Here is a 57,671-nt window from a genome sequence, read left to right as displayed (position 1 = left end):
CGCGGCTGAGGTTGAAAGTGCCTTGTTTTCCAATCGCTCCTATTTTGCAGAGTTGATTTTGGGACAAGTTTTAGAAAGTTGTGAAGCTGATGACAATGGTCAGATGAATGTGCAAATTGCCAATGGTGAAACGGTTGACGTTATACCTGCCTGCACAACCCTTTCCGCCTGGAACGGAATGCAGAACACAGACAGTATTGGCGGCGCCCTTTTGCGAGAATTTGCCTATAGCATGTGCAGCAATAGCACCTGTGTGAACGCGCTGAGCAATGATTTTGATAGCGAAAATGCCACCACAACGCCTACGGCGCCTGGTAGCTCTGATGAGGCGCTGATTGCCCTAGCCGCCGCCTGGTATAATCTGGAGCAAGCCGGATTCAATCCAGCAGCGCCATTAGGAGCAATGCAATTTACCGAAAAGAGCCTGCCGGATGGTTCTGCTTCAGGAGGTGTCATTCCCTGGCCTGGCGCCAATAATCAAGAAGGCGGCTTTAATGTATTTGCCTACAATTACAGTCGCAGTCGGGATGGCACGCTGTTACCACATCACAGTTATGAGCGAGTAAACTCGGCCGTTGACGGACAGCCATTGCCTTCCGGTTTAAGTAGCGCCGGATACCATGTGCGTTACGGCTCCAGTTGGATGATGGTAGTAGAGTTCACCGATAACGGCCCACAGGGCAGAGGCATTTTAACCTTTTCTCAGTCAAACAATGCCTTTTCACCTCATTGGAATGATCAATCTGCTTACTACGCACAATACAATGGCTTGCGCCCTATCCTGTTTACTGAGGATGACATTGCTGCCAATACAATAAGTAGCATGACGCTGACAAACGATTAACTCTGTTAAAGAGTAACTCTGAAAACCAAAAACGCCCGTATGTCAGCATACAGGCGTTTTTCATTTACACTGCAAAGTCCGGAATTATGGGGCCAGATTCTCTGCCAACAAGTGTTGATGCAGTTCCTTAATGACTTCGGTACTGGCATCTTCGTCCACTAAAAATGAGATGTTATGAGGATTGGCCCCATAGCTGATCATTCTGATTCGCACATTTTCCAGCACTTCAAAAATCTTTCCGGCCCCGCCCTGTTTAGCATGTAGTTTATTCCCGACAATGGTGATCAGGTCGAGGTTTGGACTGACATCTACAATGCAGATTTTCTCCAGCTCTGCTAATGCCCGACTTGAAGCCTGTGCCAGATTTGTTGCATGCCAGGCATTAAATGTCAGTGAAATAAAGGTTTCGGACGTAGTAATTAAATCAATGCTCAAGCCAAACTGGTCCAGAATATTGAAAACCTTACCAATGAATTGCGTGGTGCGTTCCATTTTTGGCGTGTGCAGAGTAACCAGTTGTTGTTCTTTACGCCGGGTTATGGCGCGAAAAGTCGGCTCGAATTGGCAGTCTTTAACTATTGTGGTACCGCCCAATTCAGGGGTACGTGTACTGCCTACGAACACCGGAATATTGTGTCGCAGCGTGGGCGACAGAGTAGCCGGATGCAGAACCTTTGCACCAAAATTGGCCATTTCAGCGGCTTCGTCATAGCTTAGCTCGGCAATAGGATAAGCACGTTCAACAATACGCGGATCGGTACTAAACACCCCGGCAACATCAGTCCAAATCTCACAGCGCTTAGCTGATAACGCCTCTGATAACAAAGCAGCGGTATAATCAGAACCACCACGTCCAAGCGTTGTGGTATCTCCCCAAGCCGTTTTACCGATGAAGCCTTGGGTCACCAGAATCTGACCTTCCAGCAAAGGCGCCATATCTTTTTTAGCTTTAATTGCCAGTTGTTCAATATCTGGCGCAGCTGAGCCAAAATTATCGTCGGTCAACATCACTTGCCTTACATCAAACTCTTGCGCCTTAACGCCGCTATCATTAAAGCAAGCTGTCAAAAGCAGAGACGCCAGGCGTTCGCCAAAGGACAACAACTCATCCTGTAACATTGGGCTCTCATTGATACCGTCGGCGTACACTACTTTTTGGATACCGGCGAACAAACTATCCATTTTGGGCTTAACACTGTCTTTATCGCGAAGCTGTTCAAAAATATCAAAAATCTGCTGCTCAATGCGTTCCAGAATAACTTCTTTATCCTCTCCGGACATGGAGGTCTTACCCAGCTCTACCAGGTGATTCGTAATACCAGCCGGAGCACTGGTTACCACCAGTTTACAATCGGGATTTTGCGAAACAATGCGCACACAGTTTTGCATAGCCTGATAATTGGCGACACTGGTGCCACCAAATTTTGCTATGACCAGGGAAGATTGATCCATTATGTTGAAAGCCTCAATTCTGTAACCGCTACAGTTTAATCATAGTTGAAGTGTTTAGGGTAACAATTTATCTACTCAGAACCCAGTGGCGATCTAATACTTTAGGCTAAAATGCTTAATAGTGGGGTTCCAAAGCCGATATAACTTATGAGACGATGCGTCTCGAAACATGCCAACAAGACAGTGCAGCCTCTTGTAAACTAGTGTGAGAAGTGGCCTGAATATTCGCCTTGATGGTATTGATTCCCTTCCGACGTTTTGGGCGGATGTGGTTAACTTAGCTAAATTGGCTAAGAAGCATCCGCCTGTTTTCCAAAGCTCTGCTGATACTCTTGTTTTGCAATGCCAAAGTTACCTAATTTCAGGTTACCTGACTCGACACTGAGAAAGCGATTTTGTTGCAACTGCTCACTGGTGCGTAGCAAGTAAGCCTCGAGATCCTTGTCTGGTGTGTCTTCATTTTTTAATGCTTGCGCATAGTCTCTGGCGGTCACCTGCTCACTCAGTTCCGAAAGCATCATAACTTTTTCCATGCGTTCGCTAAGCCTTGAATCCCGATTCAGGTAATCCACCAGTTTGTTTAATGATTTATTGTCGCTTTGCTCGGTAGCCAATTGCCATTTGCCATCGCTAAGTTGCAAAGGTGGTATGTTGGGCAGGTTTTGCTCTTCAGTTACGGCTTTGAGTTCGCTTTTAACCTGCTTGAAATAAAAATCCAGCATGTCATTGACCTTGTCGCCAGTAACGCTGCTTTCACCGCTGATGATTTGGTCCACCATATTGTCAATAGACTGTACATTCACCAGACTATTTTGAATTGCATCCACCTCTTGAGTGCCGTTCTTGGCCCCCAGGTTTTGCATATCACTGACAAATTGCGCGTTAGAGCGTTGATCGTCGATATATTGAAACAAAGAAGTAGCATGTGAAGCAGTTGTAGAAAGCATATAAAGTCAAAAATACGTTAATCCTCTCCAATTACAGCAATTACCGGACCAACATAAATGGTCACAACAAAATTTACAAAATTGGACTACGCTGAAGCCTTCATTAAATCACCAAATCCACACCAAACTTGTCCAACTGGTCATAAACCATTGAAAGGTTTCATATTTTTGTAGCCATTTTGTCACACTCCCTATTTTTAATAGGTGACCTGATTTTCAGCCCAATAGTGCAAACTTAAACAGGATTAAACATGAAACGTACACTTCTATCTTTGGCTGTGGTGGCTATTCTGGCCGGTTGTTCCGGTGATGATGGTGAAGATGGCACAACAGGACCTCAGGGTCCACAAGGTGACACAGGAGCCACAGGTTCTGCAGGACAAGACGCTACATTAGGCGTGAGCATGAACGTCGTGGGTCGTGCCCTGCTCAATCCAGAAGATCCTGAAGGGGCAGCGGAAATAGTGCAATATCATGCTGCGACTCAAACGGTTTACGCCATTAACAGTGCAGCCGAATCCCCAACGGTAGAAATAATAGACATTTCCGGCCTCAGCGCAGAACCATTAAGCAACCCAATGACCAGTACGAACCTAACCTCAACGGCATTGGCATTAGAAACCAGCGCAAATGGTATTGATTTAGATGCGCCCAACAGTATTGCGGTTCACGGAGACTGGATGGCTGTAGCAGTAGCCGCCGATGCCCACGCAGATAATGGTGTAGTACTTTTTTACAATGGGCTTAATAACAATGCTCCTGCTTTTGTTAAGGCCGTTACTGTCGGTAATCTGCCGGACATGGTGACTTTTACGCCTGATGGCAGCAAAGTGATTGTGGCCAATGAAGGCGAGCCTTCAGGCGATTATTCAGTAGATCCAGAAGGTTCAATAGCAGTGATAACAATTTCTGACAATATGCCTGCTGACACCGCAACAATTATCGACTTTAGCGCCTACAATGGCATGCAAGCGGAGCTGGAAGCTCAGGGAATGCATTTCCCCAATCCAAACGGTCGCACCATCAATGGCAATACAATCGAAATAAGCGTTGCTCAGGATTTGGAGCCGGAATACATTGCCGCCACCAATGAAGTTGCCTATGTGGCTTTACAGGAAAACAATGGCATGGCCATCGTTGATTTAACCGACAATAGCGTTGAAGTTGTTGGTTTAGGCTTCAAAGACTGGAGCAACTTAATGATTGATGGCATGGAAGATGGCACCGTTAGTTTTGGCACTTATGACAACCTGTATGGCATTTATCAACCCGATACGATCGCCACCTACACCTGGAACAACGCGAATTTTATCGTAACTGCCAATGAAGGCGATGCACGAGAGTACTTCTTCGATACTCTGGATGCCGAAGGTAATCAAAATGAGGATTTATGTGAAGCAGCTGGCGGTCAGGATTTCGATGAAGACGACGGCTGTCTGTCATACACCGACGAAACCCAGGGGCGTCGTCTGGAATTTGCTCCGGGTTCATCACTGGCAATGAACGCGGGTGACGATCCGGAAGATTATGACTTCAGCGCTTTCCCCATTGGTCGTTTGACGGTAACCGCTGAATTGGGCGATACCGACGAAGATGGCGTGTATGAAAATCTGTATGCCTATGGCGCCCGCTCTTTTACGGTTTGGGATAGCAATGGCCTGGTGGTGTTTGACTCCGGTGATGACTTTGAGCGCATTACGGCGTCTGTCCATGGCGACCAATTCAACAACAATGATGATGAAAATGAAGGTGACTCTCGCTCAGCGAATAAAGGTCCCGAGCCAGAAGCCTTAACCATTGGCACTGTGGGTGATCGAACTTATGCCTTTATTGGATTAGAGCGTATGGGTGGTATTTTTGTTTACGACATCACCAACCCTTACAACACCCAATTTGTAGAGTACGTAATTAATCGAGATATCACTGAAGGAGCAGACTTAATGGGTGATTCCGCACCAGAAGGAATGACTTTTATTTCCGCAGACAATAGCCCTTCAGGCAATGCCCTGGTTGTCATCGGTAATGAAATCAGTGGTACTGTTACTATCTGGCAGGTCACGCCAAACTAACATTACCTTTGAATACTTTAACAAGGCGCTGCGGCGCCTTTTTCATTGCTTCCAATACAGAATAACTTTGCAGTTGTACATTGTTTAATCTGACAATAAATGAATCGTTTGACAAACCAACTGAAGCTGAGAATATAGCAGTATTATTAACTCTAGAGCGTGCAGTCATCGTCCTTTTATATGGCAACAATTAAACAAGTTTCTGAGCTGGCAGGGGTTTCGTTAGCAACGGTTTCCCGGGTTATAAACGATACCGATCAGGTTAAGCCGGCCACCCGGGCAAAAGTCGAAGATGCGATGAAAAAGCTTGGCTATCGTCCCAATTTTATTGCTCAATCTCTCGCCTCTAATAAAAGTAATACTGTGGGCTACGTTGTACCTGAACTACACGGTTCCTTTTTCGGTGACATGTTGTCCGGTTCGGAATTGTTGTTAAAGAAAGCCAAAAAGCACTTATTTATCGCCGCTGGCCACAGTAATGAAGAAGATGAAATCAGTGCCATTGAATCACTGCTTGGACGAAGATGCGACGCGTTGATTTTACATCTCGAAGCCGTCTCCAATGACTATTTAATTAACCTGGCCAACGACAATGTAGATTTTGTGATCGTCAACCGCTACATTCCGGAGATCGCAGACCGCTGCATTAGCCTGGACAATGTCAAAGGAGGTTACATCGCCACACAGACGTTGATCCGCTACGGCCATCGGGACATCGCTTATATTTCCGGTTCGCTATGGAAGTCAGATGCCGCTGACCGTCTGTCAGGCCACAAACAGGCATTGCAGGATGCCGGAATTCCCTATAATCGCACGCGAGTTTTTGAAGGGAACTTTCAAGCCAGCTCTGGCTATGAAGGTATGTTGTCGTTTTTGAACTCAGGTAAGGCACCAACAGCAGTAGCTTGTGCTAACGATGAGATGGCCTATGGTGCCGCCGATGCAATCCGGGAACGGGGATTATCCATTCCAGAGGATATCTCACTGGTGGGCTTTGATAACATCGAGTTTTCGCGCTTCTCACATCCCAAACTGAGCACTGTGAATTATCCGACCCGAGCTATCGGAGAAACGGCGGCTAACTGGATATTGAGCCGTATCTATGGTCAGGGACCGTTTGATGCCACCCATATATTTGTGCCAGAAATGATCAGCCGTGACAGTATCGCTATGATCAAAAGTGACTCCTAGCCGGCTCAGAGCCAAAGGATTAAACCGCCCGGGTTAGATCCGGCAAATCGCGATGGATATCATCCAGCTTTTGCTCGGTCAGGCGGTAAAACTTCATCACCACTGCAACCGCGATAAAACTAATGGCAGGATATAAGGTGAAGGAAAGCAATATGCCCTGCCGGGCGGTTTCGGTTTGCTCGGTATCAGCCACATAGCCATAGGCCGCCAACAGCCACCCGGCGATTGCCCCACCAATGGCCAACCCCAACTTGATAAAAAACACCACTGACGAATACACCAGTCCATTTATTCTGATGCCGCTTTTCCAGTGCCCATAATCAACCACATCCGCCATTTTCGCCCACAGTAGCGGCGTGCCAATCTGTAAACTAAAGCACCATAAAAAATACAGAGCAAAGGCTAAAGCAACCTGTTCCTGTCCGACAAAAAATGCTGCTACCGAAAAACCGGCTGCGGTTAATTGCATGGCGATATATAGCTTAATTTTGCAAATGCGTTTCGCCAGAAAAGATGAACTTGCGCAGCCCAAAATATTGCCAATCATGCCCAGTGTCACAAACCAGGTGATCAAGTCTTCTCTAAGTAAATAGTACTTAACATAGTAAATAGCTAACGTAGAGCGCATAACAATTCCGGTTAACACAAATATCGCGGCCAGGCACAATATTCGCCACTGATCATTGCGCCACAAAATGGCCAGCTCTTTTTTGAAATCAGATTTCTGTGTTGCGGGTGGATGTACTCGTTCTTTAGTTCCGGCAAAACACAACAGGAAAAGCACAACCCCCAGAATACTCATGGCAGTAATGGTTAACTGATACCCTTTGGCTTTATCTCCCTGCCCTAACAAATCCACCAAGGGTATGGTTAAAGCGGTTACCAATAATCCGCCCAGCATGCCAAAAACAAATCGATAGGATTGAATCGAAACCCGCTCTCTGGGATCGGCAGTCAGCACACCGCCCAATGCTGAATAAGGAATATTAATAGCGGTATAAGCCATCATTAGCAGCGTATAGGTGACGAAGGCATAAATCATTTTGCCGTTTTCTGACAGTTCCGGGGTGGTAAATGCCAGTATGCTGATCACCGCAAATGGTATCGCCAGCCAAAGTAAATAGGGGCGAAACTTTCCGTATTTGGTATTAGTGCGATCGGTCAATGCCCCCATTAGCGGATCAGTTATGGCATCTACAATTCTGACAGCTAGAAACAATACCCCGACAACCGCTGGAGATATGCCGAAAATGTCAGTATAAAAGAATGACAGAAACAACATGACCGTCTGAAAAATTATATTGCTGGCGGTATCCCCTAATCCATACGCCACTTTTTCTCTAACTGATACCATTTAGCTGTACATCCCCAAAAGTTCTGTGCCGGTTTGTTATCGTCCCAACAAAAATTCCCGATACGCCAAACCACTTTGTTTAATAATTCTTTTTTGGCTTTGGTAATCCACATAGACGATACCAAAACGCTTCAGGTAACCTTCTGCCCATTCAAAGTTGTCCATCAAACTCCAGGCAAAATAAGCACGAATATCCACCCCCACTGCCATCGCATCTTCGACAGCATGAAGATGAGAGCGATAATAAACCAAGCGATCTTTGTCTTTTACTGCCCCATCCACCAGTTTATCCGGCATTGCTGCACCATTTTCAGTAATATAAATGGGCGGCAGCTGATATTGTTCGTGCAGTTGCACTAAAATATCGGTTAAGCCTTGTGGGTATATTTCCCATCCCATATCCGTTAGCGCTAATGGTTTCTTGTCTGAGGACTTAAAATCATGTTCCGGATCGGCCACATACCTCTCTCGTGTATAGTAATTAACCCCGAGATAGTCCAGCTTTGCCGCGATAATTTCCAAATCCCCAGGAAAGATCTCCGGCTTTTCTTGTTCAGGTAATTGTTCAATGATGTTTGGGTATGCACCCGTTAATAACGGACTGATATACCACTGATTAAAGTGTTCATCAGCTAAGCGGGCCGCAATTTGATCTTCTCGGCTGTCAGTTTCACCGTATCTTGGGCTGACATTTACTACTATGCCGCTTTCACTATTGGGGCAGTTCTTGCGTAGCTTATCCATTGCTAAGCCATGAGCTAACAGCAAATGATGAGCGGCTTTTTTGCCATATTCACGGCCGATTTTGCCCGGTGCATGAATTCCAACTTCATATCCGAGATAAGCGCTGCAAAAGGGTTCATTCAAGGTGGCCCAGGAAAAAACGTAATCACCTAGCTCTTTACTGATAACATCAGCATAATGCGCAAACTTATAAGCTGTTTCACGATTAAGCCAGCCGCCTTCATCTTCCAGGTATTGTGGCAAATCCCAGTGATAAAGTGTTACGTAAGCTTTGATATTGAGGGATTTCAATCGCTTCAGGATATTGAGGTAAAACTGCACACCTTGTGGTTTTATATTCCCCTCGGCATCCACTACCCGCCCCCATGAGATGGAAAAACGATAGGCGTCCACACCGAGATGCGCGATTAACTCCAGATCTTCTTGCCATAACTCATAGTGATTGCAGGCAATATCGCCGTTGGAGTTATCCCTGATAGCCCCATTTTTTGCACAAAAGGTATCCCAAATATTTCGGTCTCTGGTCTGACTGCCACCTTCAATCTGAAAAGCAGCAGTAGCAACGCCAAAACAAAAGTTTTTCTTTCGCAACGGAGAGTGTGGAGCAATATCTAATTTCATAACAAAGTCTATCCGGAAGAATTCAACAGCCAGAGCGGTTGCTGTCGCCAGAGAACAACCAAACTGGCATAAATGTAATATTATCAGCAAACACATTGTAAGCGCTTACATTTCAATTCAAAAAAATTTTGCGGAAAATTAAATGTAAGCGCTTTCATTCATGTTAATGTGTTGTTACAATGCCGTCAAATATTTATTTCATGTATTGTGAAAAACCTGTAGCACTTACAAAAGGCGGACAAGTCTATGGCTGGAATTTCGGCGGGAAGTACAAACAATGTCTCACAGCAGAATGTACAAATAAACAATCGTTTTGCACTGATTTCGTTAACCTCATTGTTTTTCATCTGGGGATTGATCACATCGCTAAACGATATTCTGATCCCACATCTCAAAGGCGTTTTTGACCTGACCTACACCCAGGCAATGCTGGTTCAATTTTGTTTTTTTAGTGCCTATTTCCTGATTTCAGTGCCTGCCGGTCGCCTAATCCAGAAATCAGGCTATCAAATTGGCATCTTTATTGGCTTAGTTACCGCCGCCGTTGGCTGCCTTATTTTTATTCCCTCTGCCAAAATTCCCGCTTATTGGATGTTCCTGGGAGCCCTTTTCATTTTAGCCTCCGGAATTACTATTTTGCAGGTAGCCGCAAACCCCCTGGTTACCCTGATGGGCAAACCTGAAACTGCTTCAGCCAGATTAAATATGACTCAGGCTTTTAATTCTCTGGGCGCCACCATGGGCCCTATCGTTGGTGGAATCTTAATCTTTGGTGGTGCACATGGTGAAAGCGTGGCCTCGGTGGATAAGGTCATAGTTCCTTATGTTGGATTGGCAATTATACTGGTCAGTCTGGGGATTTATTTTAAGATGATTCACATTCCAGACACCCATACCACCGAAGCCAGCGACGCAGAGGTACCTTCTGACGATAGCATCTGGCAGCACAAACACCTCATTTTAGGCGCTATCGGTATCTTTACGTATGTAGGTGCCGAAGTATCGATAGGCAGTTTTTTGGTTAGCTATCTGGGCGAATCCAATATTGGCAATATGTCGGAAGCTCAGGCCGCGAACTATGTTGCTTATTTCTGGGGCGGCGCATTAATTGGTCGCTTTGTTGGCGCAGCATTGATGAACTATATTGCCGCAAACAAGATTTTAGCTTTTAACAGTGCTATGTCCATTTTACTGTTAGGCCTGACCATCACCTTTGATGGAGCGCTCGCCATGTGGTCTGTCATAGCTGTTGGCTTGTGTAATTCCATCATGTTTCCCACTATTTTCAGTCTGGCCATAAAAAAACTCGGGCCATTGACCAGCCAGGGTTCAGGTTTGCTGTGCCTGGCAATCGTTGGCGGCGCAGTTGTTCCTCTTTGTCAGGGAGTGCTGGCTGACAGCATTGGGATCCAAATGTCTTTTATCCTGCCACTTATTTGTTATGTCTATATCGCGTTTTTTGGCCTTCAGGGGTTCAAACCACGTGGTAATGAGTATTGATTGGCAACCAGAATATAAAGGTAAGTAATGATGAATAAAACACGCTCCATACTAGCAACCAGTGTTGCGACAATATTTCTGGTGGGATGCCAGCCAAACCAGGCGGTGCAAACTCCGACAGCAGACGAGCCAGCCAAAAGCGAAAGCGAGGTCAACGCAATTTGGCCCAAACTGGATATCGCCATTAAACCTGACGCAGCCGTTGAAGAGAAAGTTAAAAACCTTTTAGCCGATATGACGCTGGAACAAAAGGTGGCGCAGGTGATTCAACCAGAGATCAGAGATATCAGCGTTGAAGATATGCGCCGCTACGGTTTTGGCTCATATCTGAACGGCGGAGGTGCCTACCCGGACAATAATAAGCACGCTACAGTGGCAGATTGGGTCGCGCACGCGGAAGCCATGTATCAGGCGTCTATTGATGACAGCCTGGACGGTTCAACGATCCCCACAATGTGGGGCACTGATGCAGTACACGGCCATAATAATGTCATTGGAGCCACCATATTTCCTCACAATATTGGATTAGGTGCAGCCAATGATCCTGACCTCATCAAGCGCATTGCAGCAGCCACTTCAATCGAAGTTCAGGCCACAGGCATAGACTGGATTTTCGCCCCTACCGTAGCCGCAGCTCGCGATGATCGTTGGGGCAGAACCTATGAAAGCTATTCCGAAGATCCAGAGGTTATCCGATCCTACTCACAAGCCATCGTTGAAGGTTTGCAGGGTGACAATAAAACTGGCTTTTTCGGTGATGATAAAGTCATTTCAACAGTAAAACACTTCATTGGAGATGGCGGCACTGAAAAAGGTGACGACCAGGGCAATAACATTGCTGACGAGGAAACCCTGTTTAAAATTCATGCTCAGGGTTACGTTGGTGGTTTAAGCGCAGGCTCTCAATCTGTGATGGCTTCGTTTAACAGCTGGCACGGTGAAAAAATTCATGGCAAAAAATATCTGTTAACCGATGTATTAAAAGAACGCATGGGATTCGATGGATTTGTCGTTGGCGACTGGAATGGCCACGGGCAAATCAAGGGCTGCAGCAATGAAAGTTGCCCTCAAGCCATGAACGCGGGCCTGGATGTCTACATGGTGCCAACTCAAGCCTGGAAGCCACTTTATGAAAACCTGATTGCCCAGGTTAAATCGGGTGAAATTCCACAGTCCAGGTTGGATGATGCTGTCACCCGAGTACTGAGAGTTAAGGTAAGGGCTGGGTTATTTGACAAACCTTCTCCGGCAAACCGTCCTCACGCCAATAAACAGGAATTAATCGGTGCTCAGGCCCACAGAGATATCGCCAGAGAAGCAGTGAGGAAATCACTGGTGTTGTTAAAAAACAACCAGCAGATTTTACCTTTGTCGCCCAATCAAAGAGTTTTGGTAGCCGGAGATGGTGCCCACAATATTGGCAAACAATCCGGCGGCTGGAGTATCACCTGGCAGGGAACAGGCAACAGCAATGAAGATTTTCCGGGAGGTACATCCATATTTCAGGGGATTGAAGCCGTTGTTGCGCAAGCCGGCGGCACAACTGAATTATCCGAAAACGGTCAGTTTTCAGAAGTACCTGATGTTGCAATTGTGGTTTTTGGAGAAGAACCGTACGCAGAAGGCAACGGTGACCTGGATAATGTCGAATATCAACGCGGCAGTAAATCCGACTTAGCTTTACTTAAATCCTTAAAAGATAAGGGAATTCCTGTAGTTTCCCTGTTTATCAGTGGCAGACCCATGTGGGTGAATCCTGAAATTAATGCCTCGGATGCCTTTGTAGCAGCCTGGTTGCCAGGATCTGAAGGCCAGGGCATCGCAGATGTGTTATTTAGCGATAGCGAGGGTGAAATCCAGTACGATTTTCACGGCAAGTTAACCTTTAGCTGGCCTAAGACCCCGCAACAACAAGCCAACAAAGGAGATGATGACTACGCTCCGCTGTTTCCCTATGGTTATGGATTAAACTATTCATCAACCGCATCGGAATTGGCCATGTTACCAGAAGACAACGGCAGCTCAGCAGCCGTTCTGGATGACAGAGCTTTGTATCAGGGTGCTGTTAAAGCGCCATGGCAACTGGCTGCAGTCGATACTCAAGATACCCAGCAAATAATGACCGCAAGTGTACTGAAAACCGACGCCCTGAATGTCAGAACTCGTGACCGTCGGGTACAAGAAGATTCACTGGAGTTGAACTGGCATGGCGAAGCCGCATTTGGACTGTACAGCCCGTTTCCAGACGATCTGATGGGTTATCAGGAATCCGGGGCCAACCTGCAATTCGATGTTAAGGTAGCCAATATTACTGGCAAAGTGACTCTTCAGGTTGCCTGCATGGATACCTGCACAAATACCGTTAATATCACAGATTCATTGCGCTCTGTACAAGGTTCAGATTGGAAAACGGTTGTCGTGCCAATGGCATGTCTTGCAAGCCAAGGGGTTAACTTCTCTAAGATCATGTCACCCTTTGCGCTTCATGCATCTGGCGGTACACAAATACAAATATCTGACGTGGTACTCAGCAACCAGGCTAAGGGGGATGAGTTAATCCCGGCTTCCTGCAGGGGCGAACAATAATGAAATCTTTACAACCAATAATTGCGGTATCACTGGCATTGACCTCAGGCATAGCCAGTGCCGAACAAACCAATAATGAAAAAGCTAACTGGCAGGACAAAGGCTGGGAGTTAGTGTGGCAGGATGAGTTCAGTGGTGACAAAGTGGACGAATCCAAGTGGAGCTACGAGGTTAACTGCTGGGGTGGCGGTAACGATGAGCAACAATGCTATGTAAACAAAGCAAACAACTTCGAATTTATCGACGGTGTTTTGCACATAGTAGCTAAAAAGGAATCCTTTACCGGACCCAGTGAAACGGAAGATTCAGCGGCTTACGATCCAGCGAATACCCGAACCCTACCCTATACCTCAGGTCGTATCCGTAGCAAAAACAAAGGCGACTGGCGCTATGGTCGATTCGAAGTGCGTGCCCGACTCCCTCATGGTCAGGGAACCTGGCCGGCTTTCTGGATGTTACCCACAGACAATGTCTACGGTGGGTGGGCAGCATCTGGGGAAATAGATATCATGGAAGCCGTAAATATCGGTACTCAAACCGATAAATCCGGTAAGCTTAGCAATGAACCAGAAACGCGAATTCACGGCACGCTGCACTATGGTCGCGCCTGGCCTGAAAACGTATATTCCGGTACCTGGTATGAATTACCGGGCAAATTTAGTCCGGCGGAAGACTTCCATACTTATGCGGTGGAATGGGAAGAAGGCGAGATCCGCTGGTATATGGATGACATCCACTATGCCACGCAGCGCTCTGAGGGGTGGTATTCTGAACTAAAAAATGAATCAGGAGAGGTACAAACAAACCCTGGCCATGCGCCTTTTGATCAACGCTTTCACCTGATTCTGAATCTGGCAGTAGGCGGTGCCTGGGCCTCCAACGTGAATGAAAAAGGCATAGCTCATGACATATTTCCGCAACGCTTTAGCATTGACTATGTGCGCGCTTACCAGTGCAGTAAAAATCCAGACACAGGCAAAGGCTGTGCTTCTGTGAATCCCAATGCCAAATTAGTAACAGGTAAGGACAAACACTAAAGTAAACATTCTAAATAAACAGGTTTTGCGCGCTAAAGTGTAAAACCTGTTGTCCCTCTTCCAGTAAGATTTCCATCGCCTGCTCTAGATGCCTGAACTGCCAGCGGCGATTGAACTTACACTCACTGTTATCACCGGCAGTTTCAAAATAAGAAAAATGCTGTAATTCCTCTTTATCAAACACCAACTTAGTCGCACACTGCCGCTGTCGATAATAAACCCTTCCTGATTGCCTGTTATCATCTATCTCCACTAGTACATCTTCACAATGGCCGTTACAAATAGACAAACCATAGTAGCCACTAAGATCAACCGATGTGTTTTGCTTGTTTTGTTCTGATACCTGCGATTGCGCCGCGCTCACCTGACCAATCATCAGTGGCAGATTCATGTGTCTGAAACCTGTCACAGAAGCATCGTAATAATAAAACAGTGGCCTGAGAGCCACCTGAATTACCCGCCCCCATTGCGACTGCGTGTGCTGAGGAAACAGCACCTTTTCGGTTTCTGTTTTGGGTAACCACAAAAATATGGCTGTCCAGATAAAAGGCACCACTACCAGCGGTGATAAAGAAGCATTTAACACAGGGTTAATTCGTTTTTTCATTCTGCGCGCCCTTATCAGAAAGCGAGTACGAAAATAGGCAGCCAGGCAAATAAACACAATGAAAGTACTGACTAATACGGCATAGGTGGGTAAAAATACCAAAGCAAAACTTTTGCGCATCAGGTTAAAAGCGTCTTCTGGAATATCCCGAGGAGAGTTTATAAATTGCGTCGCCCAATAATGTGCGATTTTATTGTCCAGCTGATAAACATCGGATGCCCTGGCAATCTGAGCCAGGCCGGGAAGCCTCTGTCTAAGCAATTGCGTCAGGCAGCGACTCACCGCCAACATAAAACGCTGCTCGGGTGGGCCCGTAGCCGCATCAGGTAAGCCTGATAAACTGCATTGATAGACTTCGGTCAGCCTGGCTATATCATGTCGGGTAAAGCGGCTTTGTGTCGCTAAAAACCCGCTAAACTCTGAAACCGCGTCATCGACATGTTTTTGTCTGGTTTCGGTAAAATTCGAATGACTATCCAGTTCTTCAACCACAACGCGAAAGTCATCAATTCTGTCTTTAAATCCCTGATAAATGGTGACAACCGGACGTGCTAGTTTTTCTGGCAATCCAGTCTCCATCAACATTAAAGACAATTCATCCTGCAGCACATCTGATTTTTGCAGTTTGGCCATATAACTATCATTCAGGCATACGTGCAATGGCAGGTATAAACGAACTAACTGTTTGTGGCTGCTTTGAGTTTGTTGCTCAGGGGAAACAAAATAATGAAATTCAGGTAAATTGCCTTTGCTGAACAACCGGTTAGCAGCGTTACCAATCAGACTGCAATGCACGATCTGTTTAGAAGCATGGCGTTCCATCATCAGATAGACCTCTTTCATGGCCACGTATCCCACGATGGTGACCAGTACAAAACACCCCAATTTGATAGAAATTCGTCTTACTGAGCCTGTCCGGTTTAAAGTTTTATTCATCGACAAACCGATAAGCGCTGACAATCCCAGCCCGGCACCCGATATCAACCTGCCGGTAACTTCCAATTGCGTAAGATTCGCCGCGCTTTCAGTGAAGTACAGGCTATTCACAAGCAAGGTCAGAAAATACACTTCTGCTAACAAATAGCCCAACACCGCAGAAAGCAGTATCGGTTGCCAGATAATTTGCGATTTTAAAACGGTCTTTGAAACAGACATGTTTAATCTTGCGATATCACCAATTTAATTGTGGCTCGGTCAGGAAGCACAGCCACCAGACATTCCTTAGTTTTTTCAGTTTAGTCCAGATTGTTAAAAATATGTTGACTTGTGCCGAACATATTTTTAACATTAATGAAAGCGCTTACATTATGCGTTATTTTTTGAAGCAAAAATGTAAGCGCTTTCATGAAATATAACAAGCTGGCAAAGTTTTTAGCGGCTGTTCCCGTAGCCGTTTTAAATTTGCCTGGTTTGTTGAATGAGCATTACTCCGTCAGAAGCAACTTGCAGCAACACACACAGCTGAACAACGTAAACGGGGGTAATTAATGACAACGATCTTGGAGAGCAACATGGTAAGTTACAGAGCAAACAAGCTCACACACATTATCTCAGCTTCCTTACTATCAGTTGGTCTGTTTGGCTGTGGTGGCGGTAGCGATACCACTAACACAACCATCGACCCGACGATAGCCACTCCCCCGGTAACTGCAACTGAACAACCAGATAGCGATTGGGAGTTGGTATGGAGCGATGAATTTGACGGCGCTGAAATTGATTCTGACAAATGGACCCATGAGGTTAATTGTCAGGGCGGCGGCAATAATGAAAAACAATGTTATACAGACGACCCAAGTAACTCGTATGTCTCTGACGGCCTGCTCAATATTGTTGCCATGCCGACACCAGAGGAATCGGATCTTCCATTACCCTATACCTCCGCTCGACTGAACACCAAATACAAAGGTGACTTTACTTACGGTCGTTTTGAAGCTCGAATTAAATTACCTCAGGGGCAAGGCGCATGGCCTGCCTTCTGGATGCTGCCTACCGACGAAGAGTATGGCGGTTGGCCAAAATCTGGCGAGATTGATATTGTTGAAAGTGTCAATTTAGGTGTGGTAAGTGATGCTGATGGCAGCATTGAATCCAATATTTACGGCACACTGCACTATGGTTTTGACTGGCCTAACAATGTTCACTCTGGTCAATCTTACGCTTCAGGCAGCAATCCCAAAGACGGTTTCCATACCTATGCTGTTGAATGGCAAGAAGGTGAAATCCGTTGGTACATGGACGGCTATTTATATGCAACACAGCGCCAATCAGTGGTCAGAAGACTGAATGATGGTACGGCTGTAGGCTTATCCCATCGCGGTTGGTTTTTACCGCAATTCAACCCGGTGACAGGTGAAGAAGAAAACGTCTATAGCGCTGCGCCATTTGATCAAAACTTCCATATGATACTGAACTTCGCGGTAGGTGGTGATTGGCCTGAAAACGTCAATAACCTGGGTATCGACGCCAGTGCCTTTGCAGGCGGTCAGGCGATGCAGGTTGACTATGTCAGAGTTTATCAATGCTCTAGCGATCCGGAAACGGGTAAAGGTTGTGAGTCAGTGCGTCCTGGTTATGACGAAGAAGGCGACGGTCTGGTTGAAGGCGCTGCGCCAATTCCTACGCCACCAGCCCCACCTTCGGTTGATCCGGTAACCATTTTTGCAGATGAAGAAAATCCAGACTGGCCATTATGGGACTGCTGTGGTGGAACCACACCAGAAGTAGTAATGGATGACGCGGCCCATGGCGCAGTAGCTGAATTTACCATCAATGATAACAACGGTACGGTTTTAGGCTTTTATGGACGTGACGCAGGAGCACTAGATGCCTCCCCTTCCCTGTCTAATGGTAGCTTGCGCTTCGACATGAAAGTAGTAGCAGCTCCAACTGCTTCAACTACCTGGTTGTTAAAAGTAGAGGCTAATGGCAATACATCATTCGCTGAAGTACCTTTGAACACCAGCACAGAGGGCGCAGACCCGGTCGTGGGTGAATGGCAAACTTATACGTTCCCGCTTTCTTATCTTTCGGATCAAGGCCTGGATGTCAGTGGCATTGATGTCATCATGATTTTCCCAGCCTGGGGAACGGGTGAAGGTGCCACATTCCGCGTAGATAACGTGATTGTAGGCCCTGAAGGCACCGCGCCATCTGTAGAACTGGTACTGTTCGAAGACACTGCCAATGTCGAGTGGCCTCTTTGGGACTGCTGTGGCGGCACAACTCCGGTTGAAACCATGGATGATGAAGAACACGGCACTGTCGCTGAGTTTGAAATTCTGGACAACAACGGAACCGTTATGGGCTTCTTTGGACGTGATAACGGCGCGTTCGACGCTTCCAGTATCCTTTCCAATGGCGTGCTTGAGTTTGATATGAAAGTGGTCAACGCCCCAGCGGGTGAAACCACCTGGTTATTAAAAGTAGAAGCCAATGGCAACACCTCTTTTGCTGAAGTAGCGTTAAACACCAGTACCCAAGGTCAGGATCCGGTTACCGGCGAATGGCAAACCTATACTTTCCCACTTCTGGCTCTGTCAGATGCAGGTCTGGACGTCAGCGGCATTGACATCGTAATGGTATTCCCGGCATGGGGAACCGGAGCAGGTGCGCTATACCGCATAGATAACGCCAAAATCTATGATCCAAACGCCTCTTCAGGTGGCTCAAGCGGCCCATTATTAGAGGTATTTGCTGACGCTGAAAACTCAGGTTGGCCACTTTGGGATTGCTGTGGTGGTACTACGCCAACCGTGGAGATGGATGATGCAGACCATGGTTCTGTCGCTGAGTTCCAGATTCTGGACAATAACGGCACAGTTATGGGCTTCTTTAGCCGAGATACCGGCGAGCCCTTTGATGCCAGCAGCATCATCACAACCGGCGTATTCCAGTTTGAAATGAAAGTGGTATCGGCACCTTCATCCAGCACCACCTGGTTGCTGAAGATTGAAGCTCACGGTAATACCTCATTTGTGGAAGTTCCCTTAAACACTAGCCAGGAAGGCATGGATCCAGTTACTGGCGAATGGCAAACCTATACTTTTGATTTGTTGAGCCTGAGTGATGCGGGCCTGGATGTCAGTGGTATCGACGTCATCATGATTTTCCCGGCTTGGGGTACAGGCGAAGGTGCAACCTACCGTGTTGACAATGTTTACATCGGTAACCCCAGTGATATTTCCGGTGGTAGCAACGGAGGCGGCAGCTCATCCAATGCGGCATTGACGTTATTCGCTGACAGCGAGAATGCCAACTGGCCGATGTGGGATTGTTGTGGCGGTACCACACCAACCGTACAAATGCTGGACGATGGACACGGTGCAGTTGCACAGTTCGAAATTCTGGACAACAACGGCACGGTAATGGGATTCAATGGTCGTGATCAGGGGCAAGCTTTCGATGCATCGCCCTACCTGGCCGCAGGCAAATTCCAGTTTGATATGCGAGTTGTCAGTGCTCCGGCAACTGATACTACCTGGCTACTTAAGATTGAAGCCAATGGCAATACTTCATTCGCTGAAGTTGCACTAAACACCAGCAACGAGGGTCAGGATCCGGTTACGGGTGAATGGCAAACCTACAGCTTCGATCTACTGGCTTTGTTAGATGCAGGCTTAGATATCAGTGGCATCGATATCGTGATGGTATTCCCGGCCTGGGGAACGGGTGGCGGCGCTACTTACCAGATCGATAACGTCATGATCACTGAGAACTAATCACACTGCATCGCAGATTGGAATAACGCAACACTGCAGTCCAGCGTATCAACATACCCGGACTGCAGAAAATGCACACAAAAAAGTAGGGTTATTATGAAACAGACCAACTTTTCAAAAAAACGCTTATCGGCAACTATATCCATGTTGCTGGGCGCTGCAGCACTGTCACCGGTATCTGCTCAGGAAGCAGAAGAATCGGCAGAAGACAGTAATGTAGAAATTATTCAGGTATCCGGTATTCGCGGCAGTATGGCCCGCTCCATGGATATCAAACGCGAATCATCAGGCATAGTGGATGCCATTTCCGCTGAGGAAATGGGTAAATTCCCAGACACCAACCTTGCGGAATCACTGCAACGTATTACCGGTGTTACTATCAGCCGTAGTAATAACGAAGGTAGCGAAATTACTGTTCGTGGTTTTGGCCCGAGCTTTAATTTGTTAACCCTCAATGGCAGACAAATGCCTGGCACGGGTAACTCTCGCTCATTCGATTTGGCCAATTTATCCTCGGCCGGCGTCAGTACTTTATCAGTTTACAAATCAAGTCGCGTAGATGTCCCAAGTGGTGGTTTAGGTGCCACTGTCGACATTGAAACCGGCAAGCCGTTGGCCTCTCCCGGTTTAAAGTACACGGTTTCAGCCAAAGGAATTTATGACGAGTCCAATGAACTGGGCGATGATGTCACTCCTGAAATCGCGGCCATGTACAGTAATACCTTCCTGGACAACAAGGTTGGTATTTCCATTACCGCCTCATACCAGGAACGGGACTTCCAACAACAAAGCGCCAATATACCTGGCTGGCAGGCTAATACTGGCCCATTTAGTGCTTCCACTAACAATGTTGATCCTCGCCCTGAAGCCACCAGCGAAGAGCAAGATCTGTTAGACGGTGTGGCCGACGGCCGCGTGGGTAATACCTTTTTGCCGCGTCAGATTTCATACGATGTTAACGATGTGCAACGCTTCAGAACCAACACTCATCTGACATTGCAATACGCACCGCGTGATGACATGACCTTCACCGCTGATTATCTGTATAACGAATCAGAAACAGCAATTGAAGGCTATGGCTTTGGTATCTGGTTTAACTTCGGGGGCAACGTCACCAATTACGAGTTAGATGAAAACGGCACAGCTACACGTTTTACCGAAGTTCAAAACGATTATGCCCACTCCCGCACAGCGACCACCATTGGTGTTGAGCAAGACTCTGTCGGTTTTAACTGGGAATGGCAAATCAACGACGACTTCCATGTTGAGTTTGATTATCACGATTCAAAAGTCGAATATGACAATGGTTTAGACGAAGGTACCAATGCCAGCTCACTGCTTATCATTGCACCGAATAATATCCTGACCAAAACCTATGATTTTACCAATAGTGAAATTCCGCACTTCAGCATGACCTGGCCAAATGGCGCGGCGGAAGCGAATCCGAATGATATTGATCCGTTATTTGCGCAGTTTACCCGTACCATCGGTGAATCTTCAGTGGAACAATTTCAGGTCGATGGCAAATGGTTAAACCCCAACGACAGCTTTTTAATCGAAGTAAAATCTGGCGCGGCCTATACAGAGCAATATTTCGGTGGGCGTGCCGGTTTTGGTGGGAACCAGGGTCCAAATGGCTACAACGGTAATCAGGCGGTATTCCCTGACAGTATGTTTACTCGGATGGAAACCGGTGACCTGCTTGATGAATTTGCCGGTGGCGGCAGTGCATTGGGTACCAATTATTACTACGATTGGAATCTGAGTGAAGCTCTGTCCCGCTTGCAGGCATTCTTCCCCAACTTTAATACTGACCCCTTCAATTCCTCAGGTCAGATTTCGCAAGGGGATATCACTGAAGAAACTATGTCGGCTTACTTAGCTGCTAAGCTAGAATTTGAAATTGCCGATCGCATTCTCGATGTAAATGTGGGCCTGCGTTACGAAGAAACAGAAGTACTCAGCACCAACTTACAGCGCGCTGAAGATTTTCTGGTTTGGTCTAACCCCACAGAATGGCAGCTGAGATTCCGCGAAGGTGATGACGTATTCGTTTCAGGTTCAGGTGAATATGATGTGCTATTGCCTTCATTGGATCTGAGATACGAAATAATGGACGACATGTTTGTTCGTTTCTCTACCGGTAAAACCATCTCACGTGCTTCATTGGGTAATATGAGTGCGGGCCGTAGCCTGTCACCTAACCCCAAACCAGGTAGCCGTACAGGTGGCTCTGGTAACCCAGGTCTGGAGCCATTTGAATCCAAAAACATGGATTTATCTTTTGAGTGGTACTATGACGAAGCCAGTTATGTTTCTCTGGGCTACTTCAGAAAAGATGTTAAAAACTTCATCGTGAATGGTGCCAATGTATTAACCTTTGATGGTTTACGTGACCCCTTCATCGGACCTCGTGCTACCACAGCGATTGCGCAGTTGGAAGCAGAAGGTATTCAACCTACTGTTACAGCGATTTGGGAACGCATCATCGAAAATGGTGGCGGTGTAGATGACTCTTGTTGTCAGACTCAAATCGTACGCCAGCAAGATGACGATCCCCTTGTAGAGTGGTTAGTGAATCAGCCGGTAAACGATCCTTCTGAGAAAACAGTGGATGGTATCGAATTTGCGGTTCAGCATATGATCGCTGACACCGGATTTGGTGTTTCGTTAAATGCCACGGTAGTGGACAGCGACTCTGAATACAACAATGACCTGTTAGTGGTACAACAGCCGCTGCCAGGCGTCAGTGATTCAGCCAACTTCCAGGTTTTCTATGAAGATGATCAATGGTCCATTAAACTGACTCACACATGGCGAGATGACTACCTGATTGGTGTTGGACAGCCTCAGGGGTCTGCAGATGCGCCACCACAATACTTCCGTGATACCAGTATTACTGATTTCAGTATTAACTACGATCACACAGAAGAGTTAACCATCTTCCTGGAAGGCTATAACGTCACCAACGAAACTGAAGAAGGCTATGGTCGCTATCGCAACCAGTTCCTGTTCGGTAGACAATACGGTCCACGTTATGCGTTGGGTGTCAGGTACACCTTCGAATAAGCTTACGGGCGATAAAAATTAAGCCGCCTTGTGCGGCTTTTTTTTAATGTTGTACACTTTGAATAAATACACGCTCATTTCCTTAAGCATTATACTTTTACCAACAAGAGTGCTTAACGAAATGCATGTAAATGGAGTCCATCTTGGATAAAGAAATCAGAAAAGTGGTAATTGTAGGTGGTGGGTCGGCTGGTTGGCTAACCTGCGCTGTATTAGCTGCTGAGCATTGCGCCAGTGCCGACAATGGCTTGCAAATTACTCTGATTGAATCGCCTGATGTAAAAACCATTGGTGTCGGTGAAGGCACCTGGCCCACCATGCGCGGCACCCTACGCAAAGCCGGTATTCGCGAAACGGATTTTTTTAGAGAATGTGATGCTTCCTTTAAGCAGGGCGCAAAGTTTGCCCGCTGGGTAACAGGCGCAGAGGATGATGCTTACTACCATCCACTGGTGTTACCCCAGGGCTACAGTGATATCAATCTGGTGCCCTTTTGGTCAGAACATGCAGAGAAAGTTTCCTTCGCCGATGCGGTTTGCTTTCAGAGCCATTTATGTGAAAAAGGCCTGGCTCCAAAACAGAATACCACCCCCGAATACGCCCATGTGGCTAATTACGCCTATCACCTTGATGCCGGTAAGTTTTCCACCTTTTTGCAAAAACACTGTACCGAGAAACTAGGAGCCAGACATATTCTGGACCACGTTGAAGGTGTAAACAGTCACTCTAATGGTGACATAGCTTCACTTAAAACCCGCAAAAATGGCGACTTAGAGGGTGATCTGTTTATCGACTGTACCGGTTTTAACGCCTTGCTGTTAGGTAAGCATTTCGGTATTCCATTTAAAAGCTGTAAAGATATTTTGTTTAACGACACGGCACTGGCAGTACAAGTACCCTACCCTGAGGAAAACAGCCCGATCGCCAGTCACACCATTTCAACGGCGCAATCAGCAGGTTGGATTTGGGACATTGGCTTACCCACTCGCCGAGGTGTCGGTCATGTTTATTCCAGCGCTCACCAGTCTCAGGATGCCGCTGAACAAGAGTTGCTTGACTACCTTAAAGCCAGTATTGGTGACAAAGCTAATGATTTAACACCGAGAAAAATCGATATCCAACCGGGCCACCGAGAAGTGTTTTGGCACAAAAACTGTGTTGCCGTCGGGCTTTCAGCAGGCTTTCTGGAACCGTTAGAAGCCTCCGCCTTAGTTCTGGTGGAATTATCCGCCGCCATGATCAGCGAGCAAATGCCTGCCACCCGAGCTGTAATGGATATCGTCGCGAAACGCTTTAACGATAAATTCCGCTATCGCTGGGACCGCATCATCGACTTTCTGAAGCTACATTACGTACTAACAAAAAGAACCGATAGCGATTACTGGGTCGATAACTGCCGCTCTGAGACCATTCCGGATGAACTGCAATCTCTGTTGCAACTATGGCGTTTTCAATCCCCCTGGCATCAGGACTTTACTCAAGTAGACGAAGTATTCCCGTCTGCCAGTTACCAGTATGTACTCTATGGCATGGACTTTAAAACCCAGCCCAGTGTAACGCAACGCCGTTCGGCTAACGAGCGACTGGCACAACAGCATTTTAGTAAAAATCAGGAAATGACCCGTAAAATGTTGCAGGGTTTACCCACCAACCGGGAATTGATCAATAAAATTAAAACCTATGGACTACAGACAATCTAGTCGCCACTTCCACTGAGTTAACATTTTGTAAGAGAGGAGCCGTAATGGCCAATCATCAACTGCTAGACAACATCACCCATAAAGACGTAAAAGTCATTACGGCACAACATCCAAAATTTGGTGACACGCAAAGCTATGCTCGGGTAGTACCGGCAGAGCTTAAAGCGGCTCAGGCAGATTACCCCCTGTTTTTCAGAAAAAATAACGAAACCGGGCAATTTGAAATCATTGCCATGTTTGGCATGGCAGAGGAAGAAAACCTGTTTTTGGATGACTCAGGTTGGCACGCTCACTACATTCCCTATGCAGTGCAACGTCGACCTTTTTTGATTGGCTTTCAAAGTTCAAACGACCCTGCCAATCCGGAAGACAAACCGGTTGTACACATAGACATGGATAGCCCTCGTATTAGTCAAACCGAAGGGGAACCACTGTTTCTGGCACAAGGTGGGCAAACTCCCTACCTGCAACACATCAGCTCCGTGCTCAATGCTATTCATCAGGGGGCGGCACAAACACAGACACTGGTAGAAGCGCTGCAATCCATGGAGCTGATAGAAGCGGTAAATCTCAAAGTGCAACTGAACAATGGCGAAAATATAGAATTATCCGGTTTGTACACCATTCATGAAGAAATGCTGCAACAACTATCAGGCGAACAGATCGCCAGTCTGCATCAAAACGGCTTACTGGAGGCGGTTTATATGATGTTGGCCTCTCTGCAAAACGTTACAAAGCTGATCGCCCTTAAAAATCAACAGCAGGCCTGAAACGCGTGCAAAGCATAGCTGAAATAGCCGTTACTGCAGATCACAGCCTGCCCGAGGGCATGTTACAAAACGCCACTCCAGTAGTGTTGCGCGGTTATGTTAGTAACTGGCCGGTAGTCAAAAATTGTGAAAACACGCCTGACGCTGTGATGGACTATCTGAGCCATTTTTACAATCAGAAACCAGTGCATGTTATGCGCTCTGACGCCAGTAATTTAGGGCGCTTGTTTTACAACGAAGACTTAACTGACTTTAATTTCAGCCGCAGCAGAGAGCCTCTCACTAAGGTATTTGAAGAGCTGCGAAATCACCACAAACAGACCGCTGCGGATACATTGTACGTGGGCTCAACCGCCATTGACCACATATTACCAGGCTTTCGCAAGGACAACGATTTAGCGCCTTTGCAGCACAATGCCCTGGTGAGTATCTGGATGGGTAATCAAAGCCGTATCGCGGCACATTATGACGCCCCAGACAACATTGCCTGTGTGGTGGCAGGAAAAAGAAAATTCACCTTGTTTCCACCGGAACAATTAAAAAACCTCTATATAGGACCACTGGATTTCACCCCAGCAGGACAGCCTGCCAGTTTGGTGGACTTTCACAATCCGGATTTTGAACGCTTTCCCTTATTCAAAACGGCTCTGGAGCAGGCTTTAGTGGCTGAACTGGAACCCGGTGATGCCATCTATATTCCCAGTATGTGGTGGCATCATGTTGAAGCTTTAGGCAATTTCAATGTATTAATCAATTACTGGTGGCGACAGGTAGAAAACTATATCGGGGCACCGGCTGATGCGCTCATGCACGCCATCCTCAGTATCCGTGACCTGCCTGAAAATCAACGCAACTGTTGGCGGCAGGTATTTGAACATTATGTTTTTGCGCCACAACAACAAAATCATATGCCTGACAACATCAGAGGGATCCTAAATCCATTGGATGAGAATTCAGCGCGTTATCTAAGAGGATTATTACTTAATAAGTTAAACCGATGAGCTCCGTGAGTGCATACCACCCTACTCCTTGGTAATTTATCTATTCAAAACAACAATTTAATCAACTTTTATAGTCAATCTCCTACAAAGGAAAGGGAAATCAACCAATAGCTCCATTTCATTAATTCCCGGAGAATTGCCAAATATCACGCTCTGTGTCTGCTGAAATAAAAAATCCTGTGTAGCTTTTTTCACTTTAGCCGATAACAGCGGAGTCCAGGGAAAAAAATTAAATCTGCAAAAGCGGTATTGGCAATAGAATAATAATGAGTAGCACTAAAAGAAAACTAACCACAGAAAGGTTATTAACCTATCTGTTTCAAATGAGCATCTTCTGCGGCATATTTTTGCTGCTGATGGTACTCAGTCACAGTGTAATTGCCCAAACGGAAATCGATGACGCCAATACAGACGCACCAGCGGCCAAGCAAAGTATTGTTGTAGCTGTCTTTGAAGATCATGACAAGCAAATAGAATCATCGCGCCCTTATGGTTTGTCCTGGCGCCTTATTGAAATGGCCGCTAATTCCGGCAATATTCAGCTTATTACCATCGCCACCACCTGGCAATCTGCTATCAACCGGCTGAAAGACGAGCGTCTGGATATGGTGTTTGGTGCCTTTAAAACCGAAAAAAGAAGTCGATGGGCCAGTTTTAGTCTGCCACTGGCGACAGATTACTCGGCACTCTTCACCACAGTAGAAAATCCCGCCCGGGAATATGAAGATATCAATCTTGAGTACGATACGGTGGGCGTGATTTCAAACTCAGTTCAGGAGGATTTAGCCCATCAATTCGGATTCAAGCACATTTATGCCGCCCGCGAGCGTCAGCACCTTGTAAGACTTTTACAATCGGGCCGAATCAACTTCTTGCTGCAAAGTCACGGTGTCACTACCCATTATTGCGAATACAAAGCCCCTTGCCTGCAACAGGTTGGCGCGCCATTGTCGGTCAACTACAGCCGGATCATGGCCAAACAAGATACCCAGGCAGCCAGTACCCTGATTTTGCTCAACAAAGAGTTGGCACAGATTTACGCAGCAAGAGATGTGCAATCTTTGTTCGCAGAGTACGATTACACCCCGGACTACTATCGAACCTGGCAACTTAAGCTGGAAAGTGAACTGCCTGATTAATCAAAAACTATCAGTCTCATTTATCTGTTACATATAGCAGCGATAAGCGCAATATCTTACTCCACAAATTCGCTTTAAAAGCATTATAAGGCGGTTGTCATTTGCCTAATTATTAAGCTAAGCTGTTCTTAATAGTATAAATATTCATCGGAATTGAGAATATGCCAACACGTCGTTACCTGTTGCTTGTGACGTTATTGCTCTTATCATTTAAAGGGTTTGCTACTGAAAAGATGCGCCTTGCCGCACCGTTTTTCCCGCCCTATACCTATTTTGACATTGACGGTAAGTTAGATGGTTTGTGGATAAAGCAGCTCAAACCGGTAATGAAGTCAGCAGATATAGAATTTAAAGCCATCAATACACCTATGGCTCGGTTTTACTCATCTATTGCCACCGGTAAAGTGCAGCTAAGCGCCCTGCCCAAAGGTGTGCCAGGCATGGACAACGTGATCTACAGCGATATGCCCTTTGCCAAATTCGATTTAAGGGTATTCTGGCTGGATGATCGCCCAGATATATCCACCGTTTCACAATTGGCAGGTCAAAAAGTGGTGCTCACCAGAGGCTACAATTATGGGGGCTTTTTGCAAGAAGCCCTGACCACAGAGCAACAGCAACGTTTTGTGGTAGCTAACACTAAACCTGAAGCGATTGAACTTTTACTCAAAGGCGAAGCTGACTATGTATTGGGCTATTGGGCTCTGATGGATTACCTGCAAAAGAACATGCCGGATGTACAGTTAAACAACAAGAAAATATCAGAGATCCCAATCTATTTTGTTATTCACAATAGTGTTACTGATGCCCAAGGCATTATGGATCGTTTTAACCTGGCATTGGCCAATAAATAAAAACCCAGGGTAAATTTGCCCTGGTTTTCCAGCTTATTATTCAGCAAACATCTAGCGAGGCGGATCTACCCGCTCATGATGTGAACCATTGACTCTGAACCAGCCAGCAATGGACAGTCGCTCACGTTGAGCCGGCAGCACTTCATGCGGAAATTCCTCACTGAGAAACACTGCAACCGTGCCAAAGGTTGGTAGTACTCTGATCCCCTCCATGTCATGGTCATCTTTATACAAAACCAGTTCACCGCCATCCTGATTGGTCCATTGGTGATTCAGATAAACCACCAAAGACAACACCCTGTTCGATTCACCGACAAAGGCATCCCGGTGACGTTTATAAAAGTCCTGTTCGCCGTATATAGAAAAATGACTTTCAAAGGAAAACAGTCCTAAAAACAAACGGCGATTCAAATAGGTCTGTAACTCCGACGCCCATTGCAGCCATTGCTGGCCTGCATCGGAATCTCCGTTAATCCAACAGATCTCGTCGCGGCGCACAAACTCGTTTAAATTTTGTTCATTTGCTCTGCCAATCCCTGCTACCTCAAACTCAGCATTATTCATGTGAACCACATGCTGATACAGATTTTCGGTTAGTGCCGGAGGCAATGCACAGGGATTGATGCTAAAGCCTTTTTCCTGAATATCATGTGCAATTTGCTCAAACAACAGCGCGTTGTCGTTATAATGCGCTTGTAAATTGGTTACTGCATTCATCGAATACTCGACAACAAATAATCTACAACCTGATCTCGTGGACCACTCTGATAAAAGGGTACCGGGCGATATTTAGGAGGCATAAATATCTCTCGCGCAATCAATTCGTCCAGAATATCAATAAACTCAAAAGAGGTTTTACCAATTAACAATGAGTCCAGGTTGCGTTGCTGATGTAAGCGAATCGCCTGACTTAAACCGCTCAGATACAGATAATCCTTGGTAAAGCCACCACCACGAAATACCCGGGCGGTAATAGTAAAAGCCCTATCGGCGTTGATTTGATAACGCTCTGTTAGTAAATGGTACACATCATTAAAGCTATCTCCATGGATCCTGCGATTCACGGCAATCACTCTTAGCGCCAGTGTGTGTAGACGGGACACCAAAATATTACCACCAAGATGTTCTGACAAGATTGCCAGTCCTTCCTGGGTGTAAGTGTTACCAGGCAGGCCAATTTTCAATACCTTTAATGGCTGAATATCGGCGTTAGCACTGGTCACGATATGCACGCCCAATTCGTGATCAATCAAAGCCTGCAGTTCTTTTTCACCAAAGCGACGGGTTGGATTGATTTTCAGAGTTTTGCCACTGACTAATGCGCCAGCCACAATTTTATCGGTAACAATGATTTTGCATTCAATACCATACGCCTGTGCTGCATCAGAAAAGCGCTGTACGATCTGTTCAGGTTCGTAACTAAGTGTAGGTTCTTCGTCATGTACCCTGGCATGCAGAATAAATTCGGCATTATTGATGTCATCATCACTGGGCTGACCATAGTAGCGCAAGGAGTTATACAAAAATTCTTCCGTACCTATGCTGGTTAGCAAATCAATACGCTTTGCTAACTGGTCAATAACGCGACGATACATTATCTGAATACTGGCATCTCGCACTTCATCTACTGGTAATCGGTATAGTGCTTCCTTAAACAAAAAGGGATCCAAATCCAACTGACGATACCGAAACGCCGGACGATATTGGTGCGGACGACGCATAAATGCCGCCTTTTCCTGCTTTAGATTCAACGGGTTTATATAACCCAGGGTATCCATATTTTTGGCCAGTTTGTACAGCTCATTGTCCAGTACCTGTACCTCCTTGGGCAAAGAAGAGGACAGCACGGTAGCCGCTTTCACTCTGGTTCGACGCTTGCGTTTTTCAATCATCACAGAAATATGCTGAGTAATAACTCGCTTAAGTTCGGTTTTGAGCTGCTCAATAACCAGTGGGAAATGCTCACCGGTGAGCTCATTAATATAGACCTTTTTTAACTCTAGCGGAATACACAGACTATTGGGAAAAAATTGCTTAACAAAACTGGCCTGATATCCCAAACCAGAAAAAACATCATTCACAGCCACCAGGTTTTCTACGTTGGGCAGAGATACGCCTTCCAAAAGCCCCACCAGACGACCAATATCGTTGCGCCACTTACGCATGTTGATCTGCTCAGTGCCAATATTAAATACCGGCGTGGGTTGCTCACGACGTTGATAGTTGTATGAGTGAATATCGTATACCACGGCAAATCCGTGCAGTGCTTCCAGTTTTTTAAGCAAAGCTCGCAATATACGGTAATAGGTATCGTGCTTAGCTGTGATTGTTGCTATCTCAGACTTGCTCAGTTCCTCATTCCAGACATTTTTACCCCAGGCTATCGAGTAAATACAGTGTTCCGGAACGCGGTTAAGGTCATACTCATAACGAGAATCTTCAGCTTGTAAAACAATTGGCAACGAAGAGATAAACTCGCCGGTAAGCGGGTCTTCTTCGTAATAGCGTTCAGCACTGCTCAAAGCACACTTGGCCAATAAAGAATCGGCCATGCGGGCACCATTGTGAATGGCTGTCGCAACAAAGGGTTGATACTCGCTAATGTGAATAGTCAGACTACCGTCGAGCAATTGCCCGACAAAGCTCTCACCATTATTAATTTTGTTGATGACCTGCTGTTCAGATAGCGTCTGCATCTTCGATTACCTTGCGAAATTCACTCTTACGGCTGATGACCAGTTCTTTGGCACTCACCACACTTTCCGCGAAGTCAATAATTTGCTTTTGCAGTTTGACGCGGTTCAAACGATTGATACGGGTAATGCCACCAGGACTTAATACATTCACTTCAATGAGCTTGCCGTTAATCACATCCAGCCCCACAAAATACAAACCATCGCGCACCAGCTTTGGCCCAATGTGTTTGCACAAGCGTTTTTCCTGCTTGGTGAGGGTGTGTTTGACTTCCTGACCACCGGCGTGAATGTTAGAGCGCATGTCATTTTCTGAGGGCACGCGGCGCATTGCGCCGATAGGTTCACCGTTAAGCATTAAGATACGCACGTCACCTTGCTCTGCACCTTCCACATAATCCTGCAGGATCACGTAGTTTTTATCATCCGCTACGTAAAACTCCAGCAGTGACTTCACCGAGCTATGGGCTGACTTTTCCACCATGATGACGCCACTGCCGCCATAACCGTTCAACGGTTTCATGATCATGCGTTCATTGGGATTTTCTTTGAGTACCCGCAACAGGTAATCGATATTTTTAGAAACGTGAGTAACCGGAATAAACTCGTTGTGAGGGTCGTGCAACGACGCGGTATACAGCTTGTTATTCGCCAGTCGTAAGCCGTCAATGTCGTTCATGATAAAGGTATCGGAGCGAACAGAATCCAGGAAATTCAGCGCCATAGTGTCCAGTGGCGGGTTAGCGCGCATAAAAATCACATCAAACCCTGCCAGTGGCAGTTGCACCTTGCGAAACTGAGCATTTTTGTAAAATGCAGCGATGTTATTGGATACCACATCCTTTTTAAGCACCCGGCAAAAAGCACTGGCAATGCTGTCGCGCATAGTCAGATTATTGGGTGTGGTAATTGCTACAGTATGGCCGCGCGACACGGCCTCATGAATCAAACGCAAAGTAGAGTCAGATTCGTGGGAAACCTTTTCCCACGGATACATCAAAAAACAAATTTTCATTAAACTTCCGAAGTCAGCAATTCAGCAAATTAATCTTTGCGTGCTGCTTTGATGTAGGATTTAACCGCCTTGAGGCTGGGAAATGGCGCATAACCTTCTGAGCTCATTTCATCATTTATTGCGCGTAAAATTTCTTTGTCGCTGGCATCAGTATCCTGCATGGCATCCATGCAGTAGTCATATGCGTCTCGAACGATTTCTACGTCTGGTTTTTCTCGTGTCATTGTCTTTAAAAGTAGGTTATTGGTTGTTCAAATAAGCCCTGTGTCGCTGCCCGAATCGAGCAGGTACATAAACTCAGGGAATTGCGCGAAAAGTAGATGGAAATGGCTCTGTTGAACAACGAATAATAATGATGGTGACGACAAATAATTTTGATAGTTTGTGTTTTTCAGGCTGGAACTTGGCAAAAAAAAGCGCTAATTCATTAAAACCAGGGCATTCTTGCCCTGGTTTTAACGTAAAAATCGTTTTATTAATCTAATAACAAAAACATAGCATCAGGGATCGTTATGGTAGCCCGGCAAATAAATCGGTTCCAGTTCATATGCTTGCTGCATCCACTCAACTACAAATGGTCGACTTTGCAGTTGCTCAAACCATCTTTGCACCAGCGGCCAACGTTCGTCAGGCGGATAATGCGCATTAAAACGGATAACTGAGGGCAATAGCATAATATCAGCCAGTGAGAACTCACCAACTAAATACGCTCCAGAAAAAGATGCGATGGTTTGTTGCCAGATGTCATACACCTTATTAAGTGCCGTTAGTTCATCCTGACTCAGTGCTCGTTTATCAGGATAAAAAGCACTCTCAAAAAACAAACAAGGGCACACTCTGCCAAATGTGGAATGCTGCCAGGCGGCAAAGCTTCGGGCTTTAGCGCGTTGTTTAGCATCTGATGGTAGCAAACGGCCATTTCCTATCTCGTTGGCGTATTCCATAATCGCCATCGAATCAAAGATAATAAATCCATCATCATCCAATACCGGTACTGCCGCTGGCGGAGAGAACTCCCCTATCCGCTTTAGATTTTCCCAGCGTTGCGGACGGCGAATATCCACCACTACCTCATCAAATTCAATCCCCTGCTCTTTTAAAGCTAACCAGGCCCGAAGTGCCCAGCTAGAAGCGTTGCGATTGCCCGTATATAACACTCTACTCATATCTGACTCCATCAATTTACGCAGTCATTATAGAGATCGATAACGCCTAAAATGATGCAAAACAAGCACATAAATGACTATAATAAAGCGTTTTTATCACTTTTATGCGGAGTATCAGCATGGATGAATTTGATATCGCGATACTCAAGCGATTACAAACAAACTGTACTCAAAATAGTTTGGAAATAGGCACAGAAATCGGTCTGTCGGCCTCTTCGGTACAACGGCGAATTAAAAAGCTAAGAACCTCCGGCATCATCAGCTCAGAAATTGCGGTACTAAATCCGGCGAGCATTAAAGGTATGGTGACAGTAATTACAGAGGTGGTGTTAAATAAAGGCGGCGCTGCCGCAATCAGTCAGTTTTCAGAGAAGCTAAATAAAGTCGACGCGGTACAGCAGGTCTTTTATGTGGCTGGTCAGGCTGACTTTATTGTCATCATTGTCTGCCAGGATATGGCCCATTACGAGCAACTGTCAGAGCAACTATTTATGAATAATGAAAACGTGACAAAGTTCACCTCTAATGTCGTCATCGGTACTAAAAAGCAAAGTCTGGCACTAACTCTGTGATGGTGCCATTCGCAAAATCTTAACCACCCGATCATAGAGAATACCAGTTAACATTACCAAATCGTTGCCCGTGGTGCTGACAAACTGAACTACCACCATATCTTCCTGCGGATGGTATCTGGCAATACTTTGGTAACCCAGTACCCAACCATTGTGATTGTAGGTATAGAGAGAGGCATACAGCTGCCGCTCCTGTTCAGTAAAGAGTGAGCCCTCGTTTAAAGCGCGCAAAAAAATTGCTACTTCATTTGCCGTAGATACGTAGCCCTGCTCCAGGTGCCGCAGATCTTCGTCATAGCCCAGGTGATAACCACTCATCAATTCATTGTTATTGACCTCCCCCACAGAGAAAAACGTGCGGGTTAACCCCAATGGCGCTAATAAAGTGCTTTTAATATATTCTCCATGGGGGACACCTGTTATTGCGGTGATAATCAACTCCAGCAAAAAGTAATTACTGTTGGAATAAGCATAGTCAGTATCAGGAGCAAAATCAGCTGGCTGATCCAAGATGAGCTCCTGGATGTCAAAATCCAATTCTCCCCAATGAAATCGCTTGTGATCAGTGAAATTGGGAATACCGCTGCGATGTTGTACCATCATCCGAACAGTAATTTGCTCAGCATGTTCAATACGTCCTTGGGTAAAAGGCAAATAGTCGGCTAAATGTTTGTCCAAATTCAACTTTCCCGCAGCGGCAAGTTTCGTGATCGCTGCAGCATCATAGAGCTTGGCAATACTACCAATTTTAAATAAGGCGTCAGGACGCACCGGCTTCAGACTTGCACGGTTATCGACCCCACTGACAAAATAAGCGGGCTCAGCCCCCTTTTTATCAACGTACAAGATCACACCGTCAATTCCTTGCTCTACCGCGTTATTCAGCTCTTGATGCACTGTGGACGGAAGCGGTTGAAGGTAATACCAACCGTACTCCCAGGGGGCAAATAAGTAGATGCTCACAAATGTCACCATGGCAGCGGCAACTCTCATTATTTTTGTGATAAATTTTTGATTTTTCATTGTAACCAAAAGAAGAGGCTAAAACTGCGCCATTAGGAATACCAAACTTAACATCTTGCTCATCGATAGACTATTTCGTCAGCATTTCTACTCGAATGCACCTGCACCAACCAGTCCGGCAGCGGAGAGCTTCAGCGATACACGTCATCCAACAATTGCTCGGCCAATTCGGCTAACTGGAGCGGATCATTGTTGGATTGAGCGTAGATCCGCAGGCCGGTAATCCCCATCGCCAGATAACGCGCGCGTTGCTCGGCAGAACGGCTGCCATCAACCTCTTTGTTAAGCATGGCTTTTTGCATTATTTGAACAAAGCCTTTGTGCTAGCCAGCAATATTTTCAGCGACAACTTTTTCCACCACCGTGAATGGCAAAGACATCCAATATTCCGTCTATCGCAGTTATTTAAACCCCAACGGCAAGATGACCTGAGAATTTCAGGTTATTAGTTCAGCGCTCAGAACGACTGAGTATATTGCTCTTATCAAGGCTCTGCATCATGGCCGGTAAACTATTCGCAGCCTGTACCTCTTGCCCTCTGATTTTATAGATCTTACCTATCAGCCAATGCGCCTTGGCTTGATAAACGCGATGAATACCGGAATCGCCTGCACTCACTAATCGCCCCTGGTGCATCGTCATACTCACTTTGATTATCCAGTAAATAGCGGCCAGTATAACCAAAACAACCGGAGCTAAGACAAACTCAATTTGTTGCAGTGCTTGTGGTAAGTGCTTTGGCTGACCGAGAAAAAACGCAGCCGTTGACATAAACAATGGAAAAAACATGCGCCATAAATGCCTGACCAATCGACCACTACCACTCAGTCCACCTCGTTTCACGTAACGATAATCTGCTATAGTGCAAAACGCCATAACACTGCCAAATGCAATGTAAGCGGCAATACCAAAGCCCCCCAGTTTACCGTCATGAATTTGTGTAGTTTGATAAGAAAACCATGCAAATCCTATCGTTAACAAGGCGGCAAAAAGTAACAAAAGTTTATCGTAAGTATTAATGCGATTAGCGGGCTGCCAGATAATGTTCAAAGCAGATAACACAAAATAACAAAGTACCAGGCCATTCATCATTGATAACGGGACCTCTCGTTCTAGCGCAACAATAGTACCTGTCAGCCCCAACAGTATCATCGATACCACATAGATACGGCCCAGAATACGATGGCTTGATTTGCCCTTTTTACAAATGATAACGCTATATCCAGCCAATAATGCGATGGCGCCAGTTATAATATGAAACATTACTAAATAAAACATCATCGCCCCCTTATATCTGCATTGTCTTGATGTCAGCTTCGTCGCTGCGTTGAAAGCCTGAAAACAGCAAAAATAACGGTACTGCAAGCTGAGTAATGGCCAGAGGCAACTGCAAAATATTGGGAATAGACGCCTGGAAAAACGTATGCCCCACCGCGGCTAATTGTAATAACGAGGCAGTCATCGCGAAATAGGACAGCCAGCGGGGAAGACGAGAGGCTCGTATTAACAGCAAGTAAAAAAACACCAAACTACAGCTGGACACAAAAATGGATAAGAAATGCGCTTCATTGCGCGCTGTTGATAGGGTTTTTCTAAAAATCTCAAAATATGATTCACTGCCACCTGTTGAGCTCAAAAAAGACACATACTCAGAAAGCTTCGCATACTCATAGGCGCACATAGCGATTCCAACAGCGGCGAATACAACAAGAAATACAAAAGTTTTGAAATGAGCCTGAATATCAGACCTGGGTAACAGTAATCCAAATGCCAGGTTAATAGAGCTAATCAATAATGCTGATAACATGGCAATCCCTAAGATAAAGTTCAGGGATTCAGGCGCTACAGAATTATCGTATTGCAATACCGGCTTTAAGAAATAAAAATTCAATAATATCCCAAGTCCCATTTGCAACAGCATTAACCCTGCTATCACCCTGGCAGCACTTTTGTAGTTCTGATGTGTCAAGTTAGACATAGATTCACTCCGTAGTATTAACAAGAGTGATCATACTCATTAAGGCTTTAGAGCTGGGTAACATAGTGTAACAATCACAGGTGTGGATTTGTGTTTGTGCGATCAATCAGGGAATATTGAGTCGATGCAATGAACAAGCTGTTTGCTATGACCAAACTATTAATGATTGATGATGACCAGAGCTTAACCGAAAGCCTGTCCGACTTTTTCCGTCAGCAGCAATTTGAATTACTTTATGCCAACGAACCCGAGCATGGACTTGAGTTATTGAAAACGGAAGCGCCAAAGCTGTTATTACTAGATGTCATGATGCCCAAAACAGACGGGTTCACCTTGTGTAAACAAATAAGAAAAGTCCACAAGCTTCCCATTATCATGCTTACAGCCAGAGGAAGATTAGAAGACAAAATTCAGGGCTTCGAAATTGGTGTAGATGATTATCTGCCCAAACCCTTTGAGCCTCTAGAGTTATTAATGAGAGTTCAGGCATTACTGCGAAGAAGCGAAAACAGCAACGATGCCCATGTAGATACGAATAACACGATGCAGTTCAGCGGCTTGATAATCCATCCAAAACAACAACTTGTTAAAGTGGACTCAACAGAAATAATGCTTTCCGGCATGGAGTATCACTTGCTCTACACATTGGCAAAAAATCCTGGAAAAGTATTCAGCAGAGAACAAATTGTCGGGGCACTAAAAGGGATTGAGGTCGATCTGTTTGGCCGCTCCGTAGATATTTTGCTAAGCAGGCTGAGACAAAAACTCAATGATTCCGCCGCTTCCCCCAGATTTGTCAAAACCATAAGAGGCGTTGGCTATACATTTATCGGAACACCATTGTGAAATTCCCCCATTTGAACTTATACAGCCGCTTCTTTTTACTATTTACAGTAACAACGCTGCTTTTAGTTGTGTGCATCATTTTAGGTAGTTTTGCTATCTCAGAAGACGAGGCAAAGCAGATTGTTCAGGACAGGCATGAAGCGCTGTCAGAAATGCTGACGCAAATCATTTCTGACCCCATAGATATTGAAGCCCTTAAACTGGAGGCAAAAAAAAACCGGGTGGCAATTCAAATAACCAAGGGGGAGGACATCTGGCGAACAGGACCAGAACTACCCGACCTGAGTACTCTGCAAAAAAATGCTACGCCACTTGGCAACCTAAACTTCTCAAAAGCAGGCAGCAAATATTTTATCTTTGTCACATCAAAGGACACAACGATTGCCGTAACCTCGACTATCGCTAACCTGATTGTCTACCCAGGCTGGCTCACAATTTGGCCCTGGGTCGCGGCGTTATTTGTCTTGTTTGTTAGCTACAAGCTACTCAACAATCAGTTAAAACCGATACGACACGCCATAGATAGCGCCGTTGAAATCAGCAATGGTAATTTAGCCTATCGCATTGCCCAACATCCCAAAAACGACTTAGGAAAGCTGACTCAGGGTTTGAACGACATGGCTAAAAGTCTGGAACAACTGTTTGCCTCAAAGAACGAGTTATTGCTGTCTGTTAGCCATGAATTGAGATCCCCCATGGCCAGAATGAAAGTGTTGCTGGCACTTATCGGGAAAAGTGAAACCGCATCCAAACTCAATACCGAAATTGACAAGATGAATGACATTGTCGAGCAACTGTTGGAAAGTGAACGCCTCAGGGACTCCCATAAATTATTAAACCTGGAAACCTATTTCCTGCCAAATGTCCTCAATGAAATCATTAATAATTTTGCAGATGCAGAGGCGCTGCGCATTGAAGGCAACATTCCCGAGGTAGCCGTGGAAATCGACTTAGGACGCTTCAAATTCTTAGTTAAAAACCTCATCGAAAATGCACTAAAGTACGCCGGAAACAGCGGACCAGTGATAATAACCTGCCAAAAACACAGCTCAGAGTTAGCTATTAGCGTAAGAGATTTTGGTCCAGGTATCGAAGCAGAACACCTGAGCAAAATATTTGAGCCCTTCTCACAGGCCACAGAAGTGGAAAATCGGGGTAACCATGGACTTGGGCTTGGCTTATTTTTGTGCAAACGAATTGCAAACGCTCATGGGGGCGAGCTGACCGTTAGCAGTGAACCGGGTAAAGGCAGTGAATTTACTTTCAGATTGCCAATAATTGCACAAGGTTAATAAAAAACCGTATCAAATCAGCGATACACATCGTCCAATAATTGCTCGGCCAATTCAGCTAACTGTTGTGGATCATTATTGGATTGAGCGTAAATTCGAAGACCACTGATCCCCATCGCCAGATAACGCGCACGTTGCTCCGCAGAGCGGCTCTCATCAACCTCTTTGTTAAGCATGGCTTTTTGCAATATTTGAACAAAACCCTTGTGCCAGCCCGCGATATTTTCGGCGACAACTTTCTCCACCACCGGATTAACCTGCGCCATTTCACTGAGCGCCTTTTGTGATAAGCACACACATTGATGACCTTGCTGAGTGAGATCCTGCACGGTTTTACTGAGATAACGGCGCAGGCCTTCTTTAACGGACGATGCACTGTCAAATAACTGTGCGAACTCTTTAGTACGGTCTTCGCTGTATTGTTTTAATGCACAAAGCAGTAGCCCCTGCTTATTTTCGAATGCACAGTAGATGGAGCCAGGATGTAGGCCAGTCGCTTTTTTTAAGTCCTGCATACTGGTTTGACTATAGCCTTTAGTGGCAAACGCCTCGATAGCAGCCCTTAACACCTGCTCTTTGTCAAACTCAGCGGTTCTCATAACTCTTCAACTCGCAACAACCCTCTACAGTGCAAATTTACCTTAATTCCACAGAGGATTGTATTCTTATTTGAATGAACATTCAAAATAATACTTGAATGAGCATTCAAATAAGCGTATCTTGAATGCGCATTCAAATTAATCAACCGGGAAATCTGTTATGACCGAGAATCTTTTTCAACCCTTTGCGCTTAACCAAGCCATAGAACTGCAAAACCGCATCGCCATGGCGCCTTTGACTCGTTGTATGGCGGACGATGACCTCGTGCCCACACAACTTTCTGTGGATTATTACGCCCGTCGAGCAGAAACCGGGTTAATCATCACCGAGGCCACAATTATCAGAGCCGATGGTCAGGGCTACCCCAATACGCCAGGCATTTTTACTGATGCACAAATCGCTGGTTGGAAGAAAGTCACCGAAGCGGTACACGCCAAAGGCGGCAAGATATTCCTGCAACTGTGGCATTGTGGTCGCGTTTCCCACCCTCACTTTTTCAATGGTGAGTTTGTATTAGCTCCTTCAGCTGAGAAAGTTGAAGGCACCGTACCGCGCATGAGAGAACTGGAATATCAGGTTCCAAAACCAGCTACGAAAGAAGAAATTGCACAATTGATATCAGACTTTGCAACCGCTGCAGAAAATGCCATAAAGGCCGGATTCGACGGTGTTGAAATTCACGGAGCCAACGGTTACTTGTTAGATCAGTTTTTACATCATGACGCTAACAAGCGCGAAGACGAATTCGGCGGCTCGCCTGAGAATATGGCGCGTTTCCCACTAGGTGTCGTCGACGCTATTGTGGCTAAAATTGGTAGTGAGCGCACCGCGCTGCGCGTATCTCCGGGGGCCTATTTCAACATGCAGGGCCACCCAGAAGATCGCGCTGTATTCGAATACTTACTGGCAGAACTGGACAAACGCAATCTGGCTTATCTGCATCTGGGCTTGTTTGATGACACTATGGAGTTTGATTATCTGGGCGGCTCTGCCACCGACTTTGTGCGTAAACACTATAACAAGACACTCATGGGTGTTGGTGGTTATAGCGCCGAAACGGGAAGCAAAGCGATTGCTCAAGAGCGCTTTGATCTGCTGGCTATTGGACGCCCTTTCATCGCCAATCCAGACTATATCGCCAAAGTGAAAACCGGTGAAGCGTTAACTGAATACAACGACGCTATGTTGGCTGAGTTGTACTAATAAATTTTGTTTACTTTCCCCCCTTTTAGCCCGGTATAAAAACGTTTATACCGGGCATGTCTTCTGCCAGTAGTTGTGAGTTTTACAACGTGTAATTTGTTACATGTTAGTTTAAAATATGGGCCATTAATTTCGTAGATTGAAAAGCGGTAATATTTCAATCTGATTCTGATGGACGTTTTAGAAAGGACTCCAATAAAAATGCTCGGTAATAATTCAACAAGAAGGTTGAAAAACAGCCTATTTTCAAGCTCTTTGCTCATTGCTTTATTTTTAGTGTCCCCGACTTCATTGCGGGCCGAAGGTATAAAATTTGATTATGATGGGGATCAAAAAGCAGACTTTGCAGTACGGCGCCCACAAACATTTTATCAATTTATCCGAAGTTCAAATGATGAGACAACAAAGTCCTCAGTCTTTGGAAAGCGAAATAATGATATCCCAATAACAGGGGATTTTGACGGGGATGGCATCTACGATATAGCTGTCAGACGAGCCTCCAATCAAACCTGGTACATCAAAAACAGTTCTGGAGTAGATACTTTAACAGGTTATAGCGATGGAGTGACCAGGCTTCGATTCGGCACACAAGTATCAGATATTCCTGTGCCTGCTGATTACGACGGTGATGGTAAAACCGATATCGCAGTACGTCGCCCAAATACGCAATTCTGGTATATCAAAAATTCCAGTGGCGTTGATAGTTTAACGGGGCACAATGATGGAATCAGTCGAATTCAGTTCGGCAAACAATCCTCTGATATTCCAGTGCCCGCCGATTACGATGGTGACGGAAAAGCGGATGTAGCAGTGCGTCGACCATCAACGCAAACCTGGTATATAAAAAACTCATCCGGTGTTGATATTATATCGGGCAATGCTGACGGTATAACCCGTAAAGCCTTTGGTCTGCGCAGCAGCGATATTGCAATACCAGCAGATTATGATGGTGACGGAAAGGTTGATCTCGCTGTGCGGAGACCATCGACATTTCAGTGGTTCATTTTAAATTCCACAGGTACCGATTCATTTACCCAACACAGCGACGGAGTTAGTCGTGTTACTTTTGGTCGGTCCGAAAACGACATTCCGGTAGTTGCCGATTATGATGGTGATGGCAGAGCCGATATCGCAGTAAGGAGGCCTTCTACTCAATTTTGGTATGTACTTAACAGCAGTGGTTTGGATAATCAAACTAACCATAGTGATGGTATTTCTCGATTGAGATTTGGCAGTAACGAAACCGATATACCTTTAGCAATGCCAACCAACAGCATTTGGTACATCAGCGATATCGATAATGATGGCCTGACTAATGCTCAGGAATATGCTCAGGGCACCTCCATTGACAATCCAGATTCTGATAATGATGGGTTGACCGATGGTGAGGAAGTTAATTTATACAGCACAAATCCCCTCAATAATGACTCAGACCAAGACGGCGTTGACGATGGAATCGAAATCAACCATGGAACTAATCCTAATTTCGCAGATGAAGTCGCAGAGTTTACGCAAGAGTTTGTGTCTGCACTGTCTGGCGCCTTAGGTTATGGAGATAGAGTCCGAGATAGTTATCTACCAAACGTGTTAGATGCCTACAATTTTAAAGAAGATAATACCGGGACCTTCTACTTTAATGACTTATATGGCTATTCATATTCACAAGCATTTAACTGGCAGGTTAGTGATTCTGAGACACTAATACTCAATAATTTTGAGCTGAACTCTCGTCAGCTTCAATGCGACACGTTACACAACTCATTGGCTCCTCATTTTGATTCCAACATTATTGATGCATTATGGACCATATGCATAATTAACCAATTTTCTATAGATGGGGCTATTTTTAGTTATGGTTTATCCCAAGCTCAATGGACACTTTCAGATGCTTCAGGAAATAAATTAAATCTTTCTATTAATTCCACTATGTCATACAAGTTAGAAATTCCACAGAGTATTGTCGATAGTCTGGGAAGCGATTGGACTTGGGGAAATACAATATTAACCGAAGTCCCCATGGAGACCGAAACCAGAGAGTTTATCACGCAAGAACATAGTATCTTCACCAATGTGAACGATTTCTCCCTAACTGGTTTTTGGGCGTTACCTCTGTTTTACGAACTTCCTCAACATGAACCCCCTTTTATCGATACCGCGACTTTCATGATGGACATGGTGGAGTTTTCAGAAGGCACCGCATCTTCTACGTTATCAGAACTAAATTTTGAGGTTTCACCCTCAGAGGACTCTTTCACGCTCAGTAATGATAATGAAACCTTAGTTTTCACCCCACTTCAGCAAATTTCACAGTCCTATCTTGTGAGAGTAGATCGTTTTGTGAACGATCAATTGAGTCACATATATGTGGCACAAATGTTCAAAAAAGACGAGCAACAATCTTCCTTGGTCCAATCACCAGAAACTGAGTTACCTTTCGTTTACGCTTACACTAAAAAAGTAACTCTCAACGAGTCTTTGGAAAATGGCTTAATTCCTCTGGATAAATTGATTGCACAACAATTTATCTCGGATGGACACATGAAGCGCAATATTTTTTACGATAGTTATGACGAAAATGCCACAGAGTTCTATTTTTCCAAAAACTGGAGTTGGCAAAAAGATGAAACTAAAAATCAGCTGATTCATCAATGGCAAAACAACACACAAAAGCGGGTTCGGTATTGGGAAGTCCTGGACGTTAATGATATAGGAATTATCAGCCTCTTTTCCTACGAACTGTTTAGTTATGATTACAATCGCGATGGTGTTTATACCTCAGATGAGGCTGCTCATTTCATGACTCCCAGAATAGAAACTATCGAATTGATAGATCTATCTGCCTACGGAGAGATATGGTTACAAAGTGATTTTGATGAAGACGGTCTTACTACTGAACAGGAAACAGAGTTGGGCACTAATCCTGATGCATACGATTCTGACAACGATGGTTTTTCAGATAGCGACGAACTCCTTGCAATGACAGACCCCAATGACTCCAGCTCAGTACCTTTATTGGCAAATCAGGTAAACTTTGCCGATCAGGGTCTAACAGATTGTTTAAGTAACAGAGATTCCATGGTTGTATCTGTCACATCAATCAACTGTTCAAATGACAATATTGAATCCCTGGAAGGGCTGGAAGTTTTTACCTATTTAGAACATCTTGCTTTAAATTTAAATCAAATTTCTGATCTAACTCCAATAAGTGGGTTAACCCTACTCAAGTCTTTGGAGCTATACAAAAATCAAATTAGTGATATCAACGCATTGTCAGAGCTGAATAAGCTTGAAGTTTTGTACTTAGAAGAAAACTCAATAGAAGAAATAAATGGTCTAGCCAACAAACCCAATATGACCTTTTTGTATCTAAAAGGCAACGAAATTACTAATCTGAGCCCTTTGAGTAATTCCATCTCCTTGTTATCTCTTGATGTCAGTAATAATAAGTTAACAAGTATCTCTTCACTTTCGTCTTTACCGTCATTGGACTATTTAAACTTAACAGGCAACGAAGATATTCCTTGTGAAGAAATAAACAACCTGGAACGTACAATTTACCCTATAACAATTGTCAGAACTACCTCTTGCCCAGTGGGTGAATTGATAGACTTTTCGGTTATTGCTGATGAAAATCTGAAGTCTTGTATTGAGAGCACAAATTATGAAGAAATTTCAGATATTCGCTGGTTAGATTGTAGCAATCGAAACATTGTCCAGCTTAATGGTATAGAGCAATTCTTCGCATTAAGCTCTTTAGTATTGGATAATAACGCTATAACCGATATTCAACCTTTTTCAGGCCTTGAGAGGTTGAGTGGCTTATATATGAATGGTAATCACTTGACCTCATTAACAGGTCTGGAAAGCTTTACTGAATTCAATACCCTCTCTTTTGAAAACAACTCATTAGTAGATATATCTGCGCTACAAAACCTCACAGAAATATCTACCCTTAACCTTAACAATAACAACGTATCTGATATCTCAGCATTATCAGGCCTACAAGAAGTTGACGAGCTTTTTCTGGACAACAACCAAGTTACAGATTTATCCCCTCTGGCCAATCTGGAGTTCATTGAATACCTGACGTTAAAAAGTAATGGACTCACAAATTTGTCGACACTACCCACACTCAGTTCACTCTATCATTTAGATTTAACTAACAATGAAATTGATGAACTTACAAGTTTTTCAGGCTTTGAAGCTCTGCAACACTTGTACTTGAGCAACAACACCATCGAAGATATCAACCATATTGCAGAGCTTGTACAATTACGCAAACTTCGCCTGGGTGGTAACAAGATCAGTGATTTGTCTGCACTAACGGATTTTGAAAACCTGAGGGAACTGAGCCTGTCTTCTAATCTCATTGAAGATATATCCCCCATTAGCAACAATATCTACCTGTCCGCTCTCTACATGAGCAACAATGATATCAGCGACTTATCCACCATCAGTAATTTCTCTCGACTCAGGTCCCTTTGGGCTATGGAAAATCGCATTGTTGATATTGCTGCTCTGACTAATTTAAAGAGTATTGAAATACTAATGCTAACGGATAATCAAATTACAGATTTAAAAATGCTTCCTGAAAACTCAAATATCAACGCTATTTCACTGGCACAAAATCAAATTACAGATCCCTCTCCACTGGCAAGGTACCAATACCTTACCTGGTTAAATCTGGAAAATAACCAAATAACAGATTTAACTGGATTTGAGTCTCTGACTTGGCTGCATTTCCTAAACTTGGGAAGTAATCACATAAGAGAACTCTCTGCTTTACAAACTGGGTATCTTGACGAACTTTATTTGTATAACAATGAGTTGGAAAGTATTGAGCATTTATACGAATTCAGTGATTTAGAAATTCTGGATTTGAGTAATAATAGCAATTTAACCTGTAATTCACTTGAAGTGCTTCAATCCACCCTGTCTTCAACTACAATCACTCTACCCCAAGAGTGCGTTAATTGACGATGCTCCGCAAGTAAAGGCGTTACCAGGGCTATTTAGCCCTGGTTTTTTATTATTCAAAAAGATTTATCAGGCTACTCAGTTGCAACATTGGCCAAATTTTGGATACTGGATGGCATCTGACTGATGCCGGTAATGATCGACATGGTAAATCCTGGTCCTTCATTCTCCAGTGTATCTGAGGGCAGATAAAAAACCCGGGAAGACTGAGAAGGGAATAAAGCGGCATCGAGTGTGTGCCACTTATTTGCCTTATAGGATTCAACCCAGGCATGACCAAATGAACGGACTGCACCTTCCTCTTCCATAATCACGGTGCCAAGTACCACTCTGGAATGTATCCCCAGCGCGCGTGCCAAAGCGGCAGTTAACACCGCATATTCAGTACAATCACCACTGCGGGTTGTGGCTACTTTAGAAGCGATACTGAAATTGTGCACATAAGTGGGATCGTCGATATAACCGCTGACAAAGCGTTCAATATCCGATAACTGCAATTCGCCGGCCTGTTGAGCAGACTTAAATTGCTCCACCATGGCTTCAACTTGCGGCTCATCAAAATCAATAACAAAACTGCTGGCTAAATGCTTTGCCTTGGCCTCACCAGAATACTGTGGCGACTCCTGAACAACCACCTTTGCGATATTGTCCGCAACTTTAGCTGCCTTAACATGCTGCCAATCCTGCAACCGCGTCAGTATTTTATCAATATTGCTGGTTTTTATTTCAAAGCGTATCTGACTACCAAGCGGCAACGATTGGCCTTCGGCCATTTGTAACGGAACCTGATGCAGCGGCGGAGCAGTTTCAGCAAAAACAGTGCTCCCAAAAAATGCCAGTACCGCAGTTAATAACCGCTTCATGGTAATACTGGCTCTCCAACTACTGACATCAACTCAATATTTAAAGTCACCGGTCCCTGCACCATAGAGCCTTTGCGTAATATTCCCTGGTTATCAGCTAAAAATTCGACTGCAAATGGTCCCATGTCCATCTTGACATTAGCTTGCTCATTATCCTCAACTTTGCTGATTTTAACGGCCGTTGCGGATATCGGATCAGCCTCTGCCACCCACATATTCTGTGTCACTGAGCCTTGTTCAGACCCCAGTAGTTCAAGGGAAACCAGATAACTACCATAATCAGACAGTAATTCTCCTTTGTGTTCTAAAACAGAAGACACAGGCTTACCCTGCATCTCACCTTGTACCTGCCACTGCTCTTCACTTTGAGTCAGATCGAACCGAGAGAGTAATTGACTGTTTTCGATACTGTAGGTAGTGGCATTAATTAACACGCCTTCCGCTGTGCTCCATGAAATATCCACGCCATCTGTTCTTGATAAATTTGACGCATCAACCGGAGCAAGCAGTGATGTCCGGGTATGAGTTTTAATGTCACCGTCTTTATCTACTGTGTGACTCTCATAGCCAAATCCAATGGGGATATCACTAATACTTAACTTAAATACTGGCTCAAAGAAAATATTGCCCGGTGCCTGCCCCTGAAATAAATTAACAAAAGATTTGAACACCGAGAGAAAGCTATCTCTGTATCCCAATTCATTATGCATACACACCTGAAGGCTTTGTTCAGTTTCCGCAGAAAGCCCTTTGATTAGACCTGTAACCCGCTCGCCATTTTCGCCATCCAAGGTGTATAAAGTATCCAACAACAAATATGGTGTATTCTCAATAACTCCCGTATCCAATGCCATGTTGTACTTCCCGGCCAGCGTCTTCTGATTCAGTTCCTCAACTCCAGATAAACCCACTTCTATTACCGCATACAAAGAATTTGCCGGGCCATCAAAGTTAGTGAAGCTATAACATTCAACGGGCGATCCTGAGCCAATATTGATGGAATAATACCAATACCCTTCCCCGGAATCGGCCAACACTGCATTGCCCAGGACTTTGCCATCTACACCCAGTGATTCAATTTTTATTTCAGATTCCTGACTTACCGAGATTTCTCGTGCCATGTCATTCTTGAACCATTCAGGAAAAGTATTGATATCGATCAGATCTTTAGCTTGCGCGTTGATACAGAAAGCAGAAACAAATAGGGAGGATAAGAAGGCAGATTTCATAAATCATTCCTTGAATCATAAATTAGTATTTAAGGAAGGATACACACTAAACCATGCAGAAGAAACTAGCTTTTCTTGTTAACTCAATGTAAAAATTGAAATGCAGGGTTTCCCAACTACACTAAATTCAGTGGGCTAAGCTCGCACACACAACGATAATACTAAGTAATCAGATGAGAGGCGGCATGAACTATTTTGTTACCGGAATCACCGGTTTTGTAGGACAGCAATTTTTAGCGTCATTAAGTAAGCGAGAAGGAAAAATATTCGCGCTCGTGCGACCCGGATCAGTGAAAAAAATAGAGAAGATGCGCTTTGAGCATGGGCTCTCTGCAGACAAATTGGTAGCGGTAACCGGCGACCTGGGCGAGAAGTTGTGTGGTGTCGACCCAGCACAACTCGACAGCGTCGAGCATTTTTATCACCTCGGTGCCGTTTACGACTTAACCGCAGACCAGGCGCAACAAAAAGAAGCCAATGTAACGGGCACCAAAGAGGCCATTGCGCTAGCAGAAAAGCTTAACGTCAAATGCTTCCACCACATCAGTTCAATTGTAGCAGCGGGTTTCTATCCAGGTGTATTCAAAGAAAATATGTTCGAAGAAGCCGTGGGTGTCGAGCAAAACCCTTACTTCCAAACTAAACATGAATCAGAAGCTCTGGTGCGTACCGAGTGTAACGTGCCATGGCGTATTTATCGCCCCGGTATTGTGGTAGGTAATTCAAAAACCGGTTGGATCAACAAGATTGATGGCCCTTACTACTTCTTTAATCTGATCAATACCATAGCTGAAATGCTGCCACGTTGGGTGCCTTTGCCAGTTTATCGCGGCAACCCCACCAATATCGTGCCGGTTGATTTCGTCGCTGACGCTCTGGACCACATCAGCCACAAACCTGATCTGGATGGTAAATGCTTTCATTTAACCAATCCAGAACCCATGACTTTCGGCAAGGTAATCAACAACTTCCTGAAAGCCGCTAAAGGCCCTACTATGAAGCTGGATATTCCAGCGGAGCGATTATTGGATTTTCTGCCAGCTGGTCCCAGAATGTTCCTGAAAAACAAGGCGATTGTTCAGGGCGTGAAAATGCAGGTTTTGGAAAACCTGAAAATTCCCAAAGAGGTCATGCTAACGGAATACCTCACTACTGAATACGATTGTAGCAATACCCTTGCTGCCCTCGAAGACAGTGACATCCGCTGTCCACAACTTAAAACCTATGCCCGCCGCTTGTGGAATTATTGGGAACAGCACCTAAACCCAGAATACCTGAAACCCCACTACCTGCCTGACGTGGTTAAAGGAAAACACATATTGATTACTGGCGGCTCTGAAGGTATTGGCCGCGAAGTGGCAGACAACTGCGCCAAGGCTGGGGCTAAAGTGATTCTGGTGGCCAGAACTCAGGAAAAACTTGATGCCGCTGTGGAAGAAATCAGAGCGGCAGGCGGTGATGCAGTGAGTTACTCCTGCGACCTGTCAGATCTCAACGCCCTGGATGATTTAACAGAGAAAGTACTGAAAGATCATGGTCATGTGGATATCTTAATCAACAACGCTGGCCGTTCTATTCGTCGCTCTTTAAGACTCACCTACGAGCGCTTCCACGACTTCGAACGGGTGATGCAAATCAACTACTTCTCGGCCATTCGTCTGACTATGAACCTGCTGCCCTCCATGGTTGAGCGCAAAACGGGCCACGTCGTGAATATTTCAACCATTGCCGCCATGAGTTCCGGTAGCCCGAGATTCTCATCTTATACCGCTTCAAAAAGCGCGCTGGATGCCTGGTCCAATACCGCGGCCTTTGAATATGCCTCTGATAACATTCAGTTTACCAATGTTCACATGCCGCTGGTACGCACTAAGATGATTGCCGCCACAACGCAATATCAAAGTGTTAATGTGTTAACTACTGAACAGGCCGGAAAACTGGTTAATAGCGCGCTGATCAATCGCCCTGCAGAGGTTAACACCATGACGGGCACCATCATCAGACAGTTGGGTATCCTGGCTCCGCAATTAAATCACCTGGTATTCTCCACTCTGTATCAGTTAACCGATGACTCAGAAGCTGCCAAAGCCTCGGCATCGGCCAAACCGGTTGAAGATGATAAGCATGCTATCGCCGATAAAGCGATGGACGCATTGCAACGCCTGAAGCTAGACAAGGAGACACTGGAAGCCGTGGACAACCTACTGCGCGGTTACCATACCTGACGGAATGCCTGTACAGGCTACCCCTACAGATATTCTACTTAAAATTAAAAAGGTGCTGCTCGAAAGAGCCGCACCTTTTTTATTATGAGAATCAGCCTTTCAGAGCTTGTCGATACGCCTCTACCGGCAATCCACCAACACCCCAATTGGCCAGCTCCACTTCGCTGATCACCACATGGGTAGTAGCCGGATCTTTGTCAATCTCCCGCTGTAACAACTCGGTAACGCCTTTGATCAGGTTCGCTTTTTGCACTGCGCTGATCCCTTGCCCACTTTCTCCACCTTCTTTAGTAATTTGAATTTTTACGTATGGCATTTTTAACCTCCTTTAGGGTTTATCTGCATACATTTTATTGACGATACGCCACTGCCTGTCTTCCCGCAGTAACCCCAGAAAATCGATAAACACGTCATCCAATAACGGACATAACACCTTAGCCATCGCCTGTTCACCTATAATTTCCAGCGACAGTATCTGATAATCAAAAGTAGCACCTGTCTCAGCCGGAACCGGACGGCCTTCTACCCGCGACAACCACTGATTGAGGTCCCGGCGAATGCCCGGTGCCTTGAGCACGCAGTCTTCACTAAAAAGTGTGCGTAGCAACCCAGTATTGGCAAAATGCAATCCTTCGAAATAGTGCTGAACAATTTGTCGAATCTGGCTTTCAACGTCTGACATGGATGAAGTTTCAGATTGTTCAGCCAACACTTTCAACATCCTTATTTTGCTCTGCCAACGCAGTCTGGAATGCTTCATGATTTAACACTTGCTGAATCATGCGCTGCGCTTTTTCACCTATGCGGATATCCACCGGAAAAAACTGACCCCAGCGGGAATACACTGCCAATAGCACATCTGCCGGAGATAATTCAGTGCCCCGCAAATATGGCCCATCACCCAATTTATCTTCCACAACTTGCCACAATTGATTGATGGCCTGGGCGGCGGCATTGAAAAATTCAAGGCGCAACTGTTCATCCTGAATGTGATTAGCCGCAAAAAATAAACGACTGTAAGCCGGATGCATACTGGCGTTTGCCAACATCATGTGTTCAATTGCCGTCTGTCTCGCCTCGCCACTGACCGGCATCAACTGGTTTGGATGACTATCCAGTAAATGCAGGATAATGGCGGCGCCCTCGGTGTAAAGTCGATTACCTGATGCCAACGCTGGCACCATTTTAGTGGGATTAACGGTTTCATAATCGCTGATGGATTTAGCGGCTCTGAGAGTTGGCGATTGTCCCAGCAATTTCAAAATCGTGTGGGTAGCCAAAGAACAAGAATCAGGCACATAGTAAAGGGTATACATTGCATTACTCTCCAGGTTAACCAGCAAAATTGCTGTAGGAACAGTTTGCGCTGTAAAAACAGCAACAAAAATACTACAAATGGAATTTCATTAGTGCCAAAATGGAATTAATTAAATCTTTCGCACAAGTTTAATGAATAAATTACGGGGTATGTTTCTGTTTAGTCGTCTGGCTGAACTGGGTAGCTTTATCGCGGTGGCAGAAGAAATTGATTCCACCGCTTCAATGGTGAGCAAAGAAATTCAAAAGCTGGAGCAGGACATTGGTGCCCGCCTGATGCACCGCTCTACCCGAAAGATTCAGTTAACGCCTGTGGGAGAAGGCTATCTGGAGCGTTGCCGACAGATATTAGCCCAGGTAAACGAAGCTGAAGCCTATGTGCAGCAAAGTCAAAATAGTATGCGCGGAAAATTGCGCATCAATATGCCTATGGTATTGGGCCTGACGGATCTGAGCCTGGTCATTGCCGATTATATGCGCACTTATCCGGATGTAGAGCTGGACATTCATTTGGGAGACGAGAGCGTAGACCTGTTGGAAGGCGGTTTTGATCTTGGCTTTCGCGCCAGCAGTCAGTTGCTGGATTCGGGATATGTTGGCAAACCTTTAAAAGCGTTTGATTATCATATTTGTGCTGCACCGCAATATTTAAAAAACCATGCCCCGATTAAAACTGTCCAGGATCTCACCCGGCACAACTGCTTTGAATACAGTTATTTCAAAGGTGGTAAGGTATGGCCGGTGGCACAGGGCATCAAAATCAAGGGCAACCTAAAAGCCAATAACACGCTAATGATTCGCGACGCCGTGGAAGCCGGGTTAGGTCTGGCCTTTTTGCCCGGCTTTGTGGCCAAACCGGGATTGAACAGTGGTCGCTTGCAGGAAGTGTTAGAAGAACAACCTAAACCTAAGCTCACCCTGTACGCCCTGTACCCCAACAGAAAGCACCTGCCGCCAGCACTGTCTAAATTTATTGAATTTATTCAAATCTGGTTCGCCAAATCAGGTAAATAAGACTTACTTAAAACTCAGCAGCAAAACTCTCTTTAGCAAACTGCACTTTTTTCTTTTCCCTGGCTGATTTTTTCGTTACCAGCGACAGGTTAAAATCATAGTTAAGCTTATCTGGTTTTATCAGTCGAATTTCACCGCGATTTAGCTCCTGTTGGATTTGGCTTTGAGGTAAATAGCCCAGATAACAACCCGACATCACCATCACCTTGCGGGTCTCAAACTGATAAGCTCTCGCAGACAAATTGAGATGCCGCAACTGCTCTTGCCCCATGTGATCAATTTCAATCCCAGGGTGAATAGCCTGTTGTTGCTCCAATGTTGCTTCAGTAATATCCGAATCCAACACTGAAAACAGTGGATGGTCTTTGCCACAACACAGGAAAATGGGCTCTGAAACCAGCGGCGCATACTCCAGCCCGTCGATATTGTGATACGGCGGGATCAGGCCAACATGGGCTTTATCAGCCAACAACGCCTGCTCAATGTTAGCCAATGATTCGATGTCCAGCACCAGGTGCAAATTACCAGCTTGTTGATTAATTTTAGCGATGACTTTGGCGAGCTTTTTCTGATATTCACCGGACAGCTGATCTGAACAGAGTATCACCAGCTCGCCACTCATGGCTTTGCCTAAATTACTCACGAGAAACGAAAAATCCGTCATGGAGTCAAACAGCGTCAATGCCGCGTGATACACCTGCTGTCCTTCTTCAGTCAGCGCAAAGCCCCCTCGCCCACGACGACACAGGGTTAGCCCCATTCGGGTCTCAAGATTTGACATATGGACACTAATGGTGGAACGCGTGACATTCAGACTGGACTCTGCCGCCGCAAAGCCACCGCTTTCAACCACGGTTTTAAAGATACGCAGCAACCGTAAATCATACTCTGTGATGGGTTTAGGAATAACCGAAGAACGTTTCAATGTTTTATGATTTTAAAACTGAATTAACTTAGTTTGATTTTGAAGCCAGTCGTAACATAAATCAAGGAGGTGAGAGTTTTTCCTTGAATCAAGTTGAAATTGAATCACCTCACAAATAGTTCATTCTAAAAGTCACCACAATTCTATGTTCGAAGTACCTTTCCGGGGTTCCCTTTTACGCGCTATAACTTCCGCTTTCATATCAGATGCCATCAACCAAAATAGGTAATGTAAAACTACAAACAAAAGGCGACCCGCAGGCCGCCATTACTTACAACATGAAGCTGATGTTGATTAACTACAGAAGTTATAAATCTTATTTAATTCAATCACTGTGTTCACAAAAGTATGCTCGTGATTATCGCTGAAGAAATAATAGCTGATATCACCAGGCAACATCACAATACCGATACCCCCATAACCTGACATATAGGGGATCCAGGTATCATTGCTGCAACCCAGGGCCTGCTTCGCATTCCAGCCCCAAAATCCATTCTGATACTTATCGATACTGCTGCCAGCATCCAGTCCACGGTTTGTGGTTTGCTGCATCGCATCGGCCAGCAATGTGGGATCCAACATAGTGACGCTATTAATTTTGCCGTCGTCCTTATTCAGGAACTCAGCCAGCTTTACGACATCATCGCGATGATAGGTTAAGCCATAGCCGGTGTAAGCCTGTGCCGCAGTATCAAATGTGCGTAACGTGGTATAGGTAACCGGACTCAAATCCAATGGTTTCCACAATTCTTCCACCAGCATATCCGCATAGAATTCCGCACCACTGCCTTCCCAAGCCTGATAAAGCGCATTGATCCCCTTGCCCAATATGTAGGTGTCAGTAGTGTGATACACCCATTTAGTGCCGGGCGTGGCTTTGCGACTGTAACTACAGGAGAAACTGGATTTCTGACTGTCGGTATAGGTTAAAAAGAATCCATTCAACATAGCGGTAGAAGCTTCATCAGCCTGAAAGGCATCTGAGTCGTAATTGCCGGTAGCCATATCCAGTGCATCTTCCAGAGTAACATCACTCCACTGAGAGCCGCCACAGGAAGACACCCAGTTAGCCACCGAAACATCCTTCTGACTACCAGCGTATTTGTGTTCCAGGCGCATAAGCCCAATACCGCCCACTACCGATTTTGCTGTGGAATAAGACGGCAGCGCCATGACGTCGCAATAAGGGTAACTGCCGTATCGGGTTTCGCAACCGCCGGTATAATGGGTACCATCTACCACAACGCCAAAGGAACTGCTATGGGCGGCTGATTGTTCACTACCAATCACGGATACCTGCAGGTTTGCAGCCGGATAATCGTTGTCCAACTCGGATACAGGCTTAACCGGCATACGACTGGCTACTTCAGCTTCGTAATCCACCTGCAGTTGTTCTGCACCAGTAACGGCGTATGGCGAATACTGCGCACCTAAAATCCCCCAACTATTAAACTTAAAATACGCACAGGTTTCTGACGCAATTTGATAGGCTACATTGGATACCGAACCATCGTCTTTAAACAGGAAGGTCATTACCCCGTTATGGGTACAGTTTGCACCGTTTTCCTGTAATGCAAATGGCAATGCCACCCGTGAATAATTATTGTCACTGTTTTCCTGCCAAACGCGACCAGGCTCAATAATATAAGACCAGGCCGGATGACTGGTGGCGATCAGACCTCGCTCTACCGGAATTATGTGCGTTCCGTGCTGAACAAACTCAAAACTGAATTCGGGTAAATGCTCTGGATCTGTGTAGGAGCCCGCCAGACTGGTACCCTGCTCTACCAAATTCCCGGTGGTACTTTCGTTCAACAACTCCAGTTCACCGGAAAACTGATGAGTTGGATTTTTAGCTTCGGCCGGAACGGCAAAGGCAGAGAAGTCAGTTAAGCTGGTGTAACCAGAAAATAAAGTACTGTAGGTCATGGCGCTGCGACTGACATTGCCACTGCCATTGAGACTGTCGTAGAGGCTGGTTTGTTGCTCACCGGTAATACTGATGTTGTCAGCCCAGCAATAATCGTTAGTCCAGTTTCCTGCGGCCCGCACTCTCACCTGTAACGCGCCGTTATCATCAAGTGCCACATTGCTGTAACTACCTGAGTATAGGGTCACGCCATTATCCTGACCGTCCACCACCTGTACTACTGTTTGCCAACTAGTGCCGCCATTACTACTGACTTCACCAATGCATTTGTCGCTGCCTTCCAACGAACTGGCAGCCATTTCCATGCTCACATTGACGTTGCTGTAGCCTGCTGTGGATACACTTTGAGTAGCGGTACGAGCTCGGGTAAGCCTTAAGGAGTAGTTACCCGCGTAGACTGTCACCAGGTTGCCGCCATTGCCGGACATTGTCCAGCCATTGGCATCGGCATCCTGAAAGTCTTCCAGAAACACTTGTTCAGCGGTCGCTGAAAGAGACACGAGTGCCGAAGCCAGCGCAAGGTATTTTATCGTTGCTTTCATTTTATTACCTTTGTTCATTATATGCCTGAACAAATATTAATCACAAAGACGAAATCAAATAGAGCCAGATTAAGCGTTTCGATTGGGCCAGAAAGGTGCCCTGGTTTTCACAGGGCGGAATGATCGAAGTTGGTAGATTACTTCCTATCCAGTGAAATGGCGGGTCTAAAGGCAAACACCAGGCAAAGCAGCAGCCCTACAGTGGCGGCGTTGATGAGTGGGCCATAGACTTCATTGTGTAACAATAATGCCCCCACCAAAGGTCCGGAGGCGAGGCCCATTTTGGAAGCAAAACCGCCCATCGCCGCATATTGTCCGGCCTTGTCCAGTTCCGAGCAAATGCCAAACAAGTAAGGCAAGACAAACGCCCAGCCCACCCCGATAATGATGTTGCCATACAAATACACCGAAGCGATCTCGCTAAAATGCAATGCCCAGGTACACGCGGCCGTCACCAGAATACCAACGGTAAGGGGCAGCATTCGTCCGTATCGGGAGCCTAAAATCATAACCAGAAACGCGCCCACCAATGCCACCCAACTGGCTGCACCTAAAGAAGGGCTCATAAACTCAATAGCCAAGCCTTCTTCTCTGCCAATGGCGATCATATAAGCAAATAAGCCCATATTGGCGGCCTGAAATAAAAATATTGCGGTCAATACCAATACTAACAAAGACAAGTTAGGCAGCTGCATCAGGGCCAATTTAGGCCCATTGTCCTCGGATTTTATTTGGCTTTTTACTGGATAATCTGGCAAGAAAATCAACATCACCAGACTTACAGCAGTAAACAGCATCAGTGCATAAAACAACACGCTGGTGCCGTATTCAGGCACCAGGCCGGGCAAATACATCAGCCCCAGGCCGCCCAATCCCCATTGAATAAACAGCAAATAACCAAAGGTCTTATCCGGATCAGCTGTGCGGGAGATAATACCAAACCCGATCCCCACCAACAGGCCACCCAACAAGCCATGCAAACCACGCAGTGCGACCATGGCCAGCGGCTGAGCAATAAAAGTGGAACTAAAATCAATCAGCAAAATCGCCAACATCAATCCGAATGACCAAATCCGCCATCGAATATGCTTAATAGCAAACACCGCTGCCAAAGCGCCCACTGAAGCCCCATAGAGATTCGCCGAACTGACATACCCCGCTTGCTGACTGGTAAAACCCAGACCATCCACCAGGCCGCTAACAACGGCGGGCATAATATTGATGTAAAAGATACCGGCAGTGGTGAGAAAGGCCAAAAATACGCTGGCGGCAATACCATTTGCCGCCACATACCAGCTTTTGTCAGGGGTCTGATTCTCCGTCAATGTCTGCTCCACCTTTGTCTCTCCTGTTATTGTTATAGTTTAATGCGGCATATATCCGCTAACTTGTTGAGTTCGATGGCGGCGTCACGCCAATTGTATTGATGCCCATCACTAACATAATAAAACTGCAAATCCGGGCGCAGAAACACCAGCGCCAATCCACCATAGCCCATCATGTAAGGCACATAATTATCTTGCTCACAGCCCAAAATGGGTTTCAGGTTGTAAGCCCAGAAACTGTTGTTGTAGCGGATATTGGCAAATTCAGTGGCCAGGGTGTTGTTAGCGTGTGGCTGCAAGGTGTCGGACAGCATGTCTGAATGCAATAGCGCTGCAGAAGTACCGGGATTTTGCCACTGTTGCTGTATAAAACCCGCCAGTTTGTGAAAATCGCTGGGCAGCAAGAATAAGCCATATCCCGCAAAAGGTTGCTCAGTATTTCCCTGAGTGCGTCGGCTTTTGTGGGCCAACTCACTCAGCTGCGCTGCAGCAAAAATACGTTTTACCAGCACATCACGAAACACATCTGCGTCTGCATTACCGCTTTTAGCCTGCCACCAGGACTGCAACACTGCGCCTAACAAATAGGTATCGCTGGTGTGATAAACAAACTCAGTGCCTGGGGTGGATTGACGAGGAAATTGAGAGCAAGCATATCGTAATTTTTGCTCATGGCTGGCAACGCTAAAAAACGCCGCGCTATGAGCGCCCCCTTCATCGACTCCATGTACCC

At 45.5% G+C, this 57,671-nt stretch carries 43 protein-coding genes and 1 pseudogene (2 of these 44 only partly in view); 20 read left to right on the top strand and 24 right to left on the bottom strand.

Annotated features, from left to right (window positions below):
* On the top strand, window positions 1-844 hold the 3' end of the coding sequence (locus tag ACXAD8_RS00940; protein ID WP_475224055.1) for a penicillin acylase family protein. It extends 1,811 nt beyond the left edge of the window; 844 of the gene's 2,655 nt are visible here — the last part of the coding sequence; the start codon falls outside the window, past its left edge; the stop codon is at window positions 842-844.
* 84 nt (window positions 845-928) lie between these two features.
* On the opposite strand, the gene lysC is transcribed toward ACXAD8_RS00940, so the two are convergent.
* Window positions 929-2,296, bottom strand: a complete 1,368-nt coding sequence (gene lysC, locus ACXAD8_RS00935) for a lysine-sensitive aspartokinase 3 (protein WP_475224053.1) — start codon at window positions 2,294-2,296, stop codon at window positions 929-931.
* Window positions 2,297-2,586: 290 nt separating this feature from the next.
* On the bottom strand, window positions 2,587-3,243 hold the full coding sequence (locus ACXAD8_RS00930) for a hypothetical protein (RefSeq protein ID WP_475224052.1): 657 nt from the start codon (window positions 3,241-3,243) through the stop codon (window positions 2,587-2,589).
* A 251-nt stretch (window positions 3,244-3,494) separates the two neighbouring features.
* Here ACXAD8_RS00930 and ACXAD8_RS00925 point away from each other — a divergent pair, with 251 nt between their 5' ends.
* Together ACXAD8_RS00925 and ACXAD8_RS00920 are read left to right on the top strand one after the other, a co-directional pair.
* Window positions 3,495-5,312, top strand: coding sequence for a choice-of-anchor I family protein (locus ACXAD8_RS00925; RefSeq protein WP_475224051.1), 1,818 nt, complete (start codon window positions 3,495-3,497; stop codon window positions 5,310-5,312).
* Between the two features lie 180 nt (window positions 5,313-5,492).
* Entirely contained in the window at window positions 5,493-6,503 is a 1,011-nt protein-coding gene (locus tag ACXAD8_RS00920) for a LacI family DNA-binding transcriptional regulator (protein ID WP_475224049.1), read from the top strand.
* A gap of 19 nt (window positions 6,504-6,522) precedes the next feature.
* On the opposite strand, the gene ACXAD8_RS00915 is transcribed toward ACXAD8_RS00920, so the two are convergent.
* On the bottom strand, window positions 6,523-7,857 hold the full coding sequence (locus ACXAD8_RS00915) for a glycoside-pentoside-hexuronide (GPH):cation symporter (protein WP_475224047.1): 1,335 nt from the start codon (window positions 7,855-7,857) through the stop codon (window positions 6,523-6,525).
* A gap of 36 nt (window positions 7,858-7,893) precedes the next feature.
* Complete coding sequence (locus ACXAD8_RS00910) at window positions 7,894-9,222, bottom strand: GH1 family beta-glucosidase (RefSeq protein WP_475224045.1); 1,329 nt, start codon at window positions 9,220-9,222, stop codon at window positions 7,894-7,896.
* 246 nt (window positions 9,223-9,468) lie between these two features.
* Here ACXAD8_RS00910 and ACXAD8_RS00905 point away from each other — a divergent pair, with 246 nt between their 5' ends.
* From ACXAD8_RS00905 to ACXAD8_RS00895, 3 genes are read left to right on the top strand one after another with little or no spacing between them, the layout of a single operon-like run.
* Window positions 9,469-10,722, top strand: coding sequence for a sugar MFS transporter (locus ACXAD8_RS00905; RefSeq protein ID WP_475224043.1), 1,254 nt, complete (start codon window positions 9,469-9,471; stop codon window positions 10,720-10,722).
* Window positions 10,723-10,752: 30 nt separating this feature from the next.
* Window positions 10,753-13,308 carry a glycoside hydrolase family 3 protein gene (locus ACXAD8_RS00900; protein WP_475232842.1) on the top strand — a complete coding sequence of 852 codons (2,556 nt, stop codon included), beginning with the start codon at window positions 10,753-10,755 and terminating at the stop codon, window positions 13,306-13,308.
* Window positions 13,308-14,345: a glycoside hydrolase family 16 protein gene (locus ACXAD8_RS00895; RefSeq protein ID WP_475224041.1), complete on the top strand. Its 1,038-nt coding sequence runs from the start codon at window positions 13,308-13,310 to the stop codon at window positions 14,343-14,345. The genes ACXAD8_RS00900 and ACXAD8_RS00895 overlap by 1 nt, the downstream gene beginning before the upstream one ends.
* Before the next feature lie 10 nt (window positions 14,346-14,355).
* Here the strand turns inward: ACXAD8_RS00895 and ACXAD8_RS00890 are convergent, their stop codons facing one another.
* Window positions 14,356-16,107, bottom strand: coding sequence for a hypothetical protein (locus ACXAD8_RS00890; RefSeq protein ID WP_475224040.1), 1,752 nt, complete (start codon window positions 16,105-16,107; stop codon window positions 14,356-14,358).
* A gap of 356 nt (window positions 16,108-16,463) precedes the next feature.
* Here ACXAD8_RS00890 and ACXAD8_RS00885 point away from each other — a divergent pair.
* The 7 genes and pseudogenes from ACXAD8_RS00885 to ACXAD8_RS00855 form a co-directional block, all read left to right on the top strand.
* A pseudogene (locus tag ACXAD8_RS00885) lies at window positions 16,464-19,124 on the top strand (family 16 glycosylhydrolase); the annotation flags it as partial.
* A gap of 642 nt (window positions 19,125-19,766) precedes the next feature.
* Window positions 19,767-22,739 carry a TonB-dependent receptor gene (locus tag ACXAD8_RS00880; RefSeq protein WP_475224039.1) on the top strand — a complete coding sequence of 991 codons (2,973 nt, stop codon included), beginning with the start codon at window positions 19,767-19,769 and terminating at the stop codon, window positions 22,737-22,739.
* A gap of 143 nt (window positions 22,740-22,882) precedes the next feature.
* Entirely contained in the window at window positions 22,883-24,439 is a 1,557-nt protein-coding gene (locus ACXAD8_RS00875; RefSeq protein WP_475224037.1) for a tryptophan halogenase family protein, read from the top strand.
* Window positions 24,440-24,483: 44 nt separating this feature from the next.
* The gene (locus ACXAD8_RS00870; protein WP_475224035.1) at window positions 24,484-25,209 is read left to right on the top strand and encodes a SapC family protein; all 726 of its coding nucleotides are present in this window, start codon (window positions 24,484-24,486) and stop codon (window positions 25,207-25,209) included.
* A 5-nt stretch (window positions 25,210-25,214) separates the two neighbouring features.
* On the top strand, window positions 25,215-26,210 hold the full coding sequence (locus ACXAD8_RS00865; RefSeq protein WP_475224034.1) for a cupin-like domain-containing protein: 996 nt from the start codon (window positions 25,215-25,217) through the stop codon (window positions 26,208-26,210).
* Window positions 26,211-26,476: 266 nt separating this feature from the next.
* Window positions 26,477-27,349: a substrate-binding periplasmic protein gene (locus ACXAD8_RS00860; RefSeq protein ID WP_475224032.1), complete on the top strand. Its 873-nt coding sequence runs from the start codon at window positions 26,477-26,479 to the stop codon at window positions 27,347-27,349.
* 161 nt (window positions 27,350-27,510) lie between these two features.
* Window positions 27,511-28,203 (top strand): substrate-binding periplasmic protein, encoded by a 693-nt coding sequence (locus tag ACXAD8_RS00855; RefSeq protein WP_475224031.1) that lies wholly within the window; start codon window positions 27,511-27,513, stop codon window positions 28,201-28,203.
* A gap of 51 nt (window positions 28,204-28,254) precedes the next feature.
* On the opposite strand, the gene ACXAD8_RS00850 is transcribed toward ACXAD8_RS00855, so the two are convergent.
* From ACXAD8_RS00850 to ACXAD8_RS00830, 5 genes are all read right to left on the bottom strand, one after another.
* The gene (locus tag ACXAD8_RS00850) at window positions 28,255-28,920 is read right to left on the bottom strand and encodes a 2OG-Fe(II) oxygenase (protein WP_475224029.1); all 666 of its coding nucleotides are present in this window, start codon (window positions 28,918-28,920) and stop codon (window positions 28,255-28,257) included.
* Window positions 28,917-30,899: a flavohemoglobin expression-modulating QEGLA motif protein gene (locus tag ACXAD8_RS00845; protein WP_475224027.1), complete on the bottom strand. Its 1,983-nt coding sequence runs from the start codon at window positions 30,897-30,899 to the stop codon at window positions 28,917-28,919. The genes ACXAD8_RS00850 and ACXAD8_RS00845 overlap by 4 nt, the downstream gene beginning before the upstream one ends.
* Window positions 30,883-31,911, bottom strand: a complete 1,029-nt coding sequence (gshB, locus tag ACXAD8_RS00840; RefSeq protein ID WP_475224025.1) for a glutathione synthase — start codon at window positions 31,909-31,911, stop codon at window positions 30,883-30,885. Before gshB ends, ACXAD8_RS00845 begins: the two co-directional genes overlap by 17 nt.
* A 29-nt stretch (window positions 31,912-31,940) precedes the next feature.
* Window positions 31,941-32,135 (bottom strand): hypothetical protein, encoded by a 195-nt coding sequence (locus ACXAD8_RS00835; protein ID WP_229527843.1) that lies wholly within the window; start codon window positions 32,133-32,135, stop codon window positions 31,941-31,943.
* Between the two features lie 276 nt (window positions 32,136-32,411).
* Window positions 32,412-33,077: a glutathione S-transferase family protein gene (locus tag ACXAD8_RS00830; RefSeq protein ID WP_475224023.1), complete on the bottom strand. Its 666-nt coding sequence runs from the start codon at window positions 33,075-33,077 to the stop codon at window positions 32,412-32,414.
* Between the two features lie 119 nt (window positions 33,078-33,196).
* Between ACXAD8_RS00830 and ACXAD8_RS00825 the strand changes: the two genes are divergently transcribed.
* Entirely contained in the window at window positions 33,197-33,649 is a 453-nt protein-coding gene (locus tag ACXAD8_RS00825; RefSeq protein ID WP_475224021.1) for an Lrp/AsnC family transcriptional regulator, read from the top strand.
* Here ACXAD8_RS00825 and ACXAD8_RS00820 read toward each other — a convergent pair.
* The 4 genes from ACXAD8_RS00820 to ACXAD8_RS00805 all read right to left on the bottom strand — a co-directional run bounded on the left by ACXAD8_RS00820 (window position 33,638) and on the right by ACXAD8_RS00805 (window position 36,650).
* The gene (locus ACXAD8_RS00820) at window positions 33,638-34,612 is read right to left on the bottom strand and encodes a serine hydrolase domain-containing protein (protein ID WP_475224019.1); all 975 of its coding nucleotides are present in this window, start codon (window positions 34,610-34,612) and stop codon (window positions 33,638-33,640) included. The genes ACXAD8_RS00825 and ACXAD8_RS00820 overlap by 12 nt on opposite strands.
* A gap of 191 nt (window positions 34,613-34,803) precedes the next feature.
* The gene (locus ACXAD8_RS00815; protein WP_475224017.1) at window positions 34,804-34,974 is read right to left on the bottom strand and encodes a hypothetical protein; all 171 of its coding nucleotides are present in this window, start codon (window positions 34,972-34,974) and stop codon (window positions 34,804-34,806) included.
* 148 nt (window positions 34,975-35,122) lie between these two features.
* Window positions 35,123-35,935, bottom strand: coding sequence for a hypothetical protein (locus tag ACXAD8_RS00810; RefSeq protein ID WP_475224015.1), 813 nt, complete (start codon window positions 35,933-35,935; stop codon window positions 35,123-35,125).
* Window positions 35,936-35,960: 25 nt separating this feature from the next.
* Window positions 35,961-36,650, bottom strand: coding sequence for a DUF4386 family protein (locus ACXAD8_RS00805; RefSeq protein WP_475224013.1), 690 nt, complete (start codon window positions 36,648-36,650; stop codon window positions 35,961-35,963).
* A 147-nt stretch (window positions 36,651-36,797) separates the two neighbouring features.
* Between ACXAD8_RS00805 and ACXAD8_RS00800 the strand changes: the two genes are divergently transcribed.
* The gene (locus ACXAD8_RS00800) at window positions 36,798-37,496 is read left to right on the top strand and encodes a response regulator transcription factor (RefSeq protein ID WP_475224011.1); all 699 of its coding nucleotides are present in this window, start codon (window positions 36,798-36,800) and stop codon (window positions 37,494-37,496) included.
* On the top strand, window positions 37,493-38,788 hold the full coding sequence (locus tag ACXAD8_RS00795) for a HAMP domain-containing sensor histidine kinase (protein ID WP_475224009.1): 1,296 nt from the start codon (window positions 37,493-37,495) through the stop codon (window positions 38,786-38,788). Before ACXAD8_RS00800 ends, ACXAD8_RS00795 begins: the two co-directional genes overlap by 4 nt.
* A gap of 17 nt (window positions 38,789-38,805) precedes the next feature.
* Here ACXAD8_RS00795 and ACXAD8_RS00790 read toward each other — a convergent pair whose 3' ends face one another.
* A complete protein-coding gene (locus ACXAD8_RS00790; RefSeq protein ID WP_475224008.1) occupies window positions 38,806-39,387 on the bottom strand; it encodes a TetR/AcrR family transcriptional regulator in 582 nt (193 codons plus the stop codon).
* Between the two features lie 160 nt (window positions 39,388-39,547).
* Between ACXAD8_RS00790 and ACXAD8_RS00785 the strand changes: the two genes are divergently transcribed.
* Window positions 39,548-40,591 carry an alkene reductase gene (locus ACXAD8_RS00785; protein ID WP_475224007.1) on the top strand — a complete coding sequence of 348 codons (1,044 nt, stop codon included), beginning with the start codon at window positions 39,548-39,550 and terminating at the stop codon, window positions 40,589-40,591.
* Between the two features lie 201 nt (window positions 40,592-40,792).
* The gene (locus ACXAD8_RS00780) at window positions 40,793-45,568 is read left to right on the top strand and encodes a leucine-rich repeat domain-containing protein (protein WP_475224005.1); all 4,776 of its coding nucleotides are present in this window, start codon (window positions 40,793-40,795) and stop codon (window positions 45,566-45,568) included.
* Window positions 45,569-45,642: 74 nt separating this feature from the next.
* On the opposite strand, the gene ACXAD8_RS00775 is transcribed toward ACXAD8_RS00780, so the two are convergent.
* Together ACXAD8_RS00775 and ACXAD8_RS00770 are read right to left on the bottom strand one after the other, a co-directional pair.
* Window positions 45,643-46,431: a transglutaminase-like domain-containing protein gene (locus ACXAD8_RS00775; protein ID WP_475224004.1), complete on the bottom strand. Its 789-nt coding sequence runs from the start codon at window positions 46,429-46,431 to the stop codon at window positions 45,643-45,645.
* Complete coding sequence (locus ACXAD8_RS00770) at window positions 46,428-47,660, bottom strand: hypothetical protein (RefSeq protein WP_475224003.1); 1,233 nt, start codon at window positions 47,658-47,660, stop codon at window positions 46,428-46,430. Before ACXAD8_RS00770 ends, ACXAD8_RS00775 begins: the two co-directional genes overlap by 4 nt.
* Window positions 47,661-47,845: 185 nt before the next feature.
* Between ACXAD8_RS00770 and ACXAD8_RS00765 the strand changes: the two genes are divergently transcribed.
* Window positions 47,846-49,885, top strand: coding sequence for an SDR family oxidoreductase (locus tag ACXAD8_RS00765; protein WP_475224002.1), 2,040 nt, complete (start codon window positions 47,846-47,848; stop codon window positions 49,883-49,885).
* Window positions 49,886-49,976: 91 nt separating this feature from the next.
* Here ACXAD8_RS00765 and ACXAD8_RS00760 read toward each other — a convergent pair whose 3' ends face one another.
* Genes ACXAD8_RS00760 through ACXAD8_RS00750 form a run of 3 tightly spaced genes read right to left on the bottom strand, consistent with a single transcriptional unit; the run spans window position 49,977 to window position 51,201 of the window.
* Complete coding sequence (locus ACXAD8_RS00760; protein ID WP_475224000.1) at window positions 49,977-50,201, bottom strand: tautomerase family protein; 225 nt, start codon at window positions 50,199-50,201, stop codon at window positions 49,977-49,979.
* 12 nt (window positions 50,202-50,213) lie between these two features.
* Complete coding sequence (locus ACXAD8_RS00755) at window positions 50,214-50,606, bottom strand: nuclear transport factor 2 family protein (protein ID WP_475223998.1); 393 nt, start codon at window positions 50,604-50,606, stop codon at window positions 50,214-50,216.
* Entirely contained in the window at window positions 50,587-51,201 is a 615-nt protein-coding gene (locus ACXAD8_RS00750) for a glutathione S-transferase family protein (RefSeq protein WP_475223996.1), read from the bottom strand. Before ACXAD8_RS00750 ends, ACXAD8_RS00755 begins: the two co-directional genes overlap by 20 nt.
* A 133-nt stretch (window positions 51,202-51,334) precedes the next feature.
* Here ACXAD8_RS00750 and ACXAD8_RS00745 point away from each other — a divergent pair, with 133 nt between their 5' ends.
* The gene (locus tag ACXAD8_RS00745; protein WP_475223995.1) at window positions 51,335-52,216 is read left to right on the top strand and encodes a LysR substrate-binding domain-containing protein; all 882 of its coding nucleotides are present in this window, start codon (window positions 51,335-51,337) and stop codon (window positions 52,214-52,216) included.
* Between the two features lie 7 nt (window positions 52,217-52,223).
* Here ACXAD8_RS00745 and ACXAD8_RS00740 read toward each other — a convergent pair whose 3' ends face one another.
* The 4 genes from ACXAD8_RS00740 to ACXAD8_RS00725 all read right to left on the bottom strand — a co-directional run.
* Window positions 52,224-53,141 (bottom strand): LysR family transcriptional regulator, encoded by a 918-nt coding sequence (locus ACXAD8_RS00740; RefSeq protein ID WP_475223994.1) that lies wholly within the window; start codon window positions 53,139-53,141, stop codon window positions 52,224-52,226.
* A gap of 294 nt (window positions 53,142-53,435) precedes the next feature.
* Window positions 53,436-55,613, bottom strand: coding sequence for a serine hydrolase domain-containing protein (locus ACXAD8_RS00735; protein WP_475223993.1), 2,178 nt, complete (start codon window positions 55,611-55,613; stop codon window positions 53,436-53,438).
* Between the two features lie 137 nt (window positions 55,614-55,750).
* Window positions 55,751-56,950 carry an MFS transporter gene (locus ACXAD8_RS00730; protein WP_475223991.1) on the bottom strand — a complete coding sequence of 400 codons (1,200 nt, stop codon included), beginning with the start codon at window positions 56,948-56,950 and terminating at the stop codon, window positions 55,751-55,753.
* A gap of 20 nt (window positions 56,951-56,970) precedes the next feature.
* Window positions 56,971-57,671 carry the 3' end of a serine hydrolase gene (locus ACXAD8_RS00725; protein WP_475223989.1) on the bottom strand. It continues 1,180 nt past the right edge of the window, so 701 of the gene's 1,881 nt are visible here — the last part of the coding sequence; the start codon falls outside the window, past its right edge — the gene reads right to left on this strand; the stop codon is at window positions 56,971-56,973.

It is taken from the genome of Planctobacterium sp. AWH2_060 (assembly GCF_056158425.1).
The sequence above is the reverse complement of the archived record's forward strand: the minus strand, read 5'-3'. Positions and strand labels throughout refer to the sequence as shown.

Excerpts from the sequence above, each read along its gene's own strand:
- ACXAD8_RS00855 (WP_475224031.1), top strand. The coding sequence starts at position 27,511 with ATGCCAACACGTCGTTACCTGTTGCTTGTGACGTTATTGCTCTTATCA.
- gshB (WP_475224025.1), bottom strand. The coding sequence starts at position 31,911 with ATGAAAATTTGTTTTTTGATGTATCCGTGGGAAAAGGTTTCCCACGAA.
- ACXAD8_RS00830 (WP_475224023.1), bottom strand. The coding sequence starts at position 33,077 with ATGAGTAGAGTGTTATATACGGGCAATCGCAACGCTTCTAGCTGGGCA.
- ACXAD8_RS00760 (WP_475224000.1), bottom strand. The coding sequence starts at position 50,201 with ATGCCATACGTAAAAATTCAAATTACTAAAGAAGGTGGAGAAAGTGGG.
- lysC (WP_475224053.1), bottom strand. The coding sequence starts at position 2,296 with ATGGATCAATCTTCCCTGGTCATAGCAAAATTTGGTGGCACCAGTGTC.
- ACXAD8_RS00770 (WP_475224003.1), bottom strand. The coding sequence starts at position 47,660 with ATGAAATCTGCCTTCTTATCCTCCCTATTTGTTTCTGCTTTCTGTATC.
- ACXAD8_RS00890 (WP_475224040.1), bottom strand. The coding sequence starts at position 16,107 with ATGTCTGTTTCAAAGACCGTTTTAAAATCGCAAATTATCTGGCAACCG.
- ACXAD8_RS00870 (WP_475224035.1), top strand. The coding sequence starts at position 24,484 with ATGGCCAATCATCAACTGCTAGACAACATCACCCATAAAGACGTAAAA.
- ACXAD8_RS00850 (WP_475224029.1), bottom strand. The coding sequence starts at position 28,920 with ATGAATGCAGTAACCAATTTACAAGCGCATTATAACGACAACGCGCTG.
- ACXAD8_RS00905 (WP_475224043.1), top strand. The coding sequence starts at position 9,469 with ATGGCTGGAATTTCGGCGGGAAGTACAAACAATGTCTCACAGCAGAAT.
- ACXAD8_RS00815 (WP_475224017.1), bottom strand. The coding sequence starts at position 34,974 with ATGCAAAAAGCCATGCTTAACAAAGAGGTTGATGGCAGCCGTTCTGCC.
- ACXAD8_RS00845 (WP_475224027.1), bottom strand. The coding sequence starts at position 30,899 with ATGCAGACGCTATCTGAACAGCAGGTCATCAACAAAATTAATAATGGT.
- ACXAD8_RS00835 (WP_229527843.1), bottom strand. The coding sequence starts at position 32,135 with ATGACACGAGAAAAACCAGACGTAGAAATCGTTCGAGACGCATATGAC.
- ACXAD8_RS00785 (WP_475224007.1), top strand. The coding sequence starts at position 39,548 with ATGACCGAGAATCTTTTTCAACCCTTTGCGCTTAACCAAGCCATAGAA.
- ACXAD8_RS00800 (WP_475224011.1), top strand. The coding sequence starts at position 36,798 with ATGACCAAACTATTAATGATTGATGATGACCAGAGCTTAACCGAAAGC.
- ACXAD8_RS00880 (WP_475224039.1), top strand. The coding sequence starts at position 19,767 with ATGAAACAGACCAACTTTTCAAAAAAACGCTTATCGGCAACTATATCC.
- ACXAD8_RS00895 (WP_475224041.1), top strand. The coding sequence starts at position 13,308 with ATGAAATCTTTACAACCAATAATTGCGGTATCACTGGCATTGACCTCA.
- ACXAD8_RS00825 (WP_475224021.1), top strand. The coding sequence starts at position 33,197 with ATGGATGAATTTGATATCGCGATACTCAAGCGATTACAAACAAACTGT.
- ACXAD8_RS00805 (WP_475224013.1), bottom strand. The coding sequence starts at position 36,650 with ATGTCTAACTTGACACATCAGAACTACAAAAGTGCTGCCAGGGTGATA.
- ACXAD8_RS00860 (WP_475224032.1), top strand. The coding sequence starts at position 26,477 with ATGAGTAGCACTAAAAGAAAACTAACCACAGAAAGGTTATTAACCTAT.
- ACXAD8_RS00735 (WP_475223993.1), bottom strand. The coding sequence starts at position 55,613 with ATGAAAGCAACGATAAAATACCTTGCGCTGGCTTCGGCACTCGTGTCT.
- ACXAD8_RS00790 (WP_475224008.1), bottom strand. The coding sequence starts at position 39,387 with ATGAGAACCGCTGAGTTTGACAAAGAGCAGGTGTTAAGGGCTGCTATC.
- ACXAD8_RS00910 (WP_475224045.1), bottom strand. The coding sequence starts at position 9,222 with ATGAAATTAGATATTGCTCCACACTCTCCGTTGCGAAAGAAAAACTTT.
- ACXAD8_RS00775 (WP_475224004.1), bottom strand. The coding sequence starts at position 46,431 with ATGAAGCGGTTATTAACTGCGGTACTGGCATTTTTTGGGAGCACTGTT.
- ACXAD8_RS00810 (WP_475224015.1), bottom strand. The coding sequence starts at position 35,935 with ATGTTTCATATTATAACTGGCGCCATCGCATTATTGGCTGGATATAGC.
- ACXAD8_RS00780 (WP_475224005.1), top strand. The coding sequence starts at position 40,793 with ATGCTCGGTAATAATTCAACAAGAAGGTTGAAAAACAGCCTATTTTCA.
- ACXAD8_RS00755 (WP_475223998.1), bottom strand. The coding sequence starts at position 50,606 with ATGTTGAAAGTGTTGGCTGAACAATCTGAAACTTCATCCATGTCAGAC.
- ACXAD8_RS00900 (WP_475232842.1), top strand. The coding sequence starts at position 10,753 with ATGAATAAAACACGCTCCATACTAGCAACCAGTGTTGCGACAATATTT.
- ACXAD8_RS00920 (WP_475224049.1), top strand. The coding sequence starts at position 5,493 with ATGGCAACAATTAAACAAGTTTCTGAGCTGGCAGGGGTTTCGTTAGCA.
- ACXAD8_RS00925 (WP_475224051.1), top strand. The coding sequence starts at position 3,495 with ATGAAACGTACACTTCTATCTTTGGCTGTGGTGGCTATTCTGGCCGGT.
- ACXAD8_RS00915 (WP_475224047.1), bottom strand. The coding sequence starts at position 7,857 with ATGGTATCAGTTAGAGAAAAAGTGGCGTATGGATTAGGGGATACCGCC.
- ACXAD8_RS00745 (WP_475223995.1), top strand. The coding sequence starts at position 51,335 with ATGAATAAATTACGGGGTATGTTTCTGTTTAGTCGTCTGGCTGAACTG.
- ACXAD8_RS00930 (WP_475224052.1), bottom strand. The coding sequence starts at position 3,243 with ATGCTTTCTACAACTGCTTCACATGCTACTTCTTTGTTTCAATATATC.
- ACXAD8_RS00765 (WP_475224002.1), top strand. The coding sequence starts at position 47,846 with ATGAACTATTTTGTTACCGGAATCACCGGTTTTGTAGGACAGCAATTT.
- ACXAD8_RS00750 (WP_475223996.1), bottom strand. The coding sequence starts at position 51,201 with ATGTATACCCTTTACTATGTGCCTGATTCTTGTTCTTTGGCTACCCAC.